Origin of the sequence: endosymbiont of Lamellibrachia barhami, assembly GCF_011947365.2 — a bacterium.
Taxonomy (GTDB): Bacteria; Pseudomonadota; Gammaproteobacteria; order Chromatiales; family Chromatiaceae; genus QGON01.
Genome location: NZ_JAAVSH020000001.1, coordinates 2,210,696 through 2,267,915 on the forward strand (window position 1 = coordinate 2,210,696; position 57,220 = coordinate 2,267,915).

Annotated in this window: 59 protein-coding genes (1 of these 59 only partly in view); 37 read left to right on the plus strand and 22 right to left on the minus strand. The window is 53.6% G+C overall.

The genetic code is table 11. From position 1 onward, the window contains the following. The 8 genes from ntrC to G9Q73_RS09965 form a co-directional block, all read right to left on the minus strand. Window positions 1-1,342 (minus strand): nitrogen regulation protein NR(I) (gene ntrC / locus G9Q73_RS09930; RefSeq protein ID WP_177419642.1); only part of this gene is annotated, 1,342 nt, incomplete at its 3' end. After that, window positions 1,342-2,415, minus strand: a complete 1,074-nt coding sequence (gene glnL, locus G9Q73_RS09935; RefSeq protein WP_177419643.1) for a nitrogen regulation protein NR(II) — start codon at window positions 2,413-2,415, stop codon at window positions 1,342-1,344. The genes ntrC and glnL, both read right to left, overlap by 1 nt. A gap of 1,449 nt (window positions 2,416-3,864) precedes the next feature. Further along, entirely contained in the window at window positions 3,865-4,383 is a 519-nt protein-coding gene (locus G9Q73_RS09940) for a DUF4124 domain-containing protein (RefSeq protein ID WP_177419644.1), read from the minus strand. 219 nt (window positions 4,384-4,602) lie between these two features. Beyond that, window positions 4,603-6,009: a glutamate--ammonia ligase gene (glnA, locus tag G9Q73_RS09945; RefSeq protein ID WP_177419645.1), complete on the minus strand. Its 1,407-nt coding sequence runs from the start codon at window positions 6,007-6,009 to the stop codon at window positions 4,603-4,605. 443 nt (window positions 6,010-6,452) lie between these two features. Beyond that, on the minus strand, window positions 6,453-7,019 hold the full coding sequence (efpL, locus tag G9Q73_RS09950) for an elongation factor P-like protein EfpL (RefSeq protein WP_177419646.1): 567 nt from the start codon (window positions 7,017-7,019) through the stop codon (window positions 6,453-6,455). 105 nt (window positions 7,020-7,124) lie between these two features. Continuing rightward, complete coding sequence (locus G9Q73_RS09955; RefSeq protein WP_246345169.1) at window positions 7,125-8,297, minus strand: cation diffusion facilitator family transporter; 1,173 nt, start codon at window positions 8,295-8,297, stop codon at window positions 7,125-7,127. 3 nt (window positions 8,298-8,300) lie between these two features. Continuing rightward, on the minus strand, window positions 8,301-8,543 hold the full coding sequence (locus tag G9Q73_RS09960; RefSeq protein WP_439654690.1) for a sulfurtransferase TusA family protein: 243 nt from the start codon (window positions 8,541-8,543) through the stop codon (window positions 8,301-8,303). After that, on the minus strand, window positions 8,531-9,574 hold the full coding sequence (locus G9Q73_RS09965) for a tRNA (5-methylaminomethyl-2-thiouridylate)-methyltransferase (protein ID WP_177419648.1): 1,044 nt from the start codon (window positions 9,572-9,574) through the stop codon (window positions 8,531-8,533). Before G9Q73_RS09965 ends, G9Q73_RS09960 begins: the two co-directional genes overlap by 13 nt. 137 nt (window positions 9,575-9,711) lie before the next feature. Here G9Q73_RS09965 and glyQ point away from each other — a divergent pair, with 137 nt between their 5' ends. Genes glyQ through G9Q73_RS09990 form a run of 5 tightly spaced genes read left to right on the plus strand, consistent with a single transcriptional unit; the run spans window position 9,712 to window position 14,378 of the window. Next, complete coding sequence (gene glyQ / locus G9Q73_RS09970; RefSeq protein WP_369408874.1) at window positions 9,712-10,653, plus strand: glycine--tRNA ligase subunit alpha; 942 nt, start codon at window positions 9,712-9,714, stop codon at window positions 10,651-10,653. Then, window positions 10,646-12,718 (plus strand): glycine--tRNA ligase subunit beta, encoded by a 2,073-nt coding sequence (gene glyS / locus G9Q73_RS09975; RefSeq protein WP_177419650.1) that lies wholly within the window; start codon window positions 10,646-10,648, stop codon window positions 12,716-12,718. The genes glyQ and glyS overlap by 8 nt, the downstream gene beginning before the upstream one ends. A 12-nt stretch (window positions 12,719-12,730) precedes the next feature. Then, complete coding sequence (locus G9Q73_RS09980; RefSeq protein ID WP_177419651.1) at window positions 12,731-13,066, plus strand: MazG nucleotide pyrophosphohydrolase domain-containing protein; 336 nt, start codon at window positions 12,731-12,733, stop codon at window positions 13,064-13,066. A 39-nt stretch (window positions 13,067-13,105) separates the two neighbouring features. Beyond that, window positions 13,106-13,642, plus strand: coding sequence for a D-glycero-beta-D-manno-heptose 1,7-bisphosphate 7-phosphatase (gmhB, locus tag G9Q73_RS09985; RefSeq protein ID WP_177419652.1), 537 nt, complete (start codon window positions 13,106-13,108; stop codon window positions 13,640-13,642). 10 nt (window positions 13,643-13,652) lie between these two features. Then, window positions 13,653-14,378 carry a lysophospholipid acyltransferase family protein gene (locus G9Q73_RS09990; protein ID WP_177419653.1) on the plus strand — a complete coding sequence of 242 codons (726 nt, stop codon included), beginning with the start codon at window positions 13,653-13,655 and terminating at the stop codon, window positions 14,376-14,378. A 167-nt stretch (window positions 14,379-14,545) separates the two neighbouring features. On the opposite strand, the gene gyrB is transcribed toward G9Q73_RS09990, so the two are convergent. The 4 genes from gyrB to dnaA all read right to left on the minus strand — a co-directional run bounded on the left by gyrB (window position 14,546) and on the right by dnaA (window position 20,910). Continuing rightward, on the minus strand, window positions 14,546-16,957 hold the full coding sequence (gyrB, locus tag G9Q73_RS09995; protein ID WP_177419654.1) for a DNA topoisomerase (ATP-hydrolyzing) subunit B: 2,412 nt from the start codon (window positions 16,955-16,957) through the stop codon (window positions 14,546-14,548). 146 nt (window positions 16,958-17,103) lie between these two features. Next, a complete protein-coding gene (gene recF, locus G9Q73_RS10000) occupies window positions 17,104-18,168 on the minus strand; it encodes a DNA replication/repair protein RecF (protein WP_177419655.1) in 1,065 nt (354 codons plus the stop codon). 63 nt (window positions 18,169-18,231) lie between these two features. Next, entirely contained in the window at window positions 18,232-19,332 is a 1,101-nt protein-coding gene (gene dnaN / locus G9Q73_RS10005; RefSeq protein WP_177419656.1) for a DNA polymerase III subunit beta, read from the minus strand. 228 nt (window positions 19,333-19,560) lie between these two features. Beyond that, on the minus strand, window positions 19,561-20,910 hold the full coding sequence (dnaA, locus tag G9Q73_RS10010; RefSeq protein WP_177419657.1) for a chromosomal replication initiator protein DnaA: 1,350 nt from the start codon (window positions 20,908-20,910) through the stop codon (window positions 19,561-19,563). A gap of 264 nt (window positions 20,911-21,174) precedes the next feature. Here dnaA and rpmH point away from each other — a divergent pair, with 264 nt between their 5' ends. The 10 genes from rpmH to rsmG all read left to right on the plus strand — a co-directional run bounded on the left by rpmH (window position 21,175) and on the right by rsmG (window position 29,338). Next, on the plus strand, window positions 21,175-21,309 hold the full coding sequence (gene rpmH, locus G9Q73_RS10015; RefSeq protein WP_177419658.1) for a 50S ribosomal protein L34: 135 nt from the start codon (window positions 21,175-21,177) through the stop codon (window positions 21,307-21,309). 9 nt (window positions 21,310-21,318) lie between these two features. Then, entirely contained in the window at window positions 21,319-21,684 is a 366-nt protein-coding gene (rnpA, locus tag G9Q73_RS10020; protein WP_281397578.1) for a ribonuclease P protein component, read from the plus strand. Next, window positions 21,669-21,905 carry a membrane protein insertion efficiency factor YidD gene (yidD, locus tag G9Q73_RS10025; RefSeq protein ID WP_177419659.1) on the plus strand — a complete coding sequence of 79 codons (237 nt, stop codon included), beginning with the start codon at window positions 21,669-21,671 and terminating at the stop codon, window positions 21,903-21,905. Before rnpA ends, yidD begins: the two co-directional genes overlap by 16 nt. Next, window positions 21,898-23,553, plus strand: coding sequence for a membrane protein insertase YidC (yidC, locus tag G9Q73_RS10030; RefSeq protein WP_177419660.1), 1,656 nt, complete (start codon window positions 21,898-21,900; stop codon window positions 23,551-23,553). Before yidD ends, yidC begins: the two co-directional genes overlap by 8 nt. Window positions 23,554-23,572: 19 nt before the next feature. After that, a complete protein-coding gene (gene mnmE / locus G9Q73_RS10035) occupies window positions 23,573-24,919 on the plus strand; it encodes a tRNA uridine-5-carboxymethylaminomethyl(34) synthesis GTPase MnmE (RefSeq protein WP_177419661.1) in 1,347 nt (448 codons plus the stop codon). A 38-nt stretch (window positions 24,920-24,957) separates the two neighbouring features. Continuing rightward, window positions 24,958-25,572 (plus strand): class I SAM-dependent methyltransferase, encoded by a 615-nt coding sequence (locus G9Q73_RS10040; RefSeq protein WP_177419662.1) that lies wholly within the window; start codon window positions 24,958-24,960, stop codon window positions 25,570-25,572. Window positions 25,573-25,657: 85 nt separating this feature from the next. Beyond that, window positions 25,658-26,389, plus strand: coding sequence for a spermine/spermidine synthase domain-containing protein (locus tag G9Q73_RS10045; protein WP_177419663.1), 732 nt, complete (start codon window positions 25,658-25,660; stop codon window positions 26,387-26,389). Window positions 26,390-26,417: 28 nt separating this feature from the next. Next, window positions 26,418-26,810 (plus strand): OsmC family protein, encoded by a 393-nt coding sequence (locus G9Q73_RS10050; RefSeq protein WP_177419664.1) that lies wholly within the window; start codon window positions 26,418-26,420, stop codon window positions 26,808-26,810. 18 nt (window positions 26,811-26,828) lie between these two features. Then, a complete protein-coding gene (gene mnmG, locus G9Q73_RS10055; protein WP_177419665.1) occupies window positions 26,829-28,706 on the plus strand; it encodes a tRNA uridine-5-carboxymethylaminomethyl(34) synthesis enzyme MnmG in 1,878 nt (625 codons plus the stop codon). Window positions 28,707-28,762: 56 nt separating this feature from the next. Further along, on the plus strand, window positions 28,763-29,338 hold the full coding sequence (gene rsmG / locus G9Q73_RS10060) for a 16S rRNA (guanine(527)-N(7))-methyltransferase RsmG (protein ID WP_177419666.1): 576 nt from the start codon (window positions 28,763-28,765) through the stop codon (window positions 29,336-29,338). 213 nt (window positions 29,339-29,551) lie between these two features. Here rsmG and G9Q73_RS10065 read toward each other — a convergent pair whose 3' ends face one another. After that, on the minus strand, window positions 29,552-30,193 hold the full coding sequence (locus G9Q73_RS10065) for a PEP-CTERM sorting domain-containing protein (RefSeq protein ID WP_177419667.1): 642 nt from the start codon (window positions 30,191-30,193) through the stop codon (window positions 29,552-29,554). A gap of 207 nt (window positions 30,194-30,400) precedes the next feature. Here G9Q73_RS10065 and G9Q73_RS10070 point away from each other — a divergent pair, with 207 nt between their 5' ends. Together G9Q73_RS10070 and G9Q73_RS10075 are read left to right on the plus strand one after the other, a co-directional pair. After that, window positions 30,401-31,177 (plus strand): ParA family protein, encoded by a 777-nt coding sequence (locus tag G9Q73_RS10070; RefSeq protein WP_177419668.1) that lies wholly within the window; start codon window positions 30,401-30,403, stop codon window positions 31,175-31,177. 32 nt (window positions 31,178-31,209) lie between these two features. Beyond that, window positions 31,210-32,100 (plus strand): ParB/RepB/Spo0J family partition protein, encoded by an 891-nt coding sequence (locus tag G9Q73_RS10075; RefSeq protein WP_177419669.1) that lies wholly within the window; start codon window positions 31,210-31,212, stop codon window positions 32,098-32,100. 101 nt (window positions 32,101-32,201) lie between these two features. Here the strand turns inward: G9Q73_RS10075 and G9Q73_RS10080 are convergent, their stop codons facing one another. Further along, window positions 32,202-32,852 (minus strand): hypothetical protein, encoded by a 651-nt coding sequence (locus G9Q73_RS10080; protein ID WP_177419670.1) that lies wholly within the window; start codon window positions 32,850-32,852, stop codon window positions 32,202-32,204. A 297-nt stretch (window positions 32,853-33,149) separates the two neighbouring features. Here G9Q73_RS10080 and G9Q73_RS10085 point away from each other — a divergent pair, with 297 nt between their 5' ends. The 12 genes from G9Q73_RS10085 to glmS all read left to right on the plus strand — a co-directional run bounded on the left by G9Q73_RS10085 (window position 33,150) and on the right by glmS (window position 44,223). Then, window positions 33,150-33,545 carry an ATP synthase subunit I gene (locus G9Q73_RS10085; protein ID WP_177419671.1) on the plus strand — a complete coding sequence of 132 codons (396 nt, stop codon included), beginning with the start codon at window positions 33,150-33,152 and terminating at the stop codon, window positions 33,543-33,545. Further along, window positions 33,545-34,405: a F0F1 ATP synthase subunit A gene (gene atpB, locus G9Q73_RS10090; RefSeq protein WP_177419672.1), complete on the plus strand. Its 861-nt coding sequence runs from the start codon at window positions 33,545-33,547 to the stop codon at window positions 34,403-34,405. Before G9Q73_RS10085 ends, atpB begins: the two co-directional genes overlap by 1 nt. A gap of 44 nt (window positions 34,406-34,449) precedes the next feature. Continuing rightward, on the plus strand, window positions 34,450-34,689 hold the full coding sequence (gene atpE / locus G9Q73_RS10095) for a F0F1 ATP synthase subunit C (RefSeq protein WP_177419673.1): 240 nt from the start codon (window positions 34,450-34,452) through the stop codon (window positions 34,687-34,689). 54 nt (window positions 34,690-34,743) lie between these two features. Continuing rightward, entirely contained in the window at window positions 34,744-35,214 is a 471-nt protein-coding gene (locus G9Q73_RS10100) for a F0F1 ATP synthase subunit B (protein ID WP_177419674.1), read from the plus strand. Between the two features lie 9 nt (window positions 35,215-35,223). Further along, window positions 35,224-35,763 carry a F0F1 ATP synthase subunit delta gene (locus G9Q73_RS10105; protein ID WP_177419675.1) on the plus strand — a complete coding sequence of 180 codons (540 nt, stop codon included), beginning with the start codon at window positions 35,224-35,226 and terminating at the stop codon, window positions 35,761-35,763. 13 nt (window positions 35,764-35,776) lie between these two features. Further along, window positions 35,777-37,318, plus strand: a complete 1,542-nt coding sequence (atpA, locus tag G9Q73_RS10110) for a F0F1 ATP synthase subunit alpha (protein ID WP_177419676.1) — start codon at window positions 35,777-35,779, stop codon at window positions 37,316-37,318. Window positions 37,319-37,370: 52 nt separating this feature from the next. After that, window positions 37,371-38,231 carry a F0F1 ATP synthase subunit gamma gene (gene atpG / locus G9Q73_RS10115; protein ID WP_177419677.1) on the plus strand — a complete coding sequence of 287 codons (861 nt, stop codon included), beginning with the start codon at window positions 37,371-37,373 and terminating at the stop codon, window positions 38,229-38,231. Between the two features lie 70 nt (window positions 38,232-38,301). Further along, the gene (atpD, locus tag G9Q73_RS10120) at window positions 38,302-39,678 is read left to right on the plus strand and encodes a F0F1 ATP synthase subunit beta (protein WP_177419678.1); all 1,377 of its coding nucleotides are present in this window, start codon (window positions 38,302-38,304) and stop codon (window positions 39,676-39,678) included. A gap of 25 nt (window positions 39,679-39,703) precedes the next feature. Then, complete coding sequence (locus G9Q73_RS10125) at window positions 39,704-40,129, plus strand: F0F1 ATP synthase subunit epsilon (protein ID WP_177419679.1); 426 nt, start codon at window positions 39,704-39,706, stop codon at window positions 40,127-40,129. A 67-nt stretch (window positions 40,130-40,196) separates the two neighbouring features. Further along, the gene (locus G9Q73_RS10130) at window positions 40,197-40,685 is read left to right on the plus strand and encodes an FKBP-type peptidyl-prolyl cis-trans isomerase (RefSeq protein WP_177419680.1); all 489 of its coding nucleotides are present in this window, start codon (window positions 40,197-40,199) and stop codon (window positions 40,683-40,685) included. A gap of 322 nt (window positions 40,686-41,007) precedes the next feature. Further along, on the plus strand, window positions 41,008-42,378 hold the full coding sequence (glmU, locus tag G9Q73_RS10135; RefSeq protein ID WP_177419681.1) for a bifunctional UDP-N-acetylglucosamine diphosphorylase/glucosamine-1-phosphate N-acetyltransferase GlmU: 1,371 nt from the start codon (window positions 41,008-41,010) through the stop codon (window positions 42,376-42,378). 18 nt (window positions 42,379-42,396) lie between these two features. Further along, window positions 42,397-44,223, plus strand: a complete 1,827-nt coding sequence (gene glmS / locus G9Q73_RS10140) for a glutamine--fructose-6-phosphate transaminase (isomerizing) (protein ID WP_177419682.1) — start codon at window positions 42,397-42,399, stop codon at window positions 44,221-44,223. A gap of 266 nt (window positions 44,224-44,489) precedes the next feature. On the opposite strand, the gene G9Q73_RS10145 is transcribed toward glmS, so the two are convergent. Beyond that, entirely contained in the window at window positions 44,490-45,128 is a 639-nt protein-coding gene (locus G9Q73_RS10145) for a hypothetical protein (RefSeq protein WP_177419683.1), read from the minus strand. Between the two features lie 327 nt (window positions 45,129-45,455). Between G9Q73_RS10145 and G9Q73_RS10150 the strand changes: the two genes are divergently transcribed. Next, window positions 45,456-46,421: an aldolase catalytic domain-containing protein gene (locus G9Q73_RS10150; RefSeq protein WP_177419684.1), complete on the plus strand. Its 966-nt coding sequence runs from the start codon at window positions 45,456-45,458 to the stop codon at window positions 46,419-46,421. Window positions 46,422-46,465: 44 nt separating this feature from the next. On the opposite strand, the gene msrA is transcribed toward G9Q73_RS10150, so the two are convergent. Both msrA and glk read right to left on the minus strand, forming a co-directional pair. Further along, window positions 46,466-47,062: a peptide-methionine (S)-S-oxide reductase MsrA gene (gene msrA / locus G9Q73_RS10155; protein ID WP_246345173.1), complete on the minus strand. Its 597-nt coding sequence runs from the start codon at window positions 47,060-47,062 to the stop codon at window positions 46,466-46,468. A gap of 181 nt (window positions 47,063-47,243) precedes the next feature. Continuing rightward, entirely contained in the window at window positions 47,244-48,224 is a 981-nt protein-coding gene (gene glk, locus G9Q73_RS10160; protein WP_177419685.1) for a glucokinase, read from the minus strand. A gap of 203 nt (window positions 48,225-48,427) precedes the next feature. Between glk and uvrD the strand changes: the two genes are divergently transcribed. The 7 genes from uvrD (at window position 48,428) to G9Q73_RS10195 (ending at window position 54,933) form a co-directional block, all read left to right on the plus strand. Then, window positions 48,428-50,590 (plus strand): DNA helicase II, encoded by a 2,163-nt coding sequence (uvrD, locus tag G9Q73_RS10165; protein ID WP_177419686.1) that lies wholly within the window; start codon window positions 48,428-48,430, stop codon window positions 50,588-50,590. Window positions 50,591-50,636: 46 nt separating this feature from the next. After that, on the plus strand, window positions 50,637-51,722 hold the full coding sequence (locus G9Q73_RS10170) for a TRAP transporter substrate-binding protein (RefSeq protein ID WP_177419687.1): 1,086 nt from the start codon (window positions 50,637-50,639) through the stop codon (window positions 51,720-51,722). A gap of 76 nt (window positions 51,723-51,798) precedes the next feature. After that, on the plus strand, window positions 51,799-52,938 hold the full coding sequence (gene hemW / locus G9Q73_RS10175) for a radical SAM family heme chaperone HemW (RefSeq protein WP_177419688.1): 1,140 nt from the start codon (window positions 51,799-51,801) through the stop codon (window positions 52,936-52,938). Between the two features lie 23 nt (window positions 52,939-52,961). After that, on the plus strand, window positions 52,962-53,264 hold the full coding sequence (locus tag G9Q73_RS10180) for a hypothetical protein (RefSeq protein WP_177419689.1): 303 nt from the start codon (window positions 52,962-52,964) through the stop codon (window positions 53,262-53,264). A gap of 139 nt (window positions 53,265-53,403) precedes the next feature. Next, window positions 53,404-53,760 (plus strand): DUF3135 domain-containing protein, encoded by a 357-nt coding sequence (locus tag G9Q73_RS10185; protein ID WP_177419690.1) that lies wholly within the window; start codon window positions 53,404-53,406, stop codon window positions 53,758-53,760. A gap of 131 nt (window positions 53,761-53,891) precedes the next feature. Continuing rightward, window positions 53,892-54,095 (plus strand): 50S ribosomal protein L31, encoded by a 204-nt coding sequence (rpmE, locus tag G9Q73_RS10190; protein WP_177419691.1) that lies wholly within the window; start codon window positions 53,892-53,894, stop codon window positions 54,093-54,095. 61 nt (window positions 54,096-54,156) lie between these two features. Next, entirely contained in the window at window positions 54,157-54,933 is a 777-nt protein-coding gene (locus G9Q73_RS10195; RefSeq protein ID WP_177419692.1) for a thermonuclease family protein, read from the plus strand. Between the two features lie 60 nt (window positions 54,934-54,993). Here the strand turns inward: G9Q73_RS10195 and G9Q73_RS10200 are convergent, their stop codons facing one another. The 5 genes in view from G9Q73_RS10200 to G9Q73_RS10220 are tightly spaced (at most 13 nt apart) and all read right to left on the minus strand, a layout consistent with a single transcriptional unit that may run on beyond the window. Next, complete coding sequence (locus G9Q73_RS10200) at window positions 54,994-55,194, minus strand: hypothetical protein (RefSeq protein WP_177419693.1); 201 nt, start codon at window positions 55,192-55,194, stop codon at window positions 54,994-54,996. Window positions 55,195-55,206: 12 nt separating this feature from the next. Beyond that, a complete protein-coding gene (locus G9Q73_RS10205; RefSeq protein WP_177419694.1) occupies window positions 55,207-55,785 on the minus strand; it encodes an electron transport complex protein RnfA in 579 nt (192 codons plus the stop codon). A gap of 6 nt (window positions 55,786-55,791) precedes the next feature. After that, window positions 55,792-56,448: an electron transport complex subunit RsxE gene (rsxE, locus tag G9Q73_RS10210; protein WP_177419695.1), complete on the minus strand. Its 657-nt coding sequence runs from the start codon at window positions 56,446-56,448 to the stop codon at window positions 55,792-55,794. Between the two features lie 13 nt (window positions 56,449-56,461). Then, on the minus strand, window positions 56,462-57,178 hold the full coding sequence (locus G9Q73_RS10215; RefSeq protein WP_177419696.1) for an RnfABCDGE type electron transport complex subunit G: 717 nt from the start codon (window positions 57,176-57,178) through the stop codon (window positions 56,462-56,464). Further along, window positions 57,175-57,220, minus strand: partial view of an RnfABCDGE type electron transport complex subunit D gene (locus G9Q73_RS10220; protein ID WP_177419697.1) — the final stretch only. 974 nt of this gene lie beyond the right edge of the window; 46 of the gene's 1,020 nt are visible here — the last part of the coding sequence; its start codon lies beyond the right edge, outside the window; the stop codon is at window positions 57,175-57,177. The genes G9Q73_RS10215 and G9Q73_RS10220 overlap by 4 nt, the downstream gene beginning before the upstream one ends.

Here is a 57,220-nt window from a genome sequence, read left to right on the forward strand (position 1 = left end):
GCAGGCGGGCGGCATCCTGGCGGCGCCCTGCAGTGTGTTCCAGCGCCGTCTCTATCATCACTGTCTCAAAGTCTGAACCCGCTTCATCAAGCAGGGCTTCCGCACCGGATTGCAGACGGCTGCGCGTCCAGGCACGCAGCTGTTGCCGCCAGTCTCCACTGATTTCACTCCGCGACTCTTCCTGTCGCAGCTCCGGCGGCAGATCCTCGATATGGATCTCCTGACCAGAAGCCATCACTGTGAGCCAGCGGGCAGTATTTTCCAACTGTCGGACATTACCTGGCCAGTCGAGTTGGCGCAGAAATTCTGTGGTTTCCGGCAATAAAATCTTCGCCTCAACCTCCAACTCTTCAGAGGCATTGGCAAGAAAGTGGCGCATCAAGAGCGCAATATCCTCTTTTCGTTCCCGCATTGCGGGAATATGGATTCTTATCACGTTGAGCCGGTGAAACAGGTCCTCCCTGAAGTCGCCCCTTTTCACCAGCCCTTCCAGATTCTGGTGGGTGGCGGCTATGATCCGCACATCGACCTTCACCGGTTCATGACCACCCACGCGGTAGAACTGGCCATCCGCCAATACCCGCAGCAGCCGGGTTTGCAACTCCGCCGGCATGTCACCAATCTCATCCAGAAAGAGTGTGCCGCCATCCGCCTGTTCAAAACGCCCTTTACGGCGGCTCTGTGCTCCAGTGAAAGCACCACGTTCATGACCGAATAGCTCGGACTCCATCAGATCCTTGGGTATGGCCGCCATATTCAGGGCGATAAAAGGCGCCTCGGCACGAGGGCTGTGGCGGTGCAAGGCTTGCGCCACCAGTTCTTTACCCGTACCCGATTCCCCATTGATGAGCACCGTGATATTCGAACGGGCCAGCCGCCCTATGGCGCGAAAAACCTCCTGCATGGCCGGCGCTTCACCGATGATCTCAAGCCCCCCTATCTGCTCCTCATCCACCGGTTGAGAATGCGTAAGGTGCTGCCGGCAGGCGCGGCGAATCTGATCGACCGCCTCATCCACATCGAAGGGTTTCGGCAGATACTCAAAGGCGCCCTTATGATAAGCAGAGACTGCGCTTTCGAGATCTGAATGTGCCGTCATAATGATCACCGGAAGCGATGGATAGCGGGCCTGGATCATCTCCAGCAACTCCAATCCGTCGATCCCCGGCATGCGTATATCGGAAACGATGACGTCCGGCTGCTCTGCCTTCAAGGCATCGAGCACACCATTACCCGTTTCAAAACTGGTGACCACCATGTCCGCCTTCTGCAGCGTCTTCTCCAACACCCAGCGGATGGAGCGGTCATCATCGATTACCCAAACCCTACACTCTGTTTCCATCAGCTCGATTCCAAAGGAAGTAATACGGTGAAAATTGTCGCGCCGGGACGACTGGTAAATTCAATCAAACCGTTGTGCTGATTGATCAGGGATTGCGCAATCGAAAGACCCACGCCCATACCATCACTGCTGCCGGAGACCATGGGGAAAAAAATCCTGTTTTGCAGTGACTCGGGGATACCGGGACCGTTGTCGAAGATATTGACTTTCAATACCAGACGGTGGCGTTCATTACCGATAGTAAACTGCCTTAGCACCCGTGTTTTCAGACCGACCACTCCTTTATTGCCCACCGCCCGGACAGCGTTGCGCAAGATGTTCAGAAAGGCCTGAATCAACTGATCGAAATCCCCCACGACATCGGGAATACTGGGATCGTAATCCCTCTGAATCCTCAGTCGATCACCCGCCTCGACCTGCACCAGGTTGCAGATACGCTCCAGCACATGATGAATACTGAGGGGTCTCTTTTCCGGTAGACGGTTGGGACCCAGCATACTGTTCACCAGATTCTGCAGTCGATCTGCCTCCTCGATGATGATCTGGGTGTACTCTTTCAGCGACTCATCAGGAAGTTCCCGTTCCAGCAGCTGTGCTGCACCCCGCAACCCTCCCAGAGGATTTTTTATCTCGTGAGCCATACCCCTTACGAGGGCGCGTGAGACCTGGCCCTGGGAGAGCAACTCCTCTTCCCTGTTGATGCGCAGCTGTCGATCCAGTTGCTGCAGTTCGACGAGCAACTCCTCCTCCCCACTGTTATCCCGCAGCGGCACCACCGTACAATCGACGGTGATCTCCCTGCCATCCGCCAGCGGCAGAGTAATTTCCCGCTCAGTGAACGGCTGCCCTGATTCGCTGGCCCGCCCCAGGTTAGATTCAACCGTTCCACCTGGACAGTGGATCAGATCATCCACCCGCTGACCGATAACCTGTCTGGCACTCACTGCAAACAGCATCTCACCGGCAGGATTGATGTATTTCAAAATAAAAGCCTGGTCGAAAAGGAGAATCGAGTAACTCAGATTCTCCAATACCCGTCTTTCCAGCGTGCTTGTCTGCTGCTGTTTATCCATATCTGGCTGACATGCAATAACCGAACCAATTTGAAAAGTTAGGGATGCTATTCCGTTCCTGCACGACGCAACAGCGTACTAACCGGGCATACACGGGTGTTTGTAACCACCGAGCAGAACTTCCCGGATCGATATGTCTTAAACAAGGTTGAATGACTCTCCCTGTTATTGGACATAACGGAATGGAGCGCAGAGCTGTCGCACCATTATAGTGCGTACGGCTGTGGCAAAACCAGAGCCGGTATCAGGGAGCGGTAACCGGGGCCTTGCGGGAGATGAAGTGATAATGGGTGTGGAGATCAACCGTTTTCCGGTCTCATCAGAATTCGTGCCTCCCGGTGTATGGGTTCCCAGGCTCCAAAGTGCATTCAACGTAGACTGGGTTGCACCGCCGATATCTCCGCTGATCCGATTGCCATCCAACAAAGACCTGAATGGCGTCACCGGATAAGCTTACTGGAGGAAGAGACTCAGCCCACACCCCTGTGCCCTCGTTATTGCGAAGAATAGTGGCGTCATTCTCGGTTCGGCAATCTCGAAAAGCGGCATATCCGATTCATCCGGCAGATTCAGATGCTCCGCGGATGCAGTCCGCTTTTCGCCATCATGGGAACGGGTAGATGACTGCCCTGGAATCAAACCTTTTCCGCGCCTTCTCTGGAATTGATCTGAATAGTCGATATCCCCGTCGAGGTGAGGTCCACTTATAGACATCCTTTGCCACCACCGGAAGTGTCAGCACCACCAAGTAAAACTGGTATCAGAGATTCGCATGCACATCAAGCACTGAACTTAAGCCGGTTGCGATGGACAAGCGATCAATGTCGCAAAATGGTCAACGGATTACTGGGCGGGTGTACTGGCCTCCAGCAAAACAGATCATCAACACAATTCTACAATCATTCTTATGGTGCAGGCTATCTGAGCACAAAAAGCGTCTCCCGCAATCAGGCGGCTCACTATCAACCTACTGACGCAGGCGTCGGGCCTATGTGTCGCTTACTTCCTATGGCTTCCTTCAGACCCAGCCGTTACCAGCTACGCCCTTGCCAATCGGATTGTCTTCCCCTCGATCGGGGTGACGCCCTCTTCTTTCAGAGGGCCGGGTTTGCCTGCTTCGCAGGGCAAACGAAAAGGAGAATCGAGGAGCTCAGATTCTCCAATACCCGTCTTTCCAGCGTGCTTGTCTGCTGCAGTTTATCCATATCTGTCTGACATGCAATAACCGAACCAATTTGAAAAGTTAGGGATGCTATTCCGTTCCTGCACGACGCAACAGCATACAAACCGGGCATACACGGGTGTTTGTAACCACGGAGCAGAACTTCCCGGATCGATATGCCTTAAACAAGGTTGAATGACTCTCCCTGTTATTGGACACAACGGAATGGAACGCAGAGCTGCCGCACCATTATAGTGCGTACGGCTGTGGCAAAACCAGAGCCGGTATCAGGGAGCGGTAACCGGGGCCTTGCGGAGATGGAAATTGATAATGGGTGTGGAGATCAACCGTTTTCCGGTCTCATCCAGAATTCGTGCCTCCAGTGTATGGGTTCCCAGGCTCAGATCATTCAACGTGAACTGGGTTGCACCGCCGATATCTCCTTCGATCCGATTGCCATCAACAAAGACCTGAATGGCGTCACCGGATAGAAGCACTGGAGAGAGACTCAGCCCCACACCCACAGTGCCCTCGTTATTGCGAATAGTGGCGTCATTCTCCGGTTCGGCAATCTCGAAAACGGCATATCCCGATTCATCCGGCAGATTCGTCTCCTTGGATGGATCCCGCTTTTCGCCATCATGGGAACGGGTAGATGACTGCCCTGGAATCCAAACCTTTTCCGCGCCTTCTCTGAATTGATCTGAATAGTCGATAACCCCGTCGGGCGAGGTCCACTTATAGACATCCTTTGCCACCACCGGAAGTGTCAGCACCGCAAGTAAAACTGGTATCAGAATTCGCATGCATCAAGCATAGACAAGCCGGTTGCGATGGACAAGCGATCAATGTCGCAAAATGGTCTTTGGATTACTGGGCGGGTGTACTGGCCTCCAGCTAAAACAGATCCATCAACACAGCAATTCTACAATCATTTCTTATGATTGCAGGCTATCACAGGCATAAAAAAAGCGTCTCCCGCAATCGGGAGACGCTCCTCTCAACCTACTGACGCAGGCGTCAGACTAGAGGCTGTAGTACATGTCGAATTCCACCGGATGGGTGGTCATGCGCAGGCGAGTCACCTCTTCCATCTTCAGCGCGATGAAGCTGTCGATCAGATCGTCGGTAAAGACGCCACCGGCAATAAGGAACTCACGGTCCGCATCCAGTTCTTCCAGCGCCTGATCCAGACTGTGGCAGACGGTGGGGATCGCCATGGCTTCCTCGGCAGGCAGGTCATAGAGATCCTTGTCCATGGCATCGCCAGGGTGGATCTTGTTCTGGATGCCGTCCAGGCCGGCCATCATCATGGCGGAGAAGGCCAGGTAAGGATTGGCGGTCGGATCGGGGAAACGCACCTCGACGCGACGGCCCTTGGGGTTGGAATCCCACGGGATGCGAATGGAGGCTGAGCGGTTACGGGCCGAGTAGGCCAGCATGACCGGCGCTTCGAAGCCGGGGACCAGACGCTTATAGGAGTTGGTGGAGCTGTTGGTGAAGGCGTTCAGAGCGCGGGCATGTTTGATGATGCCGCCAATGTAGTAGAGTGCGATTTCAGACAGACCACCGTACTGGTTACCGGCGAAGATGTTCTCGCCGTCTTTTCCCAGGGACTGGTGCACATGCATACCGGAACCATTGTCACCCACTATAGGCTTGGGCATGAAAGTGGCGGTCTTGCCATAGGCGTGAGCAACATTCCAAGTCGCGTATTTCTGGATCTGTACCCAGTCAGCGCGCTCTACGAGGGTGGAGTAACGGGTGCCGATTTCGCACTGTCCTGCGGTCGCCACCTCGTGGTGATGCACTTCAACCGGCACACCCATCTCTTCCATTGCCAGACACATGGCCCCGCGCAGGTCGTGCAGGGAGTCGACAGGAGGTACGGGGAAGTAGCCGCCCTTAACACTGGGACGGTGACCGATGTTGCCGTCTTCATAGACACGCTCGGAGTTCCACTCGGCCTCATCAGAGTCGATCTTCACCATGCTGCCGCTCATGTCGACTCTCCAGCGAACATCGTCCAGCACGAAGAATTCCGGCTCAGGACCAAAGTAAGCGGTGTCGGCAATACCGGTGGACTGCAGGTAGGCCTCGGCACGCTTGGCAACGGAGCGGGGATCGCGCTCGTAACCCTGCATGGTGGCGGGCTCGAGGATATCGCAACGGATGATCAGCGTGTTCTCGTCCGAGAAGGGATCCATTACAGCGGTGGCGTCTTCAGGCATCAGAATCATGTCAGACTCGTTGATACCCTTCCAACCGGCGATAGAGGATCCGTCGAACATCTTTCCGTCAGTGAACATACTTTCACCAACTTCATGGGTCGGCAGCGTAACGTGCTGTTCCTTTCCGCGGGTATCGGTGAAGCGCAGATCGACAAACTTCACATCGTTGTCTTTCATCATCTTCAGAGCTTTAGAGGCCATCATCATCTCCAGGATATCGGGTTATTATCGGGGCGGCTGGTTAAACGCCGCTATACTAAACCTTAGTGTCGGGACGTGACTATACCAGACACCGTGAGTAACGCTTATGAGCATTATTCATGCCACGATTGTTTCTCTTGATCTTTCCAGACTGCAGGGCGGGAGGAATCCAGTCTTTTTTTTCTGGATCGCCAGAACCTTCTCCCAGACTCTGGGTCCGGACGGCCGGGTCGGCATATCTAAAAATACCAATAAAATTAATGCTCTATATCTGAAATAAGTCACTTCTCAATAAGTCTGCGTCGAAACCGCAGAATGTGGTGTGGTACAAACCGCATCTGCATACAGACGATAATTGAGAAGTTACTGAAACCACAACAGGCGTGCGCTATTATGGTGCGATCCGCAAGGCAAAAGCACTGTTATAGTGCGGCCGCTGTCGTCTAGGCCCGAGAGATGAATTTTCCCGTCGTTGTATTGACCTTCACCACTTCACCATTCTCCAGATACTCCGGAACCTGGATCTCGACGCCTGTGTTGAGCATTGCCGGCTTGGTTCGGCCTGTTGCCGTTGAGCCCTTGATACCCGGTGTCGTCTCCATGATCGTCAGGGCAACGGACTGTGGAAGTTCAATGCCGATGATGGCGCCATCCACCAGCAGGGCTGTTATGCCGTCCAGGCCTTCTGCCAGAAAGCCGGTCTGCCCCCCCAGGTCTTCGCTGTTCAGGCCGTACTGACTATAGTCCTCCAGATCCATGAAGGTGAAGATCTCCCCGTCCATATAGGAGAACTGGACCTGCCGGCGCAGACAGTCGATATCCTTCAGAAAATCATCGCCTTTGAACGACTCATCCAGTTTTTGACCCGTCTGCAGATTGATGAAGCGGATTTTATAGAGGGTCGCCGCACCCCGGGAGGAGGGGCTTTTGGCCTCGACCTGTTTCACGCTATGGGGCATTCCGTTGATTTCGACGATTACGCCCCGTTTTAAATCACAAGCTTTCGGCACCTGTTTACTCCTGGAGTTCGTTGATTGAATTTTCCGATCACCCCTGCTCCTCTGCCACTGTTGGGAAAGATATTTCCTTTTATTCCGTTGCAGGACGGAGACAAACTAGTTTCCGAACCAGAGGCGGATCTTGCCAAACACATCTGACTGGTTGAATGCCTTCTGAAATGCCTGGCGCAATTGTGCGATCCCCTCTTCACCTTCATAACAATCGAATGGCAGGTAGAGATCGACATCGATGCGACCGGAAAGGTAGTGCAACACCAAACGTTGCCTGCGGGCATAACAGGCGATATTCCTGCAGGCGACATCGAGCAAGCGCTCGGCCTCTTGCCGCAACGGGAGGTCACTACAGGGGGCATTGGTTTCATCATCTTCCGGGTCGATATGCACCGTCACATCGAACAGCTCTTCAACCTCGTTTATCAATCGCATCTGTACCACTTCCGCAATCCTGTGTCCTTCTGAAACGCTCAACCATGAGTCAACCTGCACATGAACATCCGCCGATGCGTGTCCCCCCATGCGGCGGGTGCGCAGCATGTGAATGCTATTGACACCGCTCACGGAATCGATGATCCCGCGAATCTCCGCCACTGTCTCCTCATCCAGCCCCGCATCCACCAGTTCCTGCATCGCCCCCCAGCCAAGATTCCAGCCAATGTGTACTATCATCACGCCGACCAGTACCGCAGCAATGGCATCCAGGTAGGGTAGACCCGCCAAGGTTCCCCCAATACCGATCAACACCACCACGGAAGAGATAGAGTCGGAGCGATGGTGCCATGCGTTTGCCCGCAGCAGATTTGAATTGATCCGTTGCGCCAGATATTGGGTGTAGTGGTAGAGCCCTTCATTGGCAAGGATGGAGAATGCCGCAACATAGAGTGTAAAGGAACTCGGGGTCAGCAGCTGTTCCGGTGCAAAAAGCCGCTCCACCGCATCCCAGATGACACCCAGTCCTACAAGCCCGAGCAGCGCGCCCAATGCCACGGTACCGGCAGTCTCGAAGCGGCCGTGGCCGTATGGGTGTTGCTCATCCGGCGCTTCTTTAGCATGCCTTGCGGCGAACAAGACCAACGCGTCCGACAGCAGATCCGAAAGCGAGTGCACGCCATCCGCCAACAGAGACTGTGACTGACCAAGCCAGCCAAACAGGATTTTGACGAAAGCGAGTACCAGGTTGACCACAGCGCCGACCAGGGCGGCCAACCGTGTCTCTCTATACCTCGCCTCCTGCATCTCATGATGTAGGTGTTGATGCTGATGCTGATGCATAAGCTACTCCGCCTCCCCCACTTCTATCACCACAGTATATTCGGCCCTGTCGGAGCGGGTCTCAATGACTTTATGGCCATTGATCCGGCACCAGGCCGGGATGTCATTCATCACTCCCGGATCGGTGCAAATCGCTTCCAGGATAGTGCCTGGCGTAAGCGTCTCTATCTTATCCTGCACCCGAATCACCGGCATCGGGCAGAGCAAACGCCGTGCATCAAGAGTGACCCTGCTCAAATGTGCCACTCCTGGGGAATTTCATGTGGCTTGATCGGTTCGACCTTCAGGGCGTGACTGCTGCCCTCCCGATCCACCACTTCGAGTTCCACCAGATCAGCATCGCGTCCCTGACTGTAGCGGGCAACCAGACGGGCGGCCAGTTCAATATCCGCTGCCGTGGGTTCGCCATCGATCAACGCCAGCGGACCACCGTGGCTGATCGTCTTGATCGTGACAAACTGCTTGCGGTAACCCTGCAGGAAATTGCCCTCCCCCTCCTCTCTGGCAATAATCACCTTGAAATGGGGTGCCGGGCGCAAATGGCGTCCCACCTTGAGCAGCATGATGTCATCCATCTCATACTGCTTGCTGCCGCGCGCGCGCCAGAGATCCGCGAGTTTCACTGAATATTGGGCATCGGTGAGGAAACAGCAGCCCCCCGCCGGCTGTGCGTAGTCTTTAAAGCCGAATTTTGCCGCCAATGCCATCTGGGGTTTGCGGCTTCTTCCGCTGAAGTCGTAAAGTCTCTCCCTGTCCACCCATCCCTCATGCTCCGGCAGGGTTTGCGGCAGATTCTTTGCGCAAAGCGGCCGCAGCAGCAGATCCTCCGCCCCCGACTCACCCGATACTACCGGCATGGTCTCCTTGCGTTGGGACATGGGGCGTTGCCCGATCACCTCGCCGGTAATAATGAAATCAAAATCCTTTTTTCTGAGCCACTCCAAGGCTTTGCTCACCATAAAGATCTTACAGTCGAGACAGGGATTCAGGTTGGCGCCATAACCGTGCTTCGGATTGAAGACGATATCCTTGTATTCCTCCACAATATCGACAATGTGCAACTTGATGCCAAGCTGTTCCGCCACCCAGAGTGCATTGTTGCGCTTTGATTTTTTCTGGTCTTTTTTGCGGATGGCATGGGTATGACCTTCGACACAGAAACCGGTGTAGAAGTTGATGCCCTCGACATGGATACCCTGTTCCTGGATCACCTTTGCGGCCAATAGTGAGTCGAGGCCACCAGAGATCAGAGCCACGGCTTTTCGCTGTTCGGTCATATATGTTTCGTCGTCTGGCGTGTAAAACCTGGATTATACGGAATTGCGCCAAATGCGGCATCTCATCGAAGTTAGCCAAGTTGTTGGCGCATCGTTATACTGACGCGATTTTTCCACCTAAACTATGGAATCCCGACGTGAATCGAGCTTCTGACAGCAACAGTCCTGATGTATCGACCTTTCAGGGTCTGATCTTTGCGTTGCAACAGTACTGGGCAGACCAGGGCTGCGTGATCCTTCAACCCTATGATATGGAGATGGGTGCCGGCACTTTTCACTCCGCCACTTTCCTCCGCTCCATCGGTCCCGAGCCTTGGAGTTGCGCCTATGTGCAGCCTTCACGCCGCCCCACCGACGGGCGCTATGGAGAGAATCCCAACCGCCTGCAACACTACTATCAGTTCCAGGTCATCCTGAAACCCTCACCGCTGGATATTCAGGAACTCTATCTGGGATCACTCAAGGCGCTGGGTCTCGACCTGCTGGTACACGATATTCGTTTCGTCGAGGACAACTGGGAGTCCCCCACTCTCGGTGCCTGGGGGCTTGGCTGGGAGGTCTGGCTCAACGGCATGGAGGTGACTCAATTCACCTATTTTCAGCAGGTGGGTGGCCTCGACTGCCGCCCGGTCACCGGTGAGATCACCTACGGTCTTGAGCGCATCGCCATGTATCTGCAAGGCGTCGAAAGCGTCTACGATCTGGTCTGGGCCAATGGCCCCGCCGGCCCGGTAACCTACGGTGACGTCTTTCACCAGAATGAGGTTGAACAGTCGGCCTTCAACTTTGAACACGCCGATGTGGATGCCCTCTTCGGTTGGTTCGACACCTGTGAAAAAGAGAGTCAGCGCCTCATCAAAATTGGTCTGCCGCTGCCCGCATATGAACAGGTCCTCAAGGCCTCTCATACCTTCAACCTGCTGGATGCGCGTCACGCCATCTCGGTGACCGAACGACAACGCTACATCCTGCGCGTTCGCTCCCTCTCACGCGCCGTGGCCCAAGCCTATTACGACAGCCGCGAAGCCCTTGGATTCCCCATGCTGAAAGAGAACAGGGAGGTTGCCAACCATGGCTGACTCCAAAGATCTGCTGATCGAGATCGGCACTGAAGAACTGCCCCCCAAGGCCTTGGCAAAACTCTCCACGGCGTTTCTCCGTGGCATCGATGAACAGTTGAAACAGCTGGGACTGCCACGCAATTCCATCAAACCCTACGCCACCCCTCGCAGGCTTGCCGTATTCATCGAGGCCCTTCAAACCAGCCAGTCCGACAAAGAGATCGAACGCAAGGGACCTGCGGTCAAGGCCGCATTCGATGCTGACGGCAATCCAACCAAGGCGGCCGAAGGTTTCGCCCGCTCCTGCGGGGTGAGCGTCGATCAGCTGGAGACTCAGGATACCCCAAAAGGCGCATGGCTGATCCACCGGCAGATTGAATTGGGCCGGTCCACCATTGAGTTGATACCGGAGATCGTGGAAAAGTCTCTCGCCACTCTGCCCATACCCAAACGTATGCGCTGGGGCAGCCGTAGTGAAGAGTTCGTGCGGCCGGTACATTGGGTCGTACTGCTGTTTGGTGATGAGGTCGTTCCCGGCCAGGTGATGGGACACACGGCAGGCCGCACAACCCGTGGACATAGATTTCACCATCCCGAACCGATTGAGATCGATACACCTGCAAACTACGCAGAACTGCTGAAAAGCAAAGGTTATGTCATCGCCGACATTGCCGAGCGCAAGGCCAAAATCGAGCAGCAGACCAGAGAGACAGCAGAAGCCGAAGGTCTCCAGGCCGCAATCGATCCCAACCTGTTGGACGAGGTCACCGCCCTCAATGAGTGGCCGATTCCTGTGATTGGCAGCTTCGATGGCCGCTTTCTCGACGTTCCCTCAGAATGCCTGATCCAGGCGATGCAGGATCATCAGAAATACTTCCCTGTTGTCGACAAGACAGGCGCTCTACAGCCCCGATTCATTACTATAAGCAATATTGACAGCAAGGATATTGAACAGGTTCGTTCCGGCAATGAGCGAGTCATCCGCCCCCGGTTCAGCGATGCCGCTTTCTTCTGGGAGCAGGATCTGAAAAAACCACTCGACCATCACATCGAGTCGCTGAAAAGCATTCTGTTTCAGAAAAAACTGGGAACGCTGTACGACAAGAGCGGGCGCATCGCCTCACTGGCAGAATCCATTGCCGATCAAGTTGGTCTCGACAAGGCGCTTGCATTCCGCGCAGCCTGGCTCTGTAAATGCGACCTTATGTCCCAAATGGTGGGTGAATTTGCCAGCCTGCAGGGCACCATGGGGCGCTATTATGCCGTGCGCTCAGGTGAGGACGGCCAGGTTGCTCAGGCAATGGAAGAGGTCTACCTGCCCCGGCATGCCGGCGATCGCCTGCCCGAAACCGACTGTGGTCGCACCATTGCCATCGCTGATCGCCTCGATACCCTGATGGGCATCTTCGCTATTGGCCAGAAACCGACCGGCGCCAAGGATCCTTACGGCCTTCGCCGCGCTGCTTTGGGTGTACTCCGCATCCTCATCGAGACCCCCATGGATCTCGACCTTGAACAGTTACTCTCCACTGCTGCTGAGGGTCTTGCCAAGCAAGTGGATACAGAGGAGAGCCTGGATCAGGTCTTTGAATACATGATGGAACGTCTCAAGGCGTACTACGCCGACCAATCCATCCCCGCTGATTCAGTGGATGCAGTGCTCGCCCGCCGTCCCACCCGTCCCGCAGATTTCAATCTCCGGGTCCGGGCAGTCACTGAATTCCGCAAACTGCCTGAAGCCGAGAGCCTTGCTGCCGCCAACAAACGCATTCGCAACATTCTCAAGAAGACCGATGAGACCTTCCCCGAGCAGGTAGCCAATGACCTGCTACAGGAAGCCGCAGAGAAAGCGCTCGCTGCAAAGGTCGATGAGTTACAGCCCAAGGTCGTCCCGCTGTTTGCCAAAGGCCATTATACGGAAGGTCTGCAAATCCTCGCCAGTCTGCGCGAACCTGTCGATGATTTCTTTGACCAGGTCATGGTGATGTCGGAGGATGAAACGCTACGGAGAAATCGTCTTGCCCTGCTTTCACGGCTTGAGGGTCTCTTTCTCAGTGCCGCTGACCTATCACGCCTTCAGTAACCGAGACTAAACATGAACCCCGATTCATACAAGCATATGCTGGACGCCGTACAGGCCTTCCACGATAAGCACCGTTTCAAGGAGACTGGCGGCGAGGAGATGACCTATCGCATCGCGTTAATGGCGGAAGAGTTGGGGGAGATCTCCTCCTGTGTCACAAAAGGTAAGAGCAATGAGTCACTTGCTGAGGAAGTGGCCGATCTGCTGATCCTTGTCATGGGCACAGCCATCGCCCAGGAGTTCGATCTCAAGCAGGCCTTTTGGGACAAGATGGAGAAGCTTAACAAGCGGGATTCCCGCATGGTCAACGGCCGCATCAGGGTCTCAGAATTCCGTGATGTCGACTGATATTATTAGATATTCTTTGATAGTAAGCACTTACTCGCAATGAAAATCATCATCCTGGACAGAGACGGTGTCATCAACGAGGATTCAGATGATTTTGTCAAATCCCCGGACGAGTGGATTCCTCTGCCCGGCAGCCTTGAAGCGATCGCCCGTCTCAACCATGCCGGTTTTCGTGTTTTCGTTGCAACCAACCAGTCAGGCGTGTCTCGCGGTTACTTCTCCATCGACACCCTGAACAAGATGCACAACAAAATGCAGACGTTGTTACAGAAACATGGAGGCCATATCGATGGCATTTTTTTCTGTCCCCATGGACCGGATGACAACTGTGACTGCCGCAAACCCAAGCCTGGTCTCTACCAGCAGATTTCACATCGTTCCCGGACGCCGCTGCATCAGGTACCCATCATTGGTGACTCGTTACGTGACCTGCAGGCCGCCTCTGCCGTTGGCGCAAATCCCATCCTGGTGAGAACCGGAAAAGGTAACAAGACGCTCTCATCATTGCCGAATGAGTTGAAAGATATTCCCGTCTACCAAAACCTCTCTGAGGCCGTTGATGCGCTTTTGACCTGATTGACATGCCATGACCTTTATCCGCTCCATTCTCTTTTTTACCTTTCTTGTTCTCAGTACTATCGTCATTGCCGGTTTTGGCAGTCTCTTTGGCTGGTTCTTCCCGTTGCAAAAACGCTTTTTCATCAGCAACGCCTGGAGCAGAGTCAACCTGGCTGCACTCTCGCTACTCTGTGGCCTCAACTATCGTATTGATGGTCTGAATAACATTCCTGATGACAAGAGTGTCATCATCCTCTCAAAACACCAGTCTGCCTGGGAGACCATCGCCTTTCTCAGTATCATTCCGCTCAACAAGGCCTGGGTGCTGAAACAGGAGTTGCTCAGAGTGCCTATATTTGGATGGGCATTACTTCTCTTCCAACCGATTGCACTCGATCGAAAAGCAGGTCGAAAGGCTGTGGTACAACTTATCCGTGATGGTACTGAAAGACTCGAATCCGGGCTTTCGGTAATCATCTTTCCCGAAGGCACCCGTGTCGCACCTGGTACTCACAAACGTTATGGAATTGGTGGTGCACTACTGGCAGAGAAATCCGGTTTTCCTGTATTGCCTGTCTCACACAACGCCGGGGTGTTCTGGAAACGCAGGGGCATCAACAAATTTCCGGGTACCATCGATGTAAGAGTAGGCCCCCTCATCGAGACCAAAGGTCTCGATGCCAACGAGATCAATGCGAAGGTGGAAAAGTGGATCGAAGGGACGCTCGAGACTTTGCCGCAAGGAAGAGCTTGAACCTGTGGTATTACTGATAGTAAGTACTTGCTTCGGCTAAAGGCTGGCAAATCTTGCGTCAAGCCTGATGAAGCCCTTCAGCCAGTAGCGACAACCTTCGGCTTGCCCGGTGACACGGCCACCTTTAGCCTTTAACCTTTAACCTTTAACCTTTTTAGCCTAATTCATCAAACATCCAGGTTTTCCACCGATAACGCATATTTCTCGATGAAATCTCTTCTGGGTTCGACCTGATCACCCATCAGGGTCGTGAAGATCTGATCCGCAGCAACAGCATCCTCAATACCGACTTGTAAAAGGCGCCGCGCGCTTGCATCCATAGTTGTCTCCCATAACTGCTCTGGGTTCATTTCACCAAGGCCTTTATAGCGCTGAACATGGTGACCCCGTTTAGCCTCCTCCAACAACCAGTCGAGTACCTGGCGAAAACTCTTGACTGGCTGGCTCTTCTCTCCACGTTTGACATAAGCGTCGTCGCTCAACAGACCCGTTAGTTTCTGCCCCAACTCTACGATCTTGCGATATTCCACCGTGGAGAAAAAATTGAATGGAAGAAAGCGATCAGTCCCGATTCCATGAACCTTTCGGTTCACCACGATTCCTGCTTCGCCGCTTTCACTATCACCTTCACCAAGCAGTCTCAGGCTACAGGATTCAGCAACACCAAGATCCAGGTTCAATCTGGGCTCCAGCGCTTCTACCCAAGCCAGCATATCCACCTCATTTTCACGCATCTCTGCCGTAACTTGAGGCATATAGATCAACTTTTCCAGAAATATCCCATCGTAGCGCCTCGATAAGCGATTAATCCCGGCTATTACAACCTGAAATGAGCGAACCAAATATTCAAGCCCCTCTCCTGCCAGTGGCGGAGCCCCTGCCGTAACATAGAGAGCAGCATTGTCGAGCGCTGACTGCAGAAAATAATTGTTTAAATCCTGGTCATCTTTCAGGTACTGCTCCTGTTTGCCTTTCTTCACTTTATAGAGCGGGGGTTGCGCAATATAGATGTAACCCTCTTCTATCAACTCTGGCATTTGTCGATAAAAGAAAGTCAGCAGCAAAGTCCTAATGTGGGCACCGTCAACATCGGCATCCGTCATTATGATGATTCGATGGTATCTTAGTTTTTCAATATTAAACTCTTCTCGACCGATGCCACAGCCCAGTGCGGTTATCAGTGTGCCGACTTCCACCGATGAGAGCATCTTATCGAAACGGGCCTTTTCCACATTCAAAATTTTACCTTTTAGAGGAAGAATCGCCTGGCGTTTTCTGTCCCTGCCCTGCTTGGCAGATCCTCCCGCTGAATCACCCTCCACCAGATAGAGTTCTGACAGCGCAGGATCCTTTTCCTGACAATCAGCCAACTTGCCCGGTAATCCAGCGATATCCAATACCCCCTTGCGCCGAGTCATCTCTCTGGCCTTTCTTGCGGCTTCTCTTGCTCTGGCTGCATCAATCATCTTACCTGCGATCGTTTTTGCCTCGGCAGGATTTTCCAATAAAAAGTCGTTGAGATGTTCAGATAACAGATTTTCAACGATGCCCTTCACTTCGGAAGACACCAATTTATCCTTGGTCTGTGAGGAGAATTTTGGATCAGGGACTTTCACTGAAAGCACTGCCACCAAACCCTCGCGCGCATCATCACCAGCGGTATTCACCTTGTGTTTCTTGGAGATGCCTGAGTTCTCGATATACTGATTAAGTGTTCTCGTTAATGCCCCTCTGAAACCCGCCAGGTGAGTACCCCCATCACTCTGTGGAATATTGTTCGTATAACAGAAGATATTCTCCTGGTATGACTCATTCCACTGCATCGCTACCTCTACGACAACTTCATTCTTTTCAGCAGAGAAGCTAAATACCTGCTGATGTAGCGGTGTTTTGTTCCGATTCAAGTGCTCAACAAACGCAAGTATGCCGCCCTTGTATTCAAAGACATCCTCTTTGTCTGTCGCCTCTTCCTTGATAACAATACGTACGCCAGAATTAAGGAAAGAGAGTTCTCTCAGGCGTTTTGCAAGAATATCGTAGTGAAATTCAATGTTTGTGAATGTTTTTGCGCTGGGCATGAAGGTTACAGAGGTTCCTGTTTTATCCGTCTCTCCTACTGCCTTCATATCCTCCTGCGGCACACCGTGTACGTAGTCCTGTTCCCATATCTTCCCTTGGCGATATATTCTCAATTTAAGCTGCTCTGATAGTGCATTGACAACGGAAACGCCGACGCCATGCAGGCCACCAGAAACCTTGTATGAGTTATCGTCAAACTTACCACCAGCATGCAGTACAGTCATGATGACTTCAGCAGCTGATCTTTTCTCCTCAGTGTGCATGTCGACAGGAATTCCGCGCCCATTATCCTGAACAGTCACCGATTGGTCCGAATGGATCATGACCTTGATCTCATCACAATATCCTGCCAAGGCCTCATCAATTGAGTTATCAACCACCTCAAAAACCAAATGATGCAGACCAGTGCCATCATCAGTATCACCGATATACATTCCTGGACGCTTCCGCACGGCATCCAAGCCTTTCAGAACTTTAATACTCGATGAGTCGTAGGACATTTTCCACCTATCAATCAGATTCTTTGGTTCCGGTTCGCGGACCCTGCATATAACTAAAGCATTATACAACGGGAACGGTTGTCAAAACGACAAAATCATTAGGGATGCAAATGCTTCAGATACAGAGGTGATTATGAAACTCTTAACTATTTTACTGCGCCATGTTCCACGTGAAACATCTTCACGTCATCACTATATTTTTCAATCATTGTGGCGCCATCGATTGCTGTAAGAAACGTTTGGAAGCCACAAGAATCGATAAGTGAGAGTAGAGCAGTATTTGTTTTTCGATCTAGCTCAGCGGAGAAGTCATCCATAAGAAGGATGGGGTTGGTGTTTGTGCGTTCTTTTTGTGCAATAAGCTGCGATAGAACCATCAAAGTGGCAACAATCTTTTGTTGGCCGCGTGAAAGAATTTCCTTCGCCGGAAGAGAATTCACAGTGATACGTATATCAGCCCTATGAGGCCCAGTGGTTGTAAAACCTGCAGACAGATCAGTTTTGACTTGTGCCTGAAGAGAATCTTCAAGTGAAAGTGAATTACTCCAGCCTTTATAGAACCTGAAGCTAATTATTGGAACACCCTGGAACATAGCAGCAAGAGACTCAAATACAGATTTCCAGCTACTATAATAATCTGTACGCAATTGGTTAATCCGCTCACCGTATTCGATCAGTTGAGAATCCCAAACATTCCAGCCTGTAACACCTGAGCGCAACGAAGCATTTCTTTGCTGCAGAGTTGTTGAATATTGCCGCATCAGTGAGACATACGAGTGTTCCACGTGAAACACTCCCCAATTCAAGAATCTCCTTCTATTGTCAGGACCTTCTTCAATCAGACGGTGAATTATTGGTGTGACTATCCCTATAGGGAGTAGTTTGGCGACTTCTGAGACTCGAGATACTGGTGTCCCATTGAGTTGAATTCTCTTTTTGTTATTTTCCAAACCAAAACCGACTCGCATTATCGAAAGGTTTGTGTTTTGAGTTTCTGAGTAGACGGAGAGTCTCTTTTTCCCCTCCTGGATAAGATTTTTTCCCTTAGTGCCCTTGAAGCTTTTTGCCCGGGCAAGTAGAAATATTGCTTCAAGTAAGCTTGTTTTACCTGCCCCATTATCACCACAGAAAATATTGATTCCAGGTTGTGGTGATATATCGACTGAGTCAAGAATACGGAGATTTTGGATTTGTAATTTCGTTATGTTCAAGATCAGGTGAAAAAAACAGCACTGTTTATCAATGCCGGTTTTTATCTCTTTTCTAATTTCTGTTTATATTCTCATGGGCATGACGACATATCTATTTCTACTGTTGTCCTTCCCGTAGATCAAAGCACTGCTGTTTGAGTCCTTGAGTTCAATGATTATTTCGTCCTCTTTGATTGCAGAGAGTACATCTATAAAATAACCCACATTGAAACCTATCTTTATTTCATCACCACTGTAATCGACTTCCAGTTCTTCCTCAGCCTCCTCCTGCTCTGGATTATGCGCTTGAAGCTGAAGCGTGTTGTTGCTGGCTGAAAACCGAATTCCGCGGTACTTTTCATTTGAGAGGATGGATGCTCTGGTCAGAGACTGTTTTAGAAGAGCCTTGTCAGCACGAAGTTCCTTGTTTGTGCCACTTGGCATAACACGCTGATAGTCGGGAAAACGACCATCAATAAGTTTTGATGTAAAAACAGCGCCATCCATAAGTACTCGAACATAGTTGGCGCTTAGCTCAATCTTAATTTCATCTTCACTATCTTTGAGCAATCTACCCAATTCCAAAACAGCTTTACGAGGTAATATGATCTGAACATCTAAATCAGTGTCTACAGAGTTTTTACACTCACTCAGTGCAAGACGATGTCCATCAGTGGCAACAGTTCTAACATCACCATCTCGTATTTCCAGCAACATCCCGTTTAGATAATATCGAACATCCTGTTGAGCCATTGCAAATTGAGTCATCTCTATTAGCTGTTTGAGCTCAGCCTCTTTAAGCGTAAACACTGAGCTGCTGGCCGTTGGCTCGATTACTGGATAATCCTGCGCAGACAGTATGCCGAGGGTGAAACGGCTTCGCCCTGAACGAAGTTTTGCCTTGTCACCATCAACCTCAAGAGTAATGCCAGCTCCTTCGGGCAGAGCTTTACATATATCCAGCATTTTTCTTGCAGGTACAGTGAAGTCACCTTCTCCACTACACTCGGCCACTGCCTGAGTCCTCAGTTCAACCTCCAGGTCTGTCGCTGTTATCTGGATCTCATTGGGTCTAGCGTTGATAAGGATATTGGACAGAATGGGTAGCGTCTGTCTTCTTTCGACAACCCCACCAATCCGTTGTAGTGGATCCAATAGCGCTTCTCGTTTGGTAACTATTTTCATATTCTCTACCCAAGGTAGTTATAGTTAGTTTATTTTATATATCTACTTATAGTTATTATTAGGCATTCGTATTTATGAGGATAAGTCATATAACACACTGTTTTTAATAGTTTTTATGACATTTTTGCCTGTTGATGACACTCACTGTAAGTTTGTGGTTTCCTGTTTATCTCTTGTGGATAAATGCCCATTTTTATTTTGAGCGTTTTTATCAACATCTTATCCACATTAACTGCTTAGAGTCCTCAACAGGTTTGAATAGTCCTCAGATATTCGTACATCACTATCCCGCAATTCCTTGATCTTTTTGTTGGCATGAATGACGGTGGTATGGTCTCTACCCCCGAAAGCGGTTCCGATCTCGGGCAGGCTATGATTTGTCAACTCTTTTGCCAGCGTCATCGCGATCTGTCTGGGTCTGGCGATGGAACGACTCCGCTTTGCTGAGAGTAGATCTGAAGTACGTATGTGAAAATACTCTGCAACGGTTTTTTGGATGTTGTCGATCGTGACCTGTTTGTCCTGTGCAGCGATCATGTCCCGCAAAGCATTTTTGGCAAAGTCGAGATTGATACTTGTTCCGGTGAAGGTTGAGTTGGCGATAACACGCCGCAAAGCACCTTCCAGCTCGCGAATATTGGAACGAATACGTTTGCCCATGAAAAAGGCAACCTCGCTGGGAAGTTCTGCATTCAGTTGCAGTGCCTTGCTCTGCAGAATAGCGACTCGGGTCTCCAGATCGGGGGGTTCGATAGCGACTGTCAGACCCCAGCCAAATCTTGATTTGAGACGCTCTTCCAGTCCGCCAACCTCTTTGGGAAATCGGTCACTGGATAAGATAATCTGTTGTTGAGATTCGAAGAGTGCATTGAACGTATGGAAGAACTCTTCCTGCGACCGCTCCTTGCCAGCGAAAAACTGAATATCATCAATCAGCAGTGCATTGACTGAACGGTATTTTCGTTTGAACTGATCGATTGTATTGTGCTGCAATGCCTTGACCATTTCTGAAACGAAGCGTTCAGAATGGAGGTATATGACCCGGGCATTGGGATTGTGCAGCAAAATAGTGTTACCCACCGCATGCATCAGGTGGGTTTTTCCGAGTCCTACCCCGCCGTATATGAATAGAGGATTGTAGGCTCTGCCGGGATTCTCGCCAATCTGCATCGAAGCGGCACGGGCAATCTGGTTGGATTTTCCCTCAACGAAGGTTTCGAAGGTGAAGTTAGGATTGAGATGGCTCTCAATGTACGGACTTCCCTTTGATGGAATAATGGTTTGAACACCTGTCCTGTTGGCCTGATGGGCATTTCTCTGTTTGACGGCAGCAGATTTTTTCTTTGATCCGATATCGATGGAGATGACCGGTGTTTTAGCCAGAGAGAGGGTGCCAAGATAGGTTTTGATCGATTCGAGATAGTGGTTGCGCACCCAGTCTTGTACAAAGCGGTTGGGTGCCAATAGACGGAGGCGGTTGTTTTCCTCAATAACCTGAAGAGGACGAATCCAGGTATTGAACTGCTGAGGTGAAAGCTCCTGTTCGAGGTGCTTGCTACAACGTTGCCAAAGATCCAACTTGTTTGTCTCCGAATGACAGCCATCGTGACCATCTGCTGATGATCCGATAAAATTATGTTGTTTGAAATGGAGATGGAATTCTCACTGTTCTGGTCACCAAGTCTACTCTGCGATTAGAGACTTATCCACAGTTTCAAGGTTGTAGGACGTCTGTTTTTTGTTCCTGATATTTGTTGACAAAATAAGACCCTACGTTATATGATGCGCCTCTTTTTTTCGTCCGTATTTTACGGGAACGCCCAGGCAATATCGGTAAAGATCATGAAAAGAACTTTTCAGCCCAGTAATCTCAAACGCGTACGTACCCACGGTTTCCGCGCTCGGATGGCCACGCGCAATGGTCGTAAGGTGATCAAATCCCGTCGTGCCAAGGGCCGCGCCTGTCTGACATCGTAATTTCTGTCCTTGCAGGCAGTTCAGGGGAGGTTTCCCCGCAGATCAAGATTATTGAAGCCCGACGAATATCGTCGGGTTTTTAGTCGGGCAGAACGCTCAACAGATAATCTTTTTCTGGTACTTGCGAGAGAGAATGGCCTGGAGTTTGCGAGACTGGGGTTGGCAATTTCCAAGAAAAATACGCGCCGCGCAGTGGATCGGAACCGATTGAAACGCTTGGTACGCGAAAGTTTCAGGTTAAATCAGAAATTGTTGGCAGGTCTGGATATCGTGGTATTGAATCGGCGTGGTAAGCTGCTTATGGACAACGGTCGATACACGGCTTCATTATTGCAGCACTGGAAGAGGCTGGCAGAAAGATGCGCCATATCCTGATCCTCCTTGTCCGGGCGTACCAGCTTGTTATAAGCCCTGTCCTGGGAAATCACTGCCGTTTCTATCCAACTTGCTCCGCCTATGCGGTTGAAGCTCTCGAAAAACATGGATTTTTTCGCGGCCTGATACTCTCTCTGCGTCGTGTCTCTCACTGTCACCCTTGGCACGAAGGTGGAATCGATCCGGTTCCAGAACCTACTGAAAAGAAGTCCCATGGATAATATAAGACTGATTCTCCTGTTTGCCTTTGCCTTCATCTGCCTGCTGCTTTATCAGGAGTGGATGACCGATTATGGATCACCCCAAGTCGCAGCGCCGCAGCAGACGGCTGAAGTCGTGCCTGCCGCAACCGAATCTGCCGGTGTGCCGACCGCTTCGGTAACTGCTGCGGCAACAGGCAGCGGAGATCAGGCCGTTCCCATGGCGGCGGGAATCACCGCCTTGGGTGGGAAGATGGTCCAGGTTGAAACCGATCTGCTGAAAGTCGAGATCTCTACGCTGGGTGGAACCATACAGCGTGTACATCTACTCGATTATCTGGTCTCGCCAGAGACACCAGAGCAAAAATTCGAACTCTTCTCTCCGACGATGCCGAATCTGTTCATCGCCCAGTCCGGCATGATTGGAAGCGAAGAAGGGAAGGCACCGACACACGAGGCCGAATATCAGATCGAACAGAGTGAGTTCCGTTTGTCAGAGGGGCAGGACACAATCGATGTGGCCATGACTTGGGCAGGCAGTGATGGCCTCAAGGTTACCAAACACTTTATCTTCAACCGCGGCAGCTATCTGATAGATGTTACCCACGAGGTGGATAACCAGTCAGCGAAGCCTTGGGCTGCGAGAGACTATGCGCAACTGCAGCGTACAGCTCCGGGGGATCAGTCGATGCTGAATACCTACACCTACACCGGTGGCGTCTACTACAATCCCGAAGCGAAATACGAAAAGGTCGATTTCGAGGAGATGGCTGAGAAAAAACTCAATGTCAATTCCACCGACGGTTGGCTGGCCATGATCCAGCACTATTTTCTGGGAGCATGGATTCCACCAAAAACGCAGTTGGAACACTATTATACTAACAGTCTGCCGGGTCCAAAATATCTTATCGGCAGCTACTCCCCATCCACGACGGTTGCCCCGGGCGACAGCCACAGTTTCAGTAAACAGCTCTACGCCGGCCCAAAATTGCAGGACCAGCTGGAGACAGTTGCCCCTGGTTTGGAACTGACCGTGGATTATGGATGGCTGACCGTGATTGCTCAGCCGATCTTCTGGCTGTTGAAAACGATCCACAGTTGGGTAGGCAACTGGGGCTGGTCGATCATCCTTCTGACTATCATCATCAAAGCGCTTTTCTTCAAGCTCTCTGAGACCAGCTACAAGTCTATGGCGAATATGCGCAAGCTGACACCGAGACTTCAGGCCATGAAGGACCGTTACGGTGATGATAAGCAGCGCCTGAACCAGGCGATGATGGAGATGTACAAGAAGGAGAAGGTCAATCCCCTGGGCGGCTGTCTGCCGATTGTGGTGCAGATCCCTGTTTTCATCGCCCTCTACTGGGTGTTGCTGGAGAGTGTGGAGTTGCGGCATGCGCCGTTTATGCTGTGGCTCGATAACCTCACCGCCAAGGATCCCTACTTCGTGTTGCCGCTGATCATGGGCGTCTCCATGTTCGTACAGCAGAAGCTCAATCCGGCACCACCGGATCCAATGCAGGCCAAGATCATGATGAGTCTGCCCTTCGTCTTTACCATTTTCTTCGCCTTCTTCCCGTCGGGTCTGGTGCTCTACTGGGTTGTGAACAATCTGATCTCCATTGCTCAGCAGTACTACATCACCCGCAAGATAGAGCAGGCAGGATAGTCAGTATCGGCTAATCAAAGTGCAGCCGCGAGATACCATCGCTGCTGTTGCCACCCCGCCCGGCCGTGGCGGGGTCGGGATCATTCGGGTTTCAGGTCCGCGTTGTGTCGATGTGGCCACAGCGGTGGCAGGTAACCTGCCGAACCCCAGGTACGCGCAATTCAGCCGATTTTCTGATGTTGATGGCTCCATTATCGACGAAGGCATCTGTCTCTATTTCCCTGCCCCCCACTCCTTCACCGGTGAGGATGTCCTTGAACTGCAGGGGCATGGTGGACCGCTTATTCTCGATCTCATGCTGCAGCGGGTGCTGGGGATAGGCGTTCGTGCCGCCCGCCCAGGGGAGTTCAGTGAACGTGCCTTCCTCAACGGAAAACTCGACCTCGCCCAGGCTGAGGCGATCGCGGATCTGATAGATGCAGAGACCACCTCTGCGGCCCGTCTGGCCAGCCGTACCCTGCAGGGTGTTTTCTCCGAGCGAATCCACACGCTGGTTGAGGGACTTATCAACCTGAGGCTCTATGTTGAATCGGCCATCGACTTTCCTGAGGAGGAGATAGACTTCCTCTCTGATGGAAAAGTGAGTACTAACTTACAGGCAATCATCGATGAACTCACAGCTGTACAGAAAAGTGCCCATACAGGACGCCTGATGCGCGATGGCATGACATTGGTGATTGCCGGTCGTCCAAATGCGGGAAAGTCGAGTCTGCTCAATGCGCTGGCGGAAAGGGATTCCGCAATCGTGACAGAGATTCCAGGCACGACAAGAGACCTGTTGCGGGAGCAGATTCAGATCGATGGCATGCCGATCCACATCATCGATACAGCAGGCATGCGTGAGAGTGCCGATCCGGTTGAACAGGAAGGAATACGGCGGGCGAGAATTGAGATCGATCAGGCAGATCGCATCCTCTGGGTCTTCGATGGCAGGGATGACCCCGATCACCTCGCGCTGGATCGGGAGAGCCTGCCTGGCCATATTCCTCTGACTCTGATCAGAAACAAGATCGACCTGAGCGGTTCTCCCCCAGCCCTGACGGTCGATGAGGGATTGACTGAGATTTCCATCGCCGCCAAATCCTCGCTGGGGATCGACCTGCTAAAGGATCATCTGAAACAGGCCATGGGCTACACTGGCAGTGTGGAAGGTGAATTTATCGCCCGTCGTCGTCACTTGAATGCGCTGGCAAACGCCATGAACCTTCTTCATCAGGGAATGCGGATGCTGGAAGAGACTGCCGCTGGCGAGCTGCTGGCGGAAGACCTCCGTCTCGCCCAGCAATCTCTCAACGAGATAACCGGGGAATTCACTGCTGACGACCTGCTGGGTCGCATCTTTTCCACCTTTTGTATCGGCAAGTAAAACGGGTTTTTTCAGCAGAAGTTTTTGTGAGAAGCGGTATGAGCAGCAAGGCGCATTGGGAAAAGGTCTATAGAGAAAAGTCACCATTTGAAGTCAGCTGGTATCAAAAAGCCTCAAGCATCTCCTTTAAAATGATGGAAAGGAGTGGGCTTGAGGATCAACCGGCTATCATCGATGTGGGTGGCGGCGCTTCAGTACTGGTGGACAGACTGTTGCAGGAAGGTCTGAACAATCTCACGGTATTGGATATCTCATCCACGGGCATGGAGTATGCCAAAGTGCGTCTTGGTGACAGGGCAACTTTGGTAAACTGGATAGAGTCGGATATCACCGAATTTGAGTCACCGAAACAGTACGATATTTGGCATGACCGGGCGGTATTCCACTTTCTCACCGATGCAGAAATGCGCGAGAAATATCTGGGCGTCATGCGACGTTCTTTGAATGGGGATGGTACTGTGATCATCGCTGCGTTTGCCATTGGCGGACCGACAAAGTGCAGCGGTCTGGATATCGTGCAGTACGATGCCGAAAAACTGCAGAAGGTTCTGGGCAGTGAATTTGTGCTGATGGAACAGCGTAATGAGAGACATATTACCCCGGCAGAGAAGCTTCAGGATTTTGGTTACTACCGTTTTCGCAGACAGGTATAGATACCGCTTGAGCCACCGCACTTTCCATTGAATGAAAACGCCGCCACCGGTCATGGTTGCCAAACAGCTGTTGAATAGAGGTTTAGTGAGCGTGTGGCAGCAAGAGCGCCTGCGCTGGCTGGATTTTGGCGATGGCGCAGTGCAGTCGATTATCGATATTGATCATCCCGATCAACTGATCTCCCCAGTTTACCACGCAATGTTGGCACCGATGCTGTTTGTGCCTATACCAAAGCGGATACTGTTGCTTGGTGTTGGCGGTGGGGCCTTGGCCCGTTATTTCAACTACCGATTTCCCGCTGTTCAGGGTGAGGCAGTGGAGATATTGTCACCGATGGCAGAGATAGCGAGGCGATATTTTGATTTTCCCGCCGAGGAAAATGGTTGGAGATTGATCGTTGAAGATGCCAGGCAATATGTGTCTGTTCCCTCTGAAAAGTACGATTTGATCATAGTCGACATTGCGCATCAGCAGAAGACGCCGGACTGGATAACAGCACCGAAGTTTCTGCAGGATTGCCGCAGAACTTTGACGGATTGCGGTGTTCTGGTGCTGAATCTGTTGATGCAGGATGCTGAAAGTTTCGGCCAGTCCTTGTGGAACCTGCGGCGCTGTTATGACAAACGAGTGGTTTGCCTTTCAGTTCCGGAGTACAAAAATATAGAATTGTTTGCCTTCCATGGATCAGTTCCACAGCAACTGTCCGGAGAACTCGAATCCCGTGCATCAGAGATGGCGAAGCGTTGGGGAATAGCATTTTTGCCGCTGGCGGAGAGGATGCGTCAGGAAAATCCTGTCGGCAGTGGTGTATTTTAAGATTAGTTCAGGTGAATTGGAGATAACAATGGATACGATAGAGGTCAGCTTTCCCGGAGGAAAGAGAATCGATGCCAAGGTTGGGAATTTTGTCATCCACACAGATCAGTCAGAAAAATATGGGGGTAGTGCGTCGGCGCCGGAACCCTTCGATCTGTTTCTTGCCTCCATTGCCACATGTGCAGGTATATTCGCCTGGAATTTTTGTGAAATACGGGAACTCTCAACAGAAGGTTTGGCGCTGCACATGGACTGTGAACGGGATGAGAAGAAGAAACTCTTCTCCCATATAATCTTGAGACTCACACTGCCGGCGGATTTTCCCGAAAAATATCAAAAGGGTATTCTACGGGCGATGGAACTCTGTGCGGTGAAAAGACACATGATGGATTCACCGGCGTTTTCAATTGAACTGAAATAACAGAGTCACCGGAGTTTAATGTTTTACACCGACACCTATGATGTGATTGTAGTGGGGGGCGGCCATGCAGGCACCGAGGCTGCGCTGGCCGCTGCGCGTATGGGTGCACGAACCTTGCTGCTGACCCACAACATCGAGACCCTTGGACAGATGAGCTGTAACCCGGCCATCGGAGGTATCGGTAAGGGCCATTTAGTGAAAGAGGTGGACGCACTGGGCGGCATCATGGCCCATGCAGCGGACCTTGGTGGTATCCAGTTCCGCATTCTCAACTCCCGCAAAGGCCCCGCAGTGCGAGCCACCCGTGCGCAGGCGGATCGGGTTCGTTACAAGGCGGCGGTGAGATTTGCCCTGGAGAATCAGCCCAATCTCGATCTCTTTCAACAGGCAGTGGACGACCTGTTGGTTGAGGGGGATAGCGTCACCGGTGTTACGACACAGATGGGGTTGAAGTTCAGTGCCCGCGCAGTGGTGTTGACGGTGGGTACCTTCCTTGGGGGCCGCATCCATATCGGATTGTCCAACTATGAAGGGGGACGCGCCGGTGATCCCCCGGCCAATGCCCTCTCCCTCCGTCTTAGGGAGTTGCCTTTTAAAGTGGAACGCCTCAAAACCGGTACCCCGCCACGCATCGATGGGCGCAGCATAGATTTTTCTGTGCTGCAGGAGCAGCCGGGGGATGAGCCGACACCGATTTTCTCCTTTCTGGGTCAGCGGGAGGAACACCCGCGACAGATCAGTTGTTACATCACCCATACCAACGAACAGACCCATGACATCATCCGTGGCGGCATGTCCCGTTCGCCAATGTACACTGGTGTGATCGAGGGGGTTGGACCGAGGTACTGCCCCTCCATCGAAGACAAGATTGTCCGCTTTGCCGATAAGAACTCCCATCAGATCTTCATCGAACCAGAGGGCCTGGATACCAACGAGGTCTATCCTAATGGCATATCCACCAGCCTGCCCTTTGATGTGCAGTATGAACTGGTGCGTTCTATGAAGGGATTTGCGCAGGCCCACATCATCCGTCCGGGTTATGCCATCGAGTATGACTTTTTCGATCCCCGTGGCCTCAAGTTTTCGTTGCAGACCCAGCATATGGCCGGGCTCTTTTTTGCCGGACAGATCAATGGCACTACAGGCTATGAAGAGGCGGCGGCCCAGGGTCTGCTGGCAGGTTTGAATGCAGTGTTATTCAGCCGGGAACAGGAGGCCTGGTCTCCCCGGCGGGATGAAGCCTATCTCGGCGTAATGGTTGATGACCTGGTTACCCAAGGTACAGCTGAACCCTACCGTATGTTCACCAGCCGGGCGGAGTACCGGTTGTTGCTGAGGGAAGACAATGCCGACCTGCGGTTAACCGAAACAGGACACGAACTCGGTCTGGTGTGTGAAAAACGCTGGGCCGCTTTTGATCTCAAGCGCGAGACGATAGCACGGGAGCAGCAACGCTTGAGGGATACCTGGGTACGGCCGAGGGATCTTTCGGAGGATGAGGCTGCTCGGGTGGTGGGTGCCCCTCTGACAAGAGAGGTGCGGGCTCTTGCACTTCTGGTGCGACCCGAGGTGACCTATGCCGGATTGATGAGTCTGCCCGGGATCGGGCCGGGTGAGTCGGATCGGCAGGTGGCCGAGCAGATCGAAGTTCAGGCCAAATATGCCGGTTATATCGATCGGCAGCGGGATGAGATTGAACGGCAACGGGCGAATGAATCCATGTCTCTGCCCGATGATTTTGACTTTGCGGAAGTCCGGGGACTCTCTGCGGAGATAAGGGAGAAGTTCCTACGTCACCGGCCGGAAACCCTGGGTCAGGCGGGGCGCATCCCCGGGGTCACCCCTGCGGCCATATCGATGTTAATGATCCATCTGAAACAGGTCGCGGAAAAGTGACGAGGATCTTAGTGGAGTCTCGATGGGGAGAACGGCTTGATTTGGGCCTCGATAGAATGTCACTGTCGATCCCGGTAGATGTATGTAAGCACTTACTCCGCTTTCATGCCCTGCTTATAAAGTGGAACAAGGCTTACAATCTCACCGCTGTGCGCGATCCGTTGGAGATGATAGGTCGACACTTGCTCGATAGCCTTTCGGTGCTTCCATATCTTCACGGTGAAGAAATTTTAGATATGGGAACGGGTCCGGGCCTTCCCGGTATCCCTTTGGCGCTGCTACGGCCAGATGCCCATTTCGTATTGCTCGACAGTAACAACAAAAAAATCCGTTTTGTTCGTCAGGTCGTGCTTGAGTTGGGAATTGTGAATGTTATTCCCGTGCATGCCAGGGTCGAAACCTACCAGCCGAATCAACCCTTCGACACCTTGATCTCCAGGGCCTTCACTGCCCTGCCCCGGATGGTTGAACTGACCCGCCACCTGCGCGCGCCCGGTTGCAGGTTACTGGCGATGAAGGGCATGGTGCCGGAAGATGAGCTTGCCGGGCTTCCGGCGGAGATGAAAAAGGAAGTGATCCGGTTACAAGTGCCGTTCACGGATGCTGAGCGTCACCTGATTATTGTCGAATAATCGCTTTTCGGTTTAATTCCCCCACATCTTGCTGCAAGGAGACGTAGGTCGGATTAGACACGCAATGGCACAGAGCTGGAATTTTCCACATCATTTTATGCGCGATGTCATCCGACAAAACAGCGTCGGGTTACGATGCGCGGCAAGCTAGGCACGGTGCGCATCTAACCCGACCTACAACTTGATGCCCTCAAATAGTCCGAACGGGGGGACTTACTTGTCAGAGTAATCTTCTCCACCGAACTGCTTCCATCGGCGCCGAAAAAAGACGAGTACCAGAATTGCCGATCCGAACAGCAGATAGGTTCGTGGTTCAGGTATTTGGGCGGAGTAGGCGAAGTTATCGATATTCAGAAAACGGCCAGAAAGAGATTCGAAGGAGATGGAACTGATGGCTTCATCCGAGATAAACCCGGCAAAAGTTCTATGGTGAGGCTTTGCGGTTGCTATATCGAAGATATCCCCGGAGGACAAAATGACCCGAACGTCCGAGGCGAACGGTCGGAAGGTCATCAAGTCCACACCGATGGCATAGATGGACTGAGGCAGATAGGCGGTGATGCGGCCTTCAGCGCGTTGGTCAGAGAGCACATCACCGGAGTCCCAGTCGTAGAATCTGCGGTAGTAGTCGGGATCCACAGTATAGAGATCACCGCTGCCCTGGAAAACAACATCGGCGAAATGGGCCTGATCACGGTAGGAACGCCAGCGCCCACGCTCATTTTCCTCGAAATCTATGGTGGTGACACTACCCAGCTTGCTGGAAAATGTGTCCCAGTCGTTAAAGGAGATAATGCTGGCTTGTGTGGCGCTGGCTGTTGCCAATAGCAGCAAGATAAACGCCCATTTACCCATTGAAGTCACGCCGATGCCTCAAATTCGATCTGTATTAAGGAGGTTGTCGGTCATTTCAGGGCGTAGTTTAATTATTCAGGATCTTGTTTCCTTTTCAGCTGCTGGCGTAAAACCGTGAAATTCCGATCTTCATCAACAGAGCAGGTATCGCATCGGCCTCCTGCCCGTTATCATAGCGGGTTCCAGTCTCAACCCGGTCTGAAATTCATGGGACATATCATTACCGTCGCGAATCAGAAAGGCGGCGTGGGCAAAACCACAACTGCCGTCAACCTGGCCGCCTCCCTGGCAACGCTGAAGAAGCGTGTTCTCATGGTGGACCTCGATCCACAGGGCAATGCGAGTATGGGGTGTGGGGTGGACAAGTACCGGCTTGAGCGTTCCAGCTGCGATGTGCTGTTGGGGGACGTACAGTTGCACGAGGCTGTGATGAAAACCCCTGAGGCCGGATTTGATGTGCTGCCCGCCAATGCGGATCTGACGGCAGCGGAGGTGGGATTGATGAACGCCACCCTGCGGGAAAAGCGTTTGAGCCTGGCGCTGGCGACGACAAAAGACGAGTATGATTTCATCATCATCGACTGCCCACCATCCTTGAACATGCTGACATTGAATGCACTGGTAGCAGCGGATGCAGTATTGATACCGATTCAGACCGAATACTATGCGCTGGAAGGGCTAACCGCGCTGATGGGCACGGTGAGGCAGGTTCAATCCCATCTCAATAGTGGTTTGGAAATCGAAGGTATCCTGCGTACCATGCACGACCCCCGCAATAACCTGGCGGTTGATGTATCCACTCAGCTGATCACCCATTTCAAGGATAAGGTGTTCAACACCATCATTCCGCGAAATGTACGGGTCGCCGAAGCGCCGAGTCATGGCAAACCGGTTTTACTGTATGATAGATCTTCCCGTGGTGCGACGGCCTATCTGGCTCTGGCGAGTGAAGTGGTGCGTCGGAATCGCAAGCGGGCATCCTGATACAATTTAATACAGCGACGGTACGCAGAGAGATGGCGGCGAAGAAACGGGGCCTCGGGAGAGGATTGGATGCACTGCTTGGCGGCATCAACAGTGACAGTGCAGCGGCGGATGACACCGCGGATAGAAAGGGGTCGAGAGGCAATCTTACGCATCTGCCGGTTGATCTGATCCAGCGGGGTCGCTACCAACCCAGACGGGACTTTAACCCTGACAGTCTGCGGGAACTGGCCGACTCCATTGCCGCTCAGGGTGTCATCCAGCCGGTAGTGGTGCGGGAGATCGAAAACAACCGCTATGAGTTGATCGCCGGTGAACGGCGTTGGCGGGCAGCACAGCAGGCTGGTCTCGATACCATCCCGGTGGTCATCAAAGAGGTCACCGAACAGGCCGCCATGGCCATGGGGTTGATCGAAAATATCCAGCGGGACGACCTCAATCCGTTGGAAGAGGCCAACGCCCTCAGCCGGCTACTGCTCGAATTTGAACTGACCCACCAGGCCGTGGCCAAGGCGGTGGGTAAATCCCGTACAACGGTCACCAACCTGTTACGTCTGCTGGAGTTGAACGAGGATGTCAAAATCCTGATCGAGAGCGGACGCCTTGAAATGGGCCATGGTCGTGCCTTGCTTGGCCTGAAAGACCGTGCCCAGAGCAATGCCGCAGAAAAAGTTGTCGCAGACGGGCTTTCGGTACGCGAAACAGAACGTTTGGTTCGGCGTATCCAGGGGGAGCAGGATGCACCTGCGAAGGTGGTCAGCAAGACCGAAGATGACCCAGATATCCGCAGACTGCTGAGCGATCTCTCAGAGCGTCTTGGTGCCAGGGTCAACCTGCAGCAGAATGCAAAAGGCAAAGGCAAGCTGGTCATCGCCTACAACAGCCTCGACGAGCTGGAAGGGATTTTGGATCATATAAAGTGAGGAATTGGACCCCTATCGATACAAGTTGTCGTAGTATTGTTTGTAGTCCATCTTCGCCTTGGCACCTTGTGCTTCGATATCAGTATATTTGAACTCCTGCATCAAGGTCTTGGGCCCGAGTTTAATAAGGCATTTTTAATTGCCGGACTCTTGAACATGGTTTCCAAGTTGCCCCTATATATGATCGTGTGCATATCCCAAAGGTTATGGCTCTCACTTGGTTTGTTTGCTTGGCTGCCAGAAAAACGCTCGTGATCAATTACTTTTCCATGTATATCAGCAATATAAATATCAAAGTCATATTGATATCTAAACTTGAAACCACCAGCATCCCATTTCGATTCATATACAGACGCAATAATAGCTTTGTTAAACCTTGGGTCGGCCATTTGATCGATGGCATCGTTTACAGACGTTCCCTTATCTACTTTAATAATATTTACCTCAATGCCGGAATCGTTAAAACCTTCCTTGATTATGTTGGACAGAAAGTCTACGAAACGTTCTTCTTTAGGCCTTTCTGGTCTATCTAAGGTCATGGGTATTCCAAAAGCACCGCGCACAAGTCCTTCAAACTTTTCGCTTTTATCGCCAGTCAAAACATAGGGTCTTTTGTCGATCACTGCTAGAGATATATTCTTATCACCAATTGAATAAAATTCTGGTGTTATTTGATCCCTTGTGACGGGAGATGCGCAGCCGGTAACGACAATCAGAAGCAGGATTGACAGGTTTTTAACAGCAAAATTCACAGTTCTCTCCCTAATGTTTTTCATTGCACTATCGATGTGCCCCTGTATATGTACCAGAAAACAACTTTTAATCGAGTATATTATCGACCTTCATTGATGCACATCAATCACAGATCGTTTGCTTTTTTATGAGTGATGAAGTGACTGTCCAGTGGCAACATAAATACCCGCCATATCAGATACAGTTGTGGTTTATAGCCGTTCCAAATTTATTCGCCTATCATTTGACCCTATATTAAAAAAAACTTATACTTGTCCACCTAAGTGAAAGTGGTTAAAGGGGTGCCGGGAACTCGGATGCAGCTTGCCGGAAACGACCAGATTCGCCTCATAGTTCTGACTCAGACACTATCCTCAATTGCCGTGGCTGTTATTCTCGGCGCTTTTGGGTGGGTATATGTCTGGTCCGGCCTCGTGGGTGGTCTAATATCCACAGCCACAAATGGTTTTATGGCAGCCAGAATTTTTGTAACCTACCGGGCGCAGGAGCCAGGCAGGATGCTTGCGAAGATGTACGGCTCCGAGTTGCAGAAAATCCTGCTAACAGGAATACTGTTCGGTGGGGTGGTTTTCTGGATAAAACCATTGAGCATCGGCGCCATGCTGGGGAGTTACCTGTTTGTTCAGGTCGTGGCTCCCACGTTTGTGCTAATCTACACTGATCAAATGAAGTCCAGGTTAAAAAGAAGATAATGGCCGGCGATACCCTGACCTCAAGCGAATACATCAGACACCATCTGACAAACCTGACCTTCGGTAAGACACCGGATGGGTCCTGGGCTTTGGCACACGATGCGGCAGAAGCCAAGGCAATGGGTTTCTGGGCGATCCATGTGGACACCATGTTCTGGTCCATCCTGCTCGGTGTCATCTTCCTCTACTTTTTTACCCGTGCTGCCAAGGGTGCAACCACCGGTGTTCCCGATGGCCTGGTGAATTTTGCCGAATGGGTCGTTGAGTTCATCGACAATAGCGTGCGTGGTTCCTTCAGCGGCAGAAACAGCCTGGTGGCGCCCCTTGCATTGACGATCTTCATCTGGATTTTCCTGCAGAATTCGATGGATCTGGTCCCTGTGGATGTCATTCCCAAGTTATCGGAGCTTTTGGGCATCCACTTTATGAAAGTGGTGCCTTCCACTGATCCCAACGCCACTTTCGGCATGGCGATTGGCGTGTTCGCTCTGGTTCTCTTCTACAGCATTAAGATCAAAGGTATTGGCGGTTTTGTCGGTGAGTTGACACTACAGCCCTTCTCTTCCACGAATCCGGCTTTGAAGCTGCTGTTCATTCCGATTAACTTTATCCTCGAATTTGTCAGTCTGATCGCCAAGCCGATCTCTCTCGCCCTGCGACTCTTCGGCAACATGTACGCGGGTGAGATGATCTTTATCCTGATCGCCATCATGTACAATGCCGGCTTGGTTCTCGGCCTGTTTGGCGGCGCCCTTCAGTTGGGCTGGGCGATTTTCCATATCCTGATTATCACGCTGCAGGCGTTCATATTTATGACCCTGACGATTGTTTACCTGGATATGGCTCATAACGAGCACTGAATTCTTAACACTTTTACTACTAATTCATTTTACGGGAGACCAAAATGAGTGAAGCACAAGCACTGCTGTACATTGCCGGCGCGCTGATGATGGGCCTGGGTGCCTTGGGTGCCGCTGTGGGCATCGGCGTTCTGGGTGGCCGCTTTCTGGAAGGCGCTGCACGTCAGCCTGAACTGATCCCCATGCTGCGTACCCAGTTCTTCATCGTTATGGGTCTTGTCGACGCGGTACCCATGATTGCTGTGGGCCTGGCCATGTACGTGCTGTTCGCTGTCGCCGGATGATCCGGCCGATAATCGAACCGACTATCATCTCGTCAAATACGAGGTAATTCCGGGATGAACATCAATCTGACTCTGATCGGTCAGCTACTCTCTTTTATGGTGTTCGTGTGGTTCACGATGAAATTCGTCTGGACCCCGATCATGGGCGCGCTTGAAGTGCGTAAGAAAGAGATAGCCGACGGTCTTGCTGCAGCAGAACGTGGGCAGCATGAACAGGAGCTCGCAAAAGAGCGTGCTAAGGGCGTGCTTCACGAAGCGAAAGCCCAGGCGGCGGAGATCGTTGCCCAGGCGCAGAAGCGAGGCGCTGAAATTGTAGACGAAGCGAAGGGTAGCGCCCGTACCGAAGGGGAGCGAATCCTGACCGCTGCGCAGGCGGAGATCGAACAGGAGACAAACCGGGCGCGCGAACATCTGCGTGGAAAGGTTGCCGAGCTGGCTATTGCCGGTGCGGAGAAGATCCTGAAGAAAGAGATCAACGCCGAGACGCATAGAGATATCGTCGACGGTCTGGCCAAAGAGATCTAAGGCACCGCTATGGCAGGAGAATCTACCACTATTGCCCGCCCTTACGCGGAAGCCGTTTTTGCCCGTGCCGAAGAGACCGACAAACTCGACCTCTGGTCCGAGATGTTGGGGCTGTTGGCAGCGGTTGTTCAGGATTCGACCATGGCCGGTGTCATCAAGGATCCGCTGTTTGATCGTCAACAGCTGACCGAATTGATGCTGGAGATCGGTGGCGGACGTCTGAACGAAGAGGGTTCAAACCTGGTCAGGCTCCTGGTGCAGAATGGACGTCTTGTGGTTCTGCCGGAGATCGTCGAGGTGTTTGAACTGCTGAAGGCTGAACGCGAGCGTGTACTTAAGGTACATGTCACTTCCGCCTTCGCACTCAACCCTGTCCAGGAAAAACATATTGCCGAGGCCCTGAAGGCCAAACTCGGACGTGATGTCACCATCACCAGCGAAAAGAATACCGATCTGATCGGCGGCATCCACATCCGCGCTGGCGACATGGTTATCGACGGATCCGTCCGGGGACAACTGCAGCAACTGGCGAACGAATTGGGAATCTAAGCGAGAAGCCATCATGCAACTCAATCCATCCGAGATCAGCGAACTGATCAAAAGCAAGATCGAGAAATTCGATCTTAAGACCGAGGCCCGTAACGAGGGTACGATTATCAGTCTCACCGACGGTATCGCCCGCATCCACGGACTCGAGGACGCCATGTCTTACGAGATGCTGGAGTTCCCGGGGAATACCTTTGGTCTGACCCTCAACCTGGAGCGCGACTCAGTCGGCGCCGTGATATTGGGTGACTACAAACATCTCACCGAGGGTGATGCGGTCAAGTGTACCGGTCGCGTACTCGAAGTACCGGTGGGTGAAGGTTTGCTGGGCCGGGTGGTTGACGCCCTGGGTAAACCGATAGACGGCAAGGGCGCGATAGAAGCCACTGAAACCGCAACCATCGAAAAGGTTGCACCTGGCGTTATCTCCCGTAAATCGGTCGATCAGCCGGTACAGACCGGCATCAAGGCAATCGACGCCATGGTGCCGATTGGCCGCGGCCAGCGTGAGTTGATCATCGGTGACCGTCAGACCGGTAAGTCGGCCTTGGCGATCGATGCGATCATCAACCAGAAAGGCACGGGTATAAAGTGCATCTATGTCGCCATCGGCCAGAAGAACTCCACCATCGCGCAGGTGTGGCGCAAGTTGGAAGAGCACGGCGCGATGGAGCACACCATCATCGTCGCCGCCCCAGCTGCCGACTCTGCCGCCATGCAGTTCCTGGCCCCCTATGCCGGCTGCTCCATGGGTGAGTACTTCCGCGATAAGGGCGAAGATGCGCTGATTGTGTATGACGATCTGACCAAGCAGGCCTGGGCATACCGCCAGGTCTCTTTGCTGCTGCGTCGCCCGCCGGGCCGTGAAGCCTATCCGGGTGATGTATTCTACCTTCACTCCCGTTTGCTGGAGCGTGCGGCCCGGATCAACGCGGATCAGGTTGAAAAGAACACCGACGGTAAGGTTACCGGCAAGACGGGGTCTCTGACCGCTCTGCCGATCATCGAGACGCAGGCAGGTGACGTATCGGCTTTCGTACCGACAAACGTTATCTCCATCACCGACGGCCAGATCTTCCTCGAGGCGGACCTGTTCAATGCTGGCATCCGTCCGGCGATCAATGCCGGTCTCTCCGTATCACGGGTGGGTGGCGCAGCGCAGACCAAAATCATCAAGAAATTGGGTGGTGGTGTGCGATTGGCGTTGGCGCAATATCGTGAGTTGGCCGCCTTCTCCCAGTTTGCCTCCGATCTCGATGCCGCGACCCGTGCCCAGCTGCAACTTGGCGAGCGCGTAACCGAACTGATGAAGCAGGGTCAGTACTCGCCCCTCAGTGTGGCCGATATGGCGACCACACTGTTCGCTGCCAACGAAGGTTATCTGAACGACATAGAGGTGAGTAAAGTCGTGGATTTTGAAGCGGCGTTGCACGACTACATGAAGAGCAACCAAAAGGCACTGGTCGACCAGATCAACGAGAAATCGGACTACAATCCCGAGATCGAGCAGGCGTTGCACGGGGCATTGAAGGATTTCAAGGCCAACCATACTTGGTAACCAAAGAGCATTGGAATATCAAACGATAGGGCCAAAATAGGGTTTTAGAGATATGGCAGGCGCAAAAGAGATACGCACCCAGATCGCCAGCATCAAAAACACGCAGAAGATTACTTCTGCGATGGAGATGGTGGCGGCCGCGAAGATGCGTAAGGCCCAGAACAGGATGGATGCGACCCGTCCCTACGCGGAGAAGATGCGTATGGTGATCAGTCACCTGTCCCATGCTCATCCTGAGTATCGCCACAGCTTCATGATCGACCGTGAGGTCAAGCGGGTCGGTTATATCATCGTCTCGTCCGACCGAGGTCTTTGTGGCGGTCTGAACAGTAATCTGTTCCGCAGGCTGGCGAAAGAGATTCAGTCTCAGACAGAAGCGGGCGTGGAAGTGGATTTCTGTACCATAGGCACCAAAGCGCTGGGTTTTTTTGGACGTTTCGGCGGTAACGTGACCGGGCAGGCGACCCATCTCGGCGATGCGCCGCACATTGAGGATCTGATCGGTACAGTGAAGGTATTGCTGGATGCTTATGGCGCTGGTGAAATTGATCGCATCTATGTGGCATACAATCGGTTCGTCAACACCATGACGCAGAATCCGACTGTTGAACAGTTGGTGCCGATCAGCGCCGAGGCAGATCAAGGCCTGCAGCACCACTGGGACTATATCTACGAGCCGGATTCCAAGGAAGTGCTGGACAACCTGCTTGGCAGATATGTGGAGTCCCTGGTTTATCAGGCCGTGGTAGAGAATGGCGCCTGCGAACAGTCAGCGCGAATGGTTGCGATGAAGTCCGCCTCCGATAATGCGGGGGATCTCATCAATGAGTTGCAGTTGATCTATAACAAGGCTCGTCAGGCAGCGATTACCCAGGAAATTTCCGAGATCGTCAGTGGTGCCGCAGCGGTTTGAAGCGCGGACCTTGCCACAGAATTAGTTTTTAACAATTAGAGAGTCGCCTGGTGCGGCAAGAGGAACCGAAATGAGTTCGGGCAAAGTGGTTGAAATCATCGGCGCCGTGGTGGACGTTCAGTTCAGCAGCGGTGACATGCCAAAGGTCTATGATGCACTCAAGATCGAAGAGGCCAACCTCACGCTGGAAGTCCAGCAGCAGCTGGGTGATGGTGTGGCGCGTACTATTGCGATGGGCTCTACCGATGGCCTGCGGCGTGGTGTGGTGGTCGAGAACACGGGTTCTCCCATCACCGTACCGGTAGGTCAGGGTACCCTGGGGCGTATCATGGATGTGTTGGGTGAACCGGTCGACGATGCGGGCGAGGTCGAGGTTGAGACACGCATGCCGATCCACCGCAATCCCCCGCCATTTGAAGATCAGGCAGCCACCACAGAGGTTCTCGAGACCGGCATCAAGGTTATCGACCTGATCATGCCTATCGTCAAGGGTGGTAAGGTCGGGTTGTTTGGCGGTGCTGGCGTAGGCAAGACCGTAACCCTGATGGAGCTGATCCGTAACATCGCGGTAGAGCACTCCGGTTTCTCTGTTTTCGCCGGTGTGGGTGAACGTACCCGTGAAGGTAACGACTTCTACCATGAGATGGCCGAAGGTGGCGTACTTGACAAGGTTGCCCTGGTTTACGGTCAGATGAACGAACCGCCGGGCAACCGCCTGCGTGTTGCCCTGACCGGTCTGACAATCGCGGAGAACTTCCGTGACGAAGGCCGTGACGTGTTGTTGTTTGTCGACAATATCTACCGTTATACCCTGGCAGGTACCGAGGTATCCGCGCTGCTGGGCCGGATGCCTTCTGCGGTGGGTTACCAGCCGACCCTGGCGGAAGAGATGGGTACGCTGCAGGAGCGCATCACCTCTACGAAGACCGGTTCCATCACCTCATTCCAGGCAGTCTATGTCCCTGCGGATGACTTGACCGATCCCTCTCCGGCAACCACCTTCGCGCATCTGGATGCGACCCTGGTGCTCTCCCGTCAGATCGCTGAACTGGGTATCTACCCTGCGGTGGATCCACTGGATTCCACCTCACGTATCCTTGATCCCAACGTTGTGGGTCAGGAGCATTACGATACCGCCCGCGCCGTTCAGGGTACCCTGCAGCGCTATAAGGAGCTGAAGGACATCATTGCAATTCTCGGTATGGATGAGCTCTCCGAGGAGGATAAAACGCTGGTACAGCGCGCGCGTAAGATTCAGCGATTCCTCTCCCAACCCTTCTTCGTGGCGGAAGTCTTCACCGGCAGTCCGGGCAAGTATGTCGGCCTGAAAGACACCATTGCCGGTTTCAAGGCGATTGTTGAAGGTGAGTATGACCATCTGCCTGAGCAGGCTTTCTACATGGTTGGCTCCATCGAGGAAGCCGCCGAGCGTGGCGGTGACGTCTGATCCCACTGTTAGGGAGTGCTAAGCTATGGCAATGACAATCCATGTCGATATTGTGAGCGCCGAAGGCGAGATCCATTCCGGTAGTGCGGAGATGGTCTATGCGCCGGCGGTAATGGGTGAGGTGGGAATTGCACCGCGTCATACTCCGCTGGTTACCCGGCTGAAGCCGGGAGAAGTTCGAGTCGACGCCGGTGGCGGTGAGATGCAGCACTTTTTTGTCTCTGGCGGCATTCTGGAAGTGCAACCCCATGTGATCACTATTCTGGCGGATACCGCCGCCCGTGCTGCAGATCTTGATGAAGTGGCAGCCCAGGCAGCCAAACGACGCGCTGAAGAGGCGATGGTGGATAAGTCTGCCGAATTTGAATATGCCAAGGCACAGTCCGAGTTGGCGGAAGCGGTTGCGCAGCTGCGCACCATCGAAAGTCTTCGTAAGAGGGGTCGCGGCTAGACCGTTCTGATTGCACCGTTCAACAGGGTCTCTCTGCTACGAGAGGCCCTTTTTTGGTTTTAAATCTATGTCTAAAGAAGTGATCAAAACAGGCAAATTTGTCTCCCTGACCTATTCCATTGTTGAGGGGGAAGGCAATGTCCTCGAACAGAGTGACCTGCCGGTCAACTATATTCACGGCGGTGAGACTGAGCTGATCGGTGGCATGGACGCTGCAGTTAAGGGCCGCTCTGCTGGAGATAATGTGTCGTTTACCCTCACCCCGGATCAAGGTTTCGGGGATCATGATCCAGATCTGACTTTTACCGATGACATTGAAAACGTGCCCCCTGAATTCCGTAAGCTGGGCGCTGAAGTTCAGATGCAGAATGAGCAAGGTGAACCCAAGAGTTTTTTCGTCACCAGGATTGAAAACGGCAAGCTGACGGTTGATGGTAACCATCCACTTGCCGGCAAGACACTCACGGTCAACATCAAGATTGTTGAAGTGCGTGACGCAACCAAAGAGGATGCTATGAGTGTTGGTGTTCCCGGCCAGACCCCAACCCTCAACTAAACACTTATTTCACTTTTGCTTCCCGCCAACAGGTGCGCTCCGCGCGCACTGCCGTTATACTCAGAAAAACGCATAAAAGGGATTGCCTGCACCACCCGCTGCCGGGCGATGAAGACCAGGAAGATGGACGCTTTTTTTGAGACCTTATTAATGATTTATTAGTGTTGGGCTTTGAATTCGCTCCCATTTGTGATGAATTTAAAGTCATGGCGTTTCCTGCCGACACCCTTTTTCAGGGCATCCTGAAACCGAATTGATTTGATGCGGTGAATGGTGCAACACAGAACAATTCTACTACCAGCAAGACAATCATGGAGCATGCATGAAACTCGGTGTTTTGATCCTCGCAGCCGGTCAGGGTACGCGGATGCGATCCCACCTTCCGAAGGTGCTACATCCATTAGCCGGCAAGCCGCTTCTATCCCATGTGGTTGAGACAGCACAGGCGTTTTCCCCCGACAGAATCACTGTCATCTATGGGCATGGTGGAGAGCAGGTCAAGACGGCGCTGGCTGATCAACACCTCGATTGGTGTGAGCAGAAAGAGCAGTTGGGTACGGGCCACGCCGTAATCGAGGCACTACCCCACCTCAAGTCAGACGATCGAGTATTAATCCTCTATGGGGATGTGCCTCTAATCAGCGGTGCGACCCTTGAGGCGTTGATGGCTAGATTGGGAAAGAGTGATCTCGCGTTGCTGACGGTCAAGCTTGAAAATCCCAGTGGTTACGGCCGGATCGTGCGTGATAGCGACCACCGCATCACCAGTATCGTTGAGCAGAAGGATGCCTCCGAGGCAGAGCTTGCGATCAACGAGATCAACACCGGCATCATGGCGGTAAGCCGCGCCAGGCTCGAGGATTGGCTTGCCCGTATTGACGATAACAATGCCCAGCAGGAGTACTACCTGACCGACATCATCGCCCTGGCGGTTGAGGATGGCGTAGAGGTCCAGTCGGTGTGCCCCACCAGTGAGGAGGAGGTGATGGGGATCAACGACCGTGCGCAGCTGGCCTTTCTGGAGCGTTACTATCAGCGGCAACGCGCCGCTGAATTGATGGCGGCCGGCGCCTCTCTGGCGGACCCGGCTCGGGTGGATATTCGTGGCGAGCTGGTTGTCGGTCAGGATGTGTTTATCGACTGCAATGCCATATTTGAGGGCCGGGTCGAATTGGCGGACGGCGTGAAAATCGGCCCTAATGTGGTAATAAAAAATACCCGCATTGGCGCAGGTGTGGAGATCCTACCCAACTGCGTCATCGAAGATGCGGAGATAGGCGCAGGTTCCCGTATCGGTCCCTTCGCCCGGGTGCGCCCGGAGACGAAACTTGCCGAGCAGGTGAATGTCGGCAACTTTGTCGAGATCAAGAAATCGACCGTGGGCAGAGGTAGCAAGATCAACCATCTGAGTTATGTGGGTGACAGCCTGGTTGGCCACTCGGTGAACATTGGCGCGGGCACCATCACCTGCAACTACGATGGCGCCAACAAACACCAGACGATTATCGGGGATAACGCCTTCATCGGCTCCGATACCCAACTGGTTGCGCCTGTGGTGATTGGCGATGGCGCCACCGTCGGTGCCGGTTCAACCATCACCCGGGACGCCGCTCCCAATAGCCTGACCCTGAGCCGTGCGAAACAGATCACCGTGAGCAGCTGGCATCGTCCGGTCAAACAACCCAAAAAATAATAGGCAGGAGCGCAAGTTATGTGTGGCATTGTTGGCGGAATCGCGCAGCGGGACGTAGTGCCGATTATGATGGAAGGCCTCAGCCGGCTCGAATATCGGGGTTATGATTCGGCGGGTATCGCAGTGCTGGATCAGACGGAAAAAATACAGCGTATCCGCTCTGTCGGAAAAGTGGCAATGCTGCAGGAGATGGTGGATAGCGGCAATGTCAGCGGCAATCTCGGGATTGCTCATACCCGTTGGGCCACCCACGGCATGCCTGCAGAGCGAAATGCCCATCCTCACATGAGTGGGGAGCAGGTGGCGATCGTCCACAACGGTATTATCGAAAATTATGCCCTACTGCGTAGAGAACTCGAAAACCAAGGTTACCGCTTCACCTCCGAAACCGACACGGAGGTTATCGCGCACCTGCTGGGCAGTATCCTGAAAGATGAACAGGATCTGCTAAAAGCCGTACAGAAATCGATTACCCGGCTGGTTGGCGCTTATGGCCTGGCTGTAGTCAACACGAATGACAAAGACAGGTTGGTTGTCGCCCGGGCCGGCAGTCCGTTGGTGATTGGTATCGGTGTTGGCGAACACTTTATCGCCTCAGATGTCTTTGCACTGTTGCCGGTAACCCAGCGCTTCATCTTTCTCGAAGAGGGGGATGTTGCAGAGATCACCCGTGAAAGCGTACGTATCTTCGATAACAAAGGGAACCCGGTGGAACGGCCGGAGCGCACTTCCGAGCTCTCCGCCTCCACAGCAGAAAAGGGTCCCTATCGTCACTACATGCTCAAGGAGATCTTCGAGCAGCCGTCGGTGATTGCAGAGACCCTGGAGGGCCGCATCCACAAGGGTCGCTTGCTCGAGGACAGTTTTGGCCACAAAGCGAAGGCGCTGCTCGATAAGACGAAAAATGTCCACATCATTGCTTGTGGTACCTCATACCATGCTGGAATGGTGGCGCGTTACTGGCTCGAAGAGGCCGGTGTCCCTTGCAGCGTGGAGGTGGCCAGCGAGTTCCGCTACCGCAAGGTCGTGGTGCCGGACGATACCCTCTTCATCACCATCTCGCAGTCGGGTGAGACGGCGGACAGTCTGGCCGCGTTGCGCGGTTCCAGAGAGATGGGTTACATCGGCAGCCTCACTGTCTGCAATGTGCCGGAAAGCTCCCTGGTGCGGGAATCCAATGCCGTGCTGATGACCCGCGCCGGTCCTGAGATCGGTGTCGCCTCCACCAAGGCGTTCACCACCCAGCTGGTGGCTTTGCGCCTGCTGACTCTGGCGCTGGCACGCCGTTTTGGCATGACCCCCGAGCAGGAAGAGGTCTACGTCAACGAGTTGCACGCGCTGCCCCGCCAAGTGGAAGTGGTGCTGGAACTCAGTGATGCGATAAAGGAGATGGCGAATGCCTTTTCGGAAAAGAACCATGCCCTCTTCCTGGGCCGGGGCACCTTCTATCCCATCGCCATGGAAGGTGCGCTGAAACTCAAGGAGATCTCCTATATCCATGCGGAGGCCTACCCTGCTGGTGAACTGAAACATGGTCCGCTGGCCCTGGTTGATGCGGAAATGCCGGTGGTCTGCGCCCTGCCCAATGACCCGTTGCTGGAAAAGGTCATCTCTAATCTGCAGGAGGTTCGGGCGCGGGGCGGTGAACTCTTCCTGTTCAGTGATCACGACGTTCAGATCGATCTTGACCGCTTTCAGAATTTGACCCTGGCGGACATCTACCCTTCGACTGCGCCCATCGTCTACACTATTCCGCTGCAACTGCTCTCCTATCATGTAGCGGTACTAAAGGGTACCGATGTGGATCAGCCGCGAAATTTGGCAAAGTCGGTGACGGTGGAGTAGGCTTGAAGAGGGGAATGTTGCGAATGGGGTGTTGTGACTTCATTGATAATTCGACCCCGGCCCCTCTAGAATAACCTGGACGAATAAGGACATTGGGCTATGACATGGAAAATTGTAAGCTTGCCGATCCGAATAATTGGGGATTACCACGGTTGTTAGAATGAACTGCAGGACTTTGCCTATGGACAGTTTGTAATATCGGACTGATTTGCTAAATATACTTGGTAGTTTTTCTGATGAGGACAAGTGGAAGCCTATAGTTTGTCTTACTTCGGCTTTTCTAATATACCAATTAGTTCGTCAATATCCCCGATGATCGTAGATTCGAATACCTCGCCGAGCACATCCATTTCCGGCATCATGTCAGAAAGATCCACAAGAAACTGTTTCGTAGGATCTCTTGTGTCATCTATATATGCATCTAGCAGCTTCTTTGTTGAATTCACTTGAAACCGCCCTAAAACGAAGTAACAATCTGAGACTGTTCGATCAAGGTCACCGATCAGCGAGTATAATTTTTTATCGATATCTTCAAAATCAGTTAGACGACTTACATCTGTTAAGTCGTGGATTTGATGGACCCAAGAATACACGTATTCTTGAACCCTTATTATAGATTGCTGATTCCCATGTATTTCTTTCACTTCACTCAATGACATAAAATCAGATCCCTTCGATCTTATTTCCCGTAATCGTTTTATGCATCCCCTTGCTTTTGATAGTTCATCTTTTAGCTCACGCTTCTTTCTAAGAATCCACCGATTCTTTATCCGGTTTTCCCGTATTGTAGACACGAAATAAATGAACGCTGCGGTTATGATCGCCCCAGCCAATTCTGGTGGAATATTTTCAACTACCCACTGATTTACCGAGTTTAATGCATACAGGGATTCTTCTTTTTCCATTGGTTCCTGCCCTAACGTTGTAATAATAAGGGACGTACCACGGTTGTTAGTATGAGCTTCCGCTGGCTGTTCCTTCCAGTTTAGACCAAACCTGAGGGTCTGCTTCTGGCCTTAAGCGCTCATTTGGAACGGGTGGAAATCCCCTCCGGCGGTGAAAGCTGGCTGCTTGCCCCTTACTCAATCGTCCGCGGTCAGTGAATGCTCTACCGTCTTTAAGCATTCTCTTCGTTTGGCATTGGGCGGTGAAGTGGGGGATACTTCACAGTTGCCACTCACCGCCGTGCTGCAGGGCCGGCGTAACGACCCTATCAACCTGGAGTCTGCAAGATGTTTCGTAAAGAGCTGAAGGTCCTGGATTGCACAATCCGGGACGGGGGCCTGATCAACAATTACCAGTTCTCGCTGGATTTCGTGAAGGCGGTATGGCGGGCGACCTGCGATGCAGGCGTCGATATTGTGGAGTTGGGCAAGAAGCTGACCGAGAGCGACGAGTACACCCGGGACAAATACGGCGCCTGGAACTTCTGCGACGATGACGACCTGCGGCGTGTTATCGACTCCCACGAGTGCGAAAACCCACCCCTGGTGGCGGTTATGTACGACGTGGGCCGGGTGGATATCCACAAACTGCAGCCGAGGGACCAAAGCCCCATCGATATGGTCCGCATCGCCTGCTATGTGCACCAGATAGATGCAGGCCTGGAGTTGGTGAAACGCTGCAAAGACTTGGGGTATCTCACCACCGTGAACATCATGGCCGCCTCTGCCGCCATCGAAACCGAGCTGGTGGAGGGGTTACAGGAGGTCGATCAGACCACTGAGCTGGACTACCTCTACCTGGTGGATAGCTTTGGCGCCTTCTATTCTGAGCAGGTGACCTATTATCTCAAGCTGTACCAGAAATACGCGCCGAGCAAGGAGCTGGGTTTTCATGCCCACAACAACCAGCAACTGGCCTTTTCCAATACCCAGCAGGCGATCATCGATGGGGTCAACCTGCTTGACGCCACCATCAACGGCATCGGCCGTGGTGCCGGCAACTGTAACCTCGAGTTACTGTTGAACTTCCTTAAGAACCCGAAGTTCCACGTGCGTCCCATCTACAAGGTGATTCAGGAGGATTTCGTCCCCCTGCGGGAACAGATCGAATGGGGCTTCAACGACATCTACGGCATCAGCGGCCACCTCAACCAGCACCCACGCGATGGCATGAAGGTGCGCGGCAATCCGGCATTGAAGGACAAGTGCTACGATTTCTACCTTGAGTCCCTGCGCCTGGAGGGTGGGGATTGAGAAAAACCAAGCGGGCGCCGTTCATGGCGCCCGCTGCATTATCATCAATGACTTCCCCAAAGTGACTCCACCCGCTGATCCCGCCGGCAGGCATAGCGGTAGTACTGATAGCGCACAGGGTTCTTGAGGTAGTAATCCTGGTGGTACTCCTCGGCGGGATAGAAGGTCGCAACAGGTTTCAATTCGACTTTGATCTGTTCTGCAAAAGGTTTGTTCTGTCTGATCCTGGAGAGTGACTGATATGCCGCTGCCTTTTGTTTTGACCCCCGGTAAAAAATAACCGGCCGGTACTGTTCGCCGCGATCGCAGAACTGGCCATCGTCGCGGGTGGGGTCGATATGGCGCCAGTAGTAGTCGAGGATTTCTTCGTAGCTCACCCGCTTAGGGTCATAGATCACCTCAACCGCCTCGATATGACCGGAGTCGCCCATTGAGACTTCTTCGTAGGACGGCATATCCAGATGCCCATCTGTGTAGCCGGAGATTGCATCCACCACGCCGTCCAGTTTTTCGTAGTCGGACTCGACACACCAAAAACAGCCGCCGGCGAGGATCGCCGTCTCATATTGGGTGCTCTGGGCTTGAAGCGGCGGGGATAAAAGTACCGTGAGCATTGCGATGCTGGGTATGTGTTTGTTCATGGTTTCCTGTCTCTGCGCTGAATGAGGCGGGATCGGAGTCAAGTTTGACTGGGATTCCTCTACGTTAGAACGAAGAATAGTGGGTATGTTCAGAGAAACCATCACGATTTGATAACAATGGTCTAACAAGTCGAAAAACAGAGGGTTTTTGTAAGAATAAACCCCACGGCTAGGTATCTGCTCACTGAATGGCAGCATAACGCGCCGCCCCCAGCAGGGCAGCCCGGTCGTTGAGGATTACCTTTACCGGTATCGCTTCCATCAGATGGCGCATGCGGCCTTTGTCGAAAAAGGCTTTGAGGAAGATAGGTTGCTTGAGACGTTGCAGAATCCTCGGCGCGATGCCCCCGCCAAGGTAGACGCCGCTGGACGCCATTATCTTTAGGGCGTGATTGCCCGCCTCGCGTCCGTAGAGGTGGATGAAAAGATTCAGTGCCTCGTCACAGATCGGATCTTTTCTCGCCATGGCAGCGTTGGAGATGGCCGGGGCGCCGCCGAGTTTGTGCACCTCCTGTTTCAGCCAGCCGGGGGTGGGGGTGCGGCGGTAGGTGCGCAGAAAGCTGTGGATGGCCTCCAGCCCTGGGCCAGAGACCAAACGCTCCCAGCTGACATGACCATACTTCTCCGCCAGGGTTTGGTAGAGAGCGAACTCCAGTTCGTTGCTGGGGCTGAAATCGGTGTGGCCGCCCTCTGATGAGAAGGGCCGATGGACGCTGCCGTCCCAGTAGAGTCCGGCCTCTCCCAGTCCGGTACCGGCGGAGACGATGGAAGCGTTCCCCGGCTGGTCGGCCCTGCCGGGATTGAGCAGGTGGAAGTCTTTGGGGGAGAGCGCGCTTATGCCCCAGGCGTTGGCCTCCAGGTCATTGATCAGCCAAGTGTCGTCGAAGCCGAAATGGTCGGTGATGGCGCGGGCGGTGATCTTCCATGGGAGATTGGTGGTCTCACAGCTCTGGTTGACCACTGGACCGGCGATACCGAAACAGGCCCGTTGAATACGCCAGGAGAAGTGCTCGCTGAAATCGTCGAGGATCGCCTCCAGCGAGTCGAAGTTCCGGCTGGGATAGGTGGATTCCAGCAGGGCCTCTCCCGGCCTGTTCTCTTCGATTCTGTATAACGCCAGACGTGTGTTGGTGCCGCCGATGTCGCCTGCCAAAACTTCCATTCAGATATGCCTTGTTCTAAGGATGTAAGACCATTCTAGCCTAGTCTCTATTCGGAAACCCATAACTCACCACGAAGAACACAAAGTGCACGAAGAAGGATTATTGCGAATCAATTTTTTGGCTTCGTGCCTTCGGGTTCTTCGTGGTGAAAAGGGGTTTCTTGGCGGATGCTGCGAAGGCAATAATTGATTAAGATAGGCGTATGGATGTCTCCCCTATTCTCGATCCACTGAATGAAGCACAGCGTGACGCGGTCAGCGCCTCGGTAGGCAATACTTTGGTGCTCGCTGGTGCCGGTAGCGGCAAGACCCGTGTCCTGGTGCATCGCATCGCCTGGCTGTTGACGGTGGAGGAGGCTACGCCCTGGTCGGTGCTGGCGGTGACATTTACCAACAAGGCGGCCAGGGAGATGCGTGGACGCATCGAGGCGCTGTTGGGTCAGCCCATCGGCGGCATGTGGGTCGGCACCTTTCATGGGCTGGCGCACCGCCTGCTGCGAGCCCACTGGAAGGAGGCGGGTCTGCCTCAGAGTTTCCAGATCCTCGACTCCGACGACCAGTTCCGCATGATCAAGCGGATCCTGAAGAGTCTCGACCTGGATGATGCCAAGTGGCCGCCCCGGCAGGTTCAGTGGTATATCAACGGCAAGAAGGATGAAGGGTTACGCGCCCAACATCTGGATGATGGCGGTGATCCCTACCAGCAGCAGATGATCCGCATCTATACCGAATACCAAGCTGCCTGTGAGCGTGGCGGGATGGTGGATTTCGCCGAGCTGCTACTGCGTGCCCATGAGTTGTGGCGCGACCGGGCCGATATCCTGCAACACTACCAGGCGCGCTTCCGTCATGTGCTGGTGGATGAGTTTCAGGACACCAACGCAATCCAGTACGCCTGGCTGAAGCTGTTGACCAAGGGTCAGGACAACCTCTTCGTGGTGGGCGATGATGACCAATCGATCTACGGCTGGCGAGGCGCGCAGGTGGAGAATATCCGCAATTTTGAGCAAAACTGCTCCAATAGCCGTATGTTCAAATTGGAGCAGAACTACCGCTCTACCGGCAATATCCTCAACGCGGCCAATGCACTGATCGGCAACAACCCCTCGCGTCTGGGCAAGCAGCTCTGGACGGCTGACGGCGAAGGCGAGCTGATCAATCTCTACTCTGCCTTCAACGAGGTGGATGAGGCGCGGTTTGTCATCGAACGTATCCGCCAGTTCATCTCCGACGGCAACAGCCGCAGTGAATCGGCGATCCTCTACCGTACCACCGCCCAGTCGCGGCTCTTTGAAGAGGCACTGATCCAGTCGGCGATCCCCTACCGGGTCTATGGCGGGCTGCGTTTCTTCGAGCGCGCTGAGATCCGGGACGCCATGGCCTATCTGCGTCTGCTCAATAACCCGGATGACGATGCCGCCTTCGAACGTGCGGTGAATATGCCGCCACGGGGGATCGGACCCAAGACCGTCGATGCGGTGCGGGCGCATGCCAGGGATTTCAACGTCTCTCTCTGGGTGGCGACCGCTGAACTGCTCAAAGGCGGCGCCATGCCCCGCCGGGCGGCCAACTCACTGCAGGGATTTCTCGATCTGGTCGAGGCGCTGCGGATCGATACTGCGGCCCTGGATCTGCCGGAGAAGGTCGAGCAGGTGCTGGCTGCCAGCCGTCTGCCGGAACACTTCGAGAAGAGCCGGGACGGCAAGGGGCAGGATCGCAAGGAGAATCTGGAGGAGCTGGTCAATGCCACCCGCCAGTTCGGTTACGAGGCCCACGCAGACGAGGAGATGGACGAGCTATCCGCCTTTCTCTCCCACGCCGCGTTGGAGGCGGGGGAGGCCCAGGGCGATCCCTTCGAGGACTGCGTGCAGCTGATGACCCTGCACTCCGCCAAAGGGCTGGAGTTCCCTCTGGTCTTCCTGGTGGGTGTCGAAGAGGGGCTCTTTCCCCACAGTATGTCGGCAGATGACCCGGAGCGCCTGGAGGAGGAGCGGCGACTCTGTTATGTGGGGGTGACCCGCGCCATGCAGACGCTCTATCTGTGCCATGCCGAAAGTCGCCGTCTGCACGGGCAGGAGAACTATCCCCGCCCCTCCCGTTTCCTGCGGGAGATCCCCTCGTCACTGATGCGGGAGATCCGCTCCGGGCCTCAGGTCACCCAGCCCCTCTACAGCAACCCGGCTCACGCTTACACCGATGAGTCGGTGGGTTTCAGTCTGGGTCAGCGGGTCATTCACCCCAAGTTTGGTGAAGGAGTCGTCCTGAATGCCGAGGGCCAGGGGCGCAGCGCCAGGGTGCAGGTCAATTTTGAAACCGAGGGCAGCAAGTGGCTGGTGGTCGCCTATGCGAACCTTTCGCCTTGTTGAAACTGAGTGAAACAGCCCGCCGAATGGGCAGAACCTGGAGAAGTTGATGAAACGCCGTGAATTTATAAAAAAAGTGGGTGCCGGCTCTTTGGTTGCAGGCGCGGCCCTTGCCGTTTCGCCGGTGGTGCAGGCAAAGGTGCAATTCAAATGGAAGATGGTTACCACTTGGCCGAAGAACTTCCCCGGCCTCGGTACTGGGGCGAACAATCTGGCCCAATTGATCACCGAGATGAGCGGTGGGCGTATCAAGGTTAAGGTCTATGGCGCAAAAGAGCTGGTGCCGGCGTTCGAAGTATTCGACGCAGTCTCCCGCGGCACCGCCGAGATGGGCCATGGCGCGGCCTACTATTGGAAGGGTAAGAGCGAGGCGGCGCAGTTCTTCTCCACGGTGCCCTTCGGCATGACGGCACAGGAGATGAATGGCTGGTTGTACTATGGTGGCGGTCTCAAACTGTGGCGCGAACTCTACAAAAAGTTTGGCATGATCCCCGCCCCGGCCGGTAACACCGGTGTGCAGATGGGTGGCTGGTTCAACAAGGAGATCAACAGCGTGAATGATCTCAAGGGGTTGAAGATGCGCATCCCCGGCCTGGGCGGCGAAGTGTTGAAGCGGGCGGGTGGCACACCGGTCAATCTGCCCGGTGGTGAGCTGTTTACCTCACTCCAATCCGGCGCCATTGATGCCACCGAGTGGGTGAATCCTTACAACGACCTCGCCTTCGGTCTCTACAAGGCGGCCAAGTACTACTACTATCCGGGCTTCCACGAGCCCGGCACCACGCTGGAGGCGGTCATCAACCAGAAGGCCTTCGATGTGCTGCCCAAAGACCTGCAGTCCATCGTGCTCAACGCCTGCAAGGTGGTGAATCAGGATATGCTGGCGGAGTACACCGCGCGTAATCCAGCAGCACTCAAGACCCTGGTGGAGAAACATAAGGTCGATATCCGCAGCTATCCGAAGGATGTCATAGCGACCCTGCGTAAATACTCGGAAGAGGTGGTGCTGGAGCTGGCCGGCAAGGATGAATTCACCAAGCGGGTCTATGACTCCTACAGCGCTTTTCTGCAGGGAGCCCGTGAGTGGGGCGCGCTCTCCGATATGGCCTATCTCGACGCCCGCGACCGGGGCTGATCGGCAGCGCCAGATCCCAGGAATCAGAACGTAGGGTGCAACCCGCGCACCCTGCGTTATGGACACTCAGCATCAGATGATCCCCCCTCCCCTCTCCCTCTATGTGCATATCCCCTGGTGTGTGCGAAAGTGCCCCTACTGCGATTTCAACTCCCATGCGGCGGATGGAGGCCTGGATGAAGCCGCCTATGTGGAGGCGCTGCTGGCGGATCTGAGTGTCGATACAGCCAATCTTAAAGATCACCCGCTGCAGAGTATCTTCATCGGTGGAGGTACGCCCAGTCTCTTCTCCCCAGCGGCGATTCAGCGGTTACTGGTTGGCATACGGGAGCGAATCGATTGCCCTGAAGGCATGGAGGTCACCCTGGAGGCCAACCCCGGAACTCTGGAGGCTGAATATTACACCGGCTTTCGCGCGGCTGGCGTTAATCGTCTCTCCATTGGTGTACAGAGTTTTGACGCTGAAAGTCTGCGGATCCTGGAGCGGATACATGGCCTGGACGAAGCGATCAATGCGGTTGAGTCCGCAAAGACGGCCGGGTTCAAGCGCATTAATCTGGATCTGATGTTCGGCCTGCCGGGGCAGTCACTGGAGGCAGCCAGGCGGGACGTGGAGTTGGCGCTACAGCTCGATCCCGGTCACATCTCCTACTATCAATTGACCCTTGAGCCCAACACCCGTTTCCATCATGCGCCCCCACAACTGCCGGATGACGACCTGATATGGGAGATACAGCAGCGGGGACAGGCGCAGCTGGCGGCTGGGGGATATGATCAGTATGAGATCTCCGCCTATGCCCGGCAGGGTGAAACGTGCCGCCACAACCTCAACTACTGGTCGTTCGGTGACTACCTGGGAATAGGCGCCGGCGCCCACGCCAAGATGACAGATAAGGCTGGCGGAATCAGACGCTCTTGGAAGATGCGGAGTCCTGGCGATTATCTGCAGGGACGTGCCGGTGGCTTGTTTACTCAGGGAGAGAAAACATTGGCGCCGGAAGAGCGGGTGCTGGAGTTTATGATGAATGGGATGCGCCTGTGTGAAGGCATCGAGATTGCGATGTTTGAAGCCCGTACAGGCTTGGATTTGTCGCGCATGAACCACGCGCTCGAAACGGCAGAATCACGGGGTCTGCTGGAGAGAGGTGAAGGACGCATCAGGCCGACTGAACTGGGTCAGCGCTTCCTCAATGATCTGTTGCAGCTTTTCACCTGAAAGCAAAAGATTTGGAGGGCAGGATGAAAAACGACTATGTGCCGATAGCTTGTTTGCTGCATGAGCAGTTTGAATATGCGGTACTCAAAAGGGCCTGGCTTGAGCTGGTTTGGCGGGATGAAATGGGGTTGGAGTTGCACGGCAAGCTGCGCCCAACCGACGTCTATACTCAAGCAGGGGCCGAATATCTGCAGGGGGTCACAGAGTTGGATGAGAGGGTGAAGATCCGCCTGGATCTGATCGGAGAGGCCCGCTGGAGTGACAGCGGGGAGGCCTTTGAGGGTTGGGACAGGTCGGCGTGCCGGAAACCTGACAGCCAAGAATAATGCATGATAACACCATGATATTTAAGAGGTTCCCTTCTTGCAATCGACGCTATGATTAAATCTGGGAAGCAGGTTCTGCGACAAGGTAAGGGAGCCGTGGTAGTTTTTTACCATCTCAGGCGTTTTAGGTGCGACTCGGATGAATAAGAATAATTTTGACACTATGGATTTTGATTCCATGCTTGCCGTGGCCAAGGAGCGTCCGGAGGATTTCGAACGCCTGCGTTTGGCGGCGATCGACGAATTCATCGAGAGTGCCCCGGAGGAGCGCCGGCAGCGACTGCGTTGCCTGCAGTGGCGCATTGACCAGGTGCGTCGCAACCGTACCCCGTTGAGCGCCTGCCTGCAGATATCCCGCATGATGTGGGAGCAGCTTCATGGGGAGTTTGGTCTGCTCGCAAGAATCAGCGGATTGAAGGACAAACCCAGGACAGATACGACGGCGGGGCCTTGCTCTGCCAAAGTGATCGATTTCAGGGCCTCCGGCGGGCACTGAATCTCCGCCTCTGCATCGCAAGTCCAGCGCGGCAATAGAATGCTTGCCTATAGCGCCGGTTTCTTATATGATTGCGCGCCTTCTCCGCCCGGTATGGCGGTAATTTATAGTTTCAAGATAGTGGGTCTGACATGAAAGCGGATATCCATCCTAAGTACAATGAGGTCAAGGTCGTTTGCAGTTGCGGCAGCGAGTTTGTTACCCGTTCCACCTTGGCTAAGGAAGAGCTGCACGTCGAAGTCTGCTCTGCCTGCCACCCCTTCTACACTGGTAAGCAGAAGATGCTGGATACTGCCGGACGCGTCGACAAGTTCCGCAAAAAATACGGCCGTTAATCTCGCCGCGTTGCCCGGTTCGCGGTCTGTGATCGCGCAGCTGGCGGACCAAACGAGGCAGATGACAGTAAAAAGGCTCCGCAGTGCGGGGCCTTTTTTGTTGTTGCTCTTTCTGGCGCTGCTGTTCAGCAGTTCAGTCGGTGCCGGCTGTCCATCCCTGCACTCTGGTGATCTGCAGGAAGTTGAGGAGGTCTTTGATGGCGACACTTTGCTGCTGGTCGATGGCCGCAGGATTCGCTTGATCGGTATCAATACACCTGAAACGGGTTGGAAAGAGACCCCCGACGAACCCCATGCGAAGGCCGCGAAGCGGCAGCTGGAACGGCTTATCGCCAAATCCGGCAACTGGATCCGCCTGGAGATAGGGCAGCAGCGACGGGATCGTTATCGACGCCTGCTGGCGCACATCTATAGCCAGGATGGAAAAAATCTCAACGAGGCCCTGTTGCAGGATGGGGCCGGTTTTCAGATCGTATTCCCGCCGAACCTCGACCATCTGCAATGTTATCGTGAGGCAGAAAGCCGGGCGCGCGCTGCTGGACGGGGTGTTTGGGTCGATGCGCCGGTGGCCGATGCGGTTGGGCTGGCGCGCTCAGTCGAAGGGTTTCGATTGCTGCGGGGCCGGATTGAAACGCTGCAACAGAGCCGCCGTTCTCTCTGGTTGAAAATTGCCGGGGTGAAGTTGCGCGTCGACCGCTCGGATCTCGACCACTTCGTGGACTGGCGGCCGGAAGACCTGGTGGGTCAGAGTATTGAAGTACGAGGCTGGATCCGGCGTTATAAGGGGAGCCAGCGTATACGAATCCGGCATCCGTCTGCCATCAAAGTAGTCTGGTAGGCCCGATCAAGCGTAGCGGATCGGGCGCGGGCTTGCCGGTTCCGCTACGCTTGAACCGGCCTACTTTGGAGATGGCAGATTAATCTGGACGTTTGGTTTGCAACCATCCTGGGTGGAGCAGCCACTCCCCTGCTTGCAGGCCCCACAACCCACCTTGTAACCCTTGTAATCGGGGTCCTGCCGTGACAGCCAGCCCTGAAACAGCACCCAGCCGCCGCACAGCAGCATCAATCCCAGGAGTGAAAGTATATGGATGAGCATTGGTAACCCTCCTCAGGTTGAGCTGAACAGCCCGGCAAACCCCATGAATGCCATGGAGAGGATGCCGGCGATGATCAGGTTCATGGCGGTGCCGCGAACCAGCACGGGCATGTCGATGATTTCGGTCTCCTCCCGCAGTCCCGCCATCAGGACCATCGCCAAGGTGAAACCGGCACCGGCGCCGAGGGCGAAGACCATCCCTTCGGCGAAACCGTAACCCCGGTTGGTGGCGAAGATTGCGAGGCCCAGAATGGCGCAATTGGTGGTGATCAACGGCAGGAAGATGCCCAGCGCCTTGAACAGGCTGGGACTGAGCTTCTTGATCGCCATCTCGATGAACTGCACCGTGGAGGCGATGACCACGATGAAACTGATCAGTCGCAGATAGGGGGCGTGGATCAGCACATAGGTGTTGAGAAACCAGGAACAGAGTGCGGTGATGAGCAGCACGAAGGTGGTGGCCAGCCCCAGCCGGAATGAGGTTTCGAGCCTCCCGGAGACGCCAAGAAAGGGGCAGAGCCCAAGAAAGTAGGCCAGCACGAAGTTGTTGACCAACATGGCGCTGACAAAGATCCAGATCAGATTATCCATGTGTGCTTACCCCCTGGCCTGTTCTGCGGCAACAACCTGTTGCAGAAACCGGGCCTTGCGCTCGGTGACCCAGTTGAAGAAGAGCAGGATCAGACCGAGGGTGATGAAGCCGCCCGGCGGCAGGATCATGATGACCCAAGGTTCAAATCCTGCGCCGAACAGATCGATGCCGAAGAGGCTGCCGTTGCCCAGGATCTCGCGCACGCTGCCCAGTGCAAACAGGGCGATAACAAAGCCGGCGGACATGCCGATGGCATCCATCACCGCGAAACCCACGGAATGCTTGGCAGCAAACGCCTCCTGGCGGCCGAGGATCATGCAGTTGGCCACGATCAGCGGGATAAAGGCCCCCAGCTCCTTGTGGATGGAGGGAAACAGGGCCAGCAGGGTGTAGTCGATCACCGTCACGAAGGTGGCGATGATGACGATGTAGAGGGAGATGCGCACCTGCTTCGGGATCAGGTTCTTGAAGGCGGAGACCAGGGCGCTGGAGCCAACCAGCACGAACAGGGTGGCAATACCCATCGCCAGCGCATTGATGGCGGAGTTGGTGACCGCCAGCATCGGACACATGCCGAGCACCTGTACGAAGACGGGGTTGTCCCGCCAGAGGCCTTTCATCATCTCCTGTATTGCGGAGGGGTCTTTGATGTTGATTGCCATAATCGATGTCTCACTAATTACCAGGGGCCGGGGTGGGAGACGTATCTCCCTTCCCTTCATCCGCCGCCTTTTTGCTTACCAGTTCCAGTTTCGGCTCATTGCCAGGGGCCGGCAGCCGATCCTCCCAGCGTACGCGGGCCTCGTTGATGATCCTCACCACCGCCTTGGCGGAGATGGTGGCGCCGGTGATGGAGTCGATCTCATAGGGGGCGGATTTGGTGCCCTTCTTGACGGCCTTTATCTTGGGGTCGACGGAGAGATCATCAAAGTTGGCGACAAAGGCCATATCTTTGAAAATCTTGTCGCCCAAACCTGGGGTTTCCCGGCTCTCCAGGATCTCCATGCCGACGATCTTGCGCTGCTCCGGCAGATAGCCGTAGAGCACGCGGATCGTGTCCTGAAAGCCGGGGCCTGCACCCTCCACGGCATAACCGATGAACTGGCCTTGATTGCCATAACCCCCATAGATTGTATCCTCATCGGCGCCTTTTTCAGTGCGCACCCGCAGTTTTCCGTTGTCGAACTGCAGTTTCTGCATGGTGGTGACCTTCGGCAGCACCTTGAAAACCGCCTCTCGCAACTCACGGGCCTTATTGGCGGTGATGGTGGGCAGGGTGGTCTCGTAGATGCTGATGATGATGATGCCGGAGATCAGACCGGCAAAGGCCAGTGAGAGGGCCAGTTTGGTGGAGCTGGGCTCCTGCTCCAGGGATTGCTGTTCGCTGGTCATGCCTTTTTCACTCCCCGTCCAAACACCCTGGGCTGGGTATAG

Coding starts and splice junctions, on each gene's coding strand:
- glnL (WP_177419643.1), bottom strand. CDS start 2,415: ATGGATAAACAGCAGCAGACAAGCACGCTGGAAAGACGGGTATTGGAG.
- G9Q73_RS09940 (WP_177419644.1), bottom strand. CDS start 4,383: ATGCGAATTCTGATACCAGTTTTACTTGCGGTGCTGACACTTCCGGTG.
- glnA (WP_177419645.1), bottom strand. CDS start 6,009: ATGGCCTCTAAAGCTCTGAAGATGATGAAAGACAACGATGTGAAGTTT.
- G9Q73_RS09955 (WP_246345169.1), bottom strand. CDS start 8,297: ATGCATCAGCATCAGCATCAACACCTACATCATGAGATGCAGGAGGCG.
- G9Q73_RS09965 (WP_177419648.1), bottom strand. CDS start 9,574: ATGACCGAACAGCGAAAAGCCGTGGCTCTGATCTCTGGTGGCCTCGAC.
- glyS (WP_177419650.1), top strand. CDS start 10,646: ATGGCTGACTCCAAAGATCTGCTGATCGAGATCGGCACTGAAGAACTG.
- G9Q73_RS09980 (WP_177419651.1), top strand. CDS start 12,731: ATGAACCCCGATTCATACAAGCATATGCTGGACGCCGTACAGGCCTTC.
- gmhB (WP_177419652.1), top strand. CDS start 13,106: ATGAAAATCATCATCCTGGACAGAGACGGTGTCATCAACGAGGATTCA.
- G9Q73_RS09990 (WP_177419653.1), top strand. CDS start 13,653: ATGACCTTTATCCGCTCCATTCTCTTTTTTACCTTTCTTGTTCTCAGT.
- gyrB (WP_177419654.1), bottom strand. CDS start 16,957: ATGTCCTACGACTCATCGAGTATTAAAGTTCTGAAAGGCTTGGATGCC.
- dnaN (WP_177419656.1), bottom strand. CDS start 19,332: ATGAAAATAGTTACCAAACGAGAAGCGCTATTGGATCCACTACAACGG.
- rpmH (WP_177419658.1), top strand. CDS start 21,175: ATGAAAAGAACTTTTCAGCCCAGTAATCTCAAACGCGTACGTACCCAC.
- yidD (WP_177419659.1), top strand. CDS start 21,669: ATGCGCCATATCCTGATCCTCCTTGTCCGGGCGTACCAGCTTGTTATA.
- yidC (WP_177419660.1), top strand. CDS start 21,898: ATGGATAATATAAGACTGATTCTCCTGTTTGCCTTTGCCTTCATCTGC.
- G9Q73_RS10040 (WP_177419662.1), top strand. CDS start 24,958: ATGAGCAGCAAGGCGCATTGGGAAAAGGTCTATAGAGAAAAGTCACCA.
- G9Q73_RS10050 (WP_177419664.1), top strand. CDS start 26,418: ATGGATACGATAGAGGTCAGCTTTCCCGGAGGAAAGAGAATCGATGCC.
- mnmG (WP_177419665.1), top strand. CDS start 26,829: ATGTTTTACACCGACACCTATGATGTGATTGTAGTGGGGGGCGGCCAT.
- rsmG (WP_177419666.1), top strand. CDS start 28,763: ATGTCACTGTCGATCCCGGTAGATGTATGTAAGCACTTACTCCGCTTT.
- G9Q73_RS10065 (WP_177419667.1), bottom strand. CDS start 30,193: ATGGGTAAATGGGCGTTTATCTTGCTGCTATTGGCAACAGCCAGCGCC.
- G9Q73_RS10070 (WP_177419668.1), top strand. CDS start 30,401: ATGGGACATATCATTACCGTCGCGAATCAGAAAGGCGGCGTGGGCAAA.
- G9Q73_RS10075 (WP_177419669.1), top strand. CDS start 31,210: ATGGCGGCGAAGAAACGGGGCCTCGGGAGAGGATTGGATGCACTGCTT.
- G9Q73_RS10085 (WP_177419671.1), top strand. CDS start 33,150: ATGCAGCTTGCCGGAAACGACCAGATTCGCCTCATAGTTCTGACTCAG.
- atpB (WP_177419672.1), top strand. CDS start 33,545: ATGGCCGGCGATACCCTGACCTCAAGCGAATACATCAGACACCATCTG.
- atpE (WP_177419673.1), top strand. CDS start 34,450: ATGAGTGAAGCACAAGCACTGCTGTACATTGCCGGCGCGCTGATGATG.
- G9Q73_RS10100 (WP_177419674.1), top strand. CDS start 34,744: ATGAACATCAATCTGACTCTGATCGGTCAGCTACTCTCTTTTATGGTG.
- G9Q73_RS10105 (WP_177419675.1), top strand. CDS start 35,224: ATGGCAGGAGAATCTACCACTATTGCCCGCCCTTACGCGGAAGCCGTT.
- atpA (WP_177419676.1), top strand. CDS start 35,777: ATGCAACTCAATCCATCCGAGATCAGCGAACTGATCAAAAGCAAGATC.
- atpG (WP_177419677.1), top strand. CDS start 37,371: ATGGCAGGCGCAAAAGAGATACGCACCCAGATCGCCAGCATCAAAAAC.
- atpD (WP_177419678.1), top strand. CDS start 38,302: ATGAGTTCGGGCAAAGTGGTTGAAATCATCGGCGCCGTGGTGGACGTT.
- G9Q73_RS10125 (WP_177419679.1), top strand. CDS start 39,704: ATGGCAATGACAATCCATGTCGATATTGTGAGCGCCGAAGGCGAGATC.
- G9Q73_RS10130 (WP_177419680.1), top strand. CDS start 40,197: ATGTCTAAAGAAGTGATCAAAACAGGCAAATTTGTCTCCCTGACCTAT.
- glmU (WP_177419681.1), top strand. CDS start 41,008: ATGAAACTCGGTGTTTTGATCCTCGCAGCCGGTCAGGGTACGCGGATG.
- glmS (WP_177419682.1), top strand. CDS start 42,397: ATGTGTGGCATTGTTGGCGGAATCGCGCAGCGGGACGTAGTGCCGATT.
- G9Q73_RS10145 (WP_177419683.1), bottom strand. CDS start 45,128: ATGGAAAAAGAAGAATCCCTGTATGCATTAAACTCGGTAAATCAGTGG.
- G9Q73_RS10150 (WP_177419684.1), top strand. CDS start 45,456: ATGTTTCGTAAAGAGCTGAAGGTCCTGGATTGCACAATCCGGGACGGG.
- msrA (WP_246345173.1), bottom strand. CDS start 47,062: ATGAACAAACACATACCCAGCATCGCAATGCTCACGGTACTTTTATCC.
- glk (WP_177419685.1), bottom strand. CDS start 48,224: ATGGAAGTTTTGGCAGGCGACATCGGCGGCACCAACACACGTCTGGCG.
- uvrD (WP_177419686.1), top strand. CDS start 48,428: ATGGATGTCTCCCCTATTCTCGATCCACTGAATGAAGCACAGCGTGAC.
- G9Q73_RS10170 (WP_177419687.1), top strand. CDS start 50,637: ATGAAACGCCGTGAATTTATAAAAAAAGTGGGTGCCGGCTCTTTGGTT.
- hemW (WP_177419688.1), top strand. CDS start 51,799: ATGATCCCCCCTCCCCTCTCCCTCTATGTGCATATCCCCTGGTGTGTG.
- G9Q73_RS10180 (WP_177419689.1), top strand. CDS start 52,962: ATGAAAAACGACTATGTGCCGATAGCTTGTTTGCTGCATGAGCAGTTT.
- G9Q73_RS10185 (WP_177419690.1), top strand. CDS start 53,404: ATGAATAAGAATAATTTTGACACTATGGATTTTGATTCCATGCTTGCC.
- rpmE (WP_177419691.1), top strand. CDS start 53,892: ATGAAAGCGGATATCCATCCTAAGTACAATGAGGTCAAGGTCGTTTGC.
- G9Q73_RS10195 (WP_177419692.1), top strand. CDS start 54,157: ATGACAGTAAAAAGGCTCCGCAGTGCGGGGCCTTTTTTGTTGTTGCTC.
- G9Q73_RS10200 (WP_177419693.1), bottom strand. CDS start 55,194: ATGCTCATCCATATACTTTCACTCCTGGGATTGATGCTGCTGTGCGGC.
- G9Q73_RS10205 (WP_177419694.1), bottom strand. CDS start 55,785: ATGGATAATCTGATCTGGATCTTTGTCAGCGCCATGTTGGTCAACAAC.
- rsxE (WP_177419695.1), bottom strand. CDS start 56,448: ATGGCAATCAACATCAAAGACCCCTCCGCAATACAGGAGATGATGAAA.
- G9Q73_RS10215 (WP_177419696.1), bottom strand. CDS start 57,178: ATGACCAGCGAACAGCAATCCCTGGAGCAGGAGCCCAGCTCCACCAAA.